We start from the raw sequence: 57,671 nt of genomic DNA on the forward strand, positions 1-57,671 counted from the left end.
CCTATTTTGCTCGATCGCTCGCTTTGGTGTTCCAAAGAGGAGATTTTTCAAGCGTTACATGTAAAGGGTCTTGGGGTGCAAGTTCACTACAAACCTGTCTATCAATTTAGCTACTACAAAAAGCTTTTTGGCGAACAACGTTTGGAGACAACGGAAGATTTTTACCGTGCAGAGCTTTCCATTCCTTGCCATCAAGGTATGAGCATGGAAGACGCCCTTATGGTTGCTGACACCCTGCTTGAGACACTCTCTTCCATCAAAGGATGTAAACGATGAGACTGGCTATTATTCCTGCACGAGGAGGAAGCAAACGCATTCCTCGTAAAAACATTAAAGAATTTTGTGGCAAACCCATGATCGCTTACAGCATTGAAGCCGCCCAAAAAAGTGGCTGTTTTGACAAAATTATTGTGAGCACCGACGATGAAGAGATTGCCGCATTGGCACACACATTAGGGGCTGAAGTTCCTTTTATGCGCCCCAAAGAGCTCAGTGACGACCACACGGGAACCATTCCTGTCATCGCCCATGCGATACGAGAAACATGCCATAAAGAGTTATCACAATTAGATGCCATCTGTTGTATTTATGCGACGGCTCCTTTTGTGCAAGCGATGTTTATTAAAGAGGCATACGAAAAACTTAAACGCACCAAAGCGTCATATGCCTTTAGCGCGACCAGTTTTCCTTTTCCCATTCAGCGTGCCATTCGCCTCACGAAAGAAGATCGTGTCGAGATGTTTTCACCGGAACACTTTAACACCAGAAGCCAAGATTTGGAAGAGGCGTACCACGATGCGGGACAATTTTACTGGGGAACACCCGAAGCCTGGTTGGAAGGCAAAATCATCTTTGCACCCCACTCTACCGCCGTTCTTTTACCTCGCCATTTGGTGCAAGACATCGACACACCCGAAGATTGGATGAGGGCTGAGTTTATGTTTAAAGCACTTGGACTGCATGAAAACACTCATACGAGCTGATAGTTCAAGCACCATCGGGCTTGGGCATATCATGCGTGATTTGGTGCTTGCCAAAAGTTTTGAAGGGGAAGTCATTTTTGCCTGCCAAAACTTAGAGGGCAACATCATCGCCTCCATTCCCTACGAAGTCAAAATCTTACGATCCAACGATGTAGATGAGCTCATAGCACTTATCAAATCTTTACATGTAAAACGCTTGGTCATCGATCATTACGGCATTGACGCGCCATTTGAGCAAAAAGTCAAAGAGGCTACAGGAGTGAAAATTCTAAGCTTTGATGATACCTACCAAGTGCATCACTGCGATATTTTACTCAACCACAACCTCTCTGCGGATGCCGCGCGTTACACACATCTCGTACCCAAAACATGCGAACTACGTTGCGGAAGTGCCTACACACTCATCCGCGAGGAGTTTAAACTCGAAAAAGAAAAATCCTGTGAAAAAATCTACGATGTATTTGTGGCGATGGGCGGAACAGACACTTCTAATATCACATTAAAAATTTTAAAAGCTCTTCCAAAAATTTTAAATATATGTGTGCTTACAACAACGGCAAATGCGCACCTTCCTGAGCTTCAAAACTATGTTACGTGTAACCCAAACATCGCTTTACATGTAAACTCCAACGAAGTTGCCAAACTACTGCACCAAAGCCGTCTTGCCATCGTAACACCCAGTGTTATGGTACATGAAGTGCTCTTTATGGAAGTACCCTTCATCGCAATTAAAGTGGCTCGTAATCAAGACGATATGTACCAATATCTAAAAAATAATGGATTCCATATTTTGGAAAAAGTTAAGAATGTAGATTTAGTAAATTTTTTGATACAGGAATTGTTCCACAACAATAAACACTCTTTAGACTATTAACATAGTTGAGATGGCTTTATAAAATTGGCATTGTGTCTACGAATCTGGAACTATCTTATATTATTTTGTGAAATAAAAAATGTAAAGGAAACTAAGATGTCATTTGATAATAATTGGGAATCAAATATATATGCAAAAAATCTCCATATAAATAAATATCCATATGGAGAATTAATCTCTATTTTTTTTAATAGTTTAAAATTTTTAAATACCAATAGCATTAATAGGCAAAATACCAAAGTTTTAGAACTTGGTTGTGGCGCAGGAAATAATTTGTGGTTTTTCGCAGAACAAGGATTTGATACGTATGGAATAGATGGAAGTAAAAGTGCTTGCATAATTGCAAGAGAGGTATGCAACTCAAAAAATCTTAAAGTAACCATACAGCAAGCTTACTTTGATAAATTACCATTTGAAAATGAAAGTATTGATATCATAGTTGATAGAGAATCAACATATTGTGGGAAATTGGAAGATATAAAAAAATGGTGGACAGAGGTAAATAGAGTTTTAAAGAAGGGAGGAATTGTCATTTCTTTCAAGTTCTCCGATGATAACCCTGATCTTCTAGAAATAAAAAATGGTGCATTAAAAGCCAAAATAATAGAAGCCAATACTTATGAAAGTATTGAAAATGGAACTTTTTGCAATACTGGTATAGCCCATTTTTCAACTTATTATGAATTATTTGATATTTTTTCATTTTGTGATATAAAGTTTATCAATAAAAATAGTAGTACTACTATTTACAGCACATGCAACAATCAATATAACTATTCTGAGTGGATTATAGTAGGAGTGAAAAAATGAGTGTTTTTATCATAGCAGAGGTTGGGGTGAACCATAACGGTAATGTAAATATTGCGAAGAAGATGATAGATGAAGCCAAAAATTCTGGTGCGAATTGTGTCAAATTTCAGACCTTTAAAGCAGAAGAATTTATAAGTGATCCCAACCAAACATACACATACAAGTCTCAAGATAAAGAAGTGACAGAATCAATGCTAAAAATGTTTAAGAGATATGAATTTACGGATGATGAATGGGTTGAAATTATAAATTATTGTAAAAGTAAAAATATCATATTTAGTTCTACGGCACAAAATAAGTCAGACTTGGAATTTTTATTGTCCATAACAGATTTACCATTTTTAAAAATTGGAAGTGATGATCTGACTAATTTAGATTCAATAAAATATTACGCTTCTAAAAAAATTCCTATAATAATTTCTGCTGGAATGGCTTATGCTTATGAGATTGAAGATGCTGTAAGAGCTATACGAGAAGTTGGAAATGAAGATATTACCGTACTTCACTGCACCTCATCTTATCCAACAGACAAACAAGATGTTAATCTAAAAAAAATACCAATTATAAAAGATGCCTTTAATGTAAAAGTTGGATTTTCGGATCACACTATTGGAAGTACCTCTGCAGTTGGAGCAGTTTGTTTTGGAGCGATAGTCATAGAAAAACATTTTACTTTAGACAATAAGATGGAGGGGCCAGATCATTGGTTTAGTATAAACCCTAAAGAATTGAAGCAATATATTGATGATATTAGATTTATTGAACAAGCTATCGGCAAGCCTGAATTGAAGCCAACCCTCCAAGAAATAGAGATGAGAAAAATGGCCAGAAGAAAAATAGTAGCAAAAACCAATATATTTATAGGAGAAAAAATAACTAAAGATAATATTGATTACAAGAGGATTGATAATTGTGATGATAGTGGATTAGACCCTAAAAACTTTTTATTTATCGAAAATAGGATAGTAACCAGAGATATAAAAAAAGATGAAACAATTACACTACGAGTATTAAAATGATCAAAGAGTTAAAAGAAAATAATTTTTTTTATAACGAGTATGAAATTATAAATTTTATTAATACAACTGAAAACGAAAAGACGCTAATTTTACAATGGCGCAATAATGAAAATGTAAGAAAATGGATGGTTAATAAAGATATTATATCTCTAGATGAACACTGTAAGTATATTGAATCATTGAGACATAATGACAAGAAGTTATGTTTTCTTATAAAAAACAATCATAATTATTTAGGTGTTGTTGAATTTGATTTAATTGACTTAAAAAACAATTCTGCCTATTTTGGATTAAGTGCAAATATGGACAACAAAAGGCCGGGAGTTGGAACAGTTTTACAAGAAATTTGTTTATATATATCTAAAGATAAATTAAAAATTAAAAATTTACTATTGTATGTTTTTTCCAATAACAAAAATGCAATTTCATTGTATGAGAAATTTGGTTTTAAAACTATAAAAGAAGATTTTATCTATAATGAAAAGATCTTCTTTATGGAAAAAATATTATGATTATTTCAGCGCACCAACCAGCATATAACCCATGGTTAGGCTTCCTTCATAAGATATTATTGTCAGATACATTTGTTGTGATGGATGATGTGCAGTTTGAAAAAAACTCATACATAAATAGAAATAAAATTTTACAAAATGATAATGAAATTATGCTCACAATTCCAGTAAAAACAAAAGATTATAAAGATAAAACATTACAAGAAATAGAAGTATTAGATGACAGATGGCAAATAAAGCATCTCAAAAGCATAGAACAATCATATAGAAAATCCAAATATTTTGATATTGTTTTTGAAAATTTAAAAACAATATATGAATTAAAAAGCAAATTTTTAGTCGATTATACAAACAGTTATTTAGAATTGCTTGTGAACTATTTACAAATTGATACAAAAATAGTACTTGCCAGCGATTTAAAAATTAGAGCAAAAAAGTTGGATTATGTAATTGAATTAACGCAAAGAGTTGGTGGTAATATATTTATATTTGGTTCTCAAGGTAAAGATTATGCTGATGTAGGTTATATCAAAGAACAAAATATAATCCCGTATTTTCAAAGCTATACGCATCCCATTTATAAACAAGAAAGCAAAAACTTTCATCCATTCATGGGTGCCCTTGATCTACTTTTTAACGAAGAAAGAGACAATATTAAAGATATTATTTTGAATAATAATATACAAAAAGATGTATTAAGGAAGCTGTATGTATAAAAAAATTCTTATAGTTGCGGCGCACCCTGATGATGAAGTATTGGGCTGTTTTGGGACAGTCGCAAAATTTATACAAGACGGTTATGAAGCGTATACTCTTATTTTAGGGGAGGGTAAAACAAGTAGAGATGAAATTAGAGTAATAGCAAATAGACAAAATGAGATAGCAATACTCAATAGTGAAATACATAAAGCCAATAGTATTATAGGAATAAAGAAAGTATTTATTGAAAGCTTTCCCGATAATAGGTTTGATAGCGTTGATTTGCTTGATATCGTAAAAGCTATATCTAAAGTTAAGGAAGAAATAAAGCCTGATATTATTTTTACACATTACAAAGATGATTTAAATATTGATCATAAAATTACCTACACTGCTGTCATTACTGCAACTAGACCTATGCAAAGCGAATCTGTAAAAGAAATATATAGTTTTGAAATATTATCTTCAACAGAATGGAATTACCCTCTTTTGTTTTCACCTGATATGTTTTTTAGTATTGATGATACAATAAATTTAAAACTTCAAGCAATGAAAGAATATAAATCTGAGCTATGTGAATATCCACATCCTAGGAGTTTAGAAGGCATCGCTCTTAGTGCACAATATTATGGAATGAGCGTTGGCAAAAAATATGTAGAACGCTTTAAAGTTGTCAGAATTATTAGCTAATTTTGTGATATTAAAATTACTTTTACAAATAAATTCTATAAAAGGATAGGAACATATGCATACACATAAAACCGAACAAGAAAACTTTTGGGCAGGCGATTTTGGGAAGGATTATATACAAAGAAATAATGATAAAAAAATCATTGCTTCAAAATATATCTCTTTTTTCAAAAATTTTGAAACATACGAATAATGTAAATTCCATCATGGAATTTGGTTCTAATATAGGGCTCAATTTATTAGCCATACAACAATTACTTCCCGATATAAATTTATCTTCTATTGAAATCAATAGTGATGCAATAGAATATCTCAAAAAAATAGAAAATCTAAATATATATCATACATCCATACTTGAGTTTACCGTTGATAGAAAAAGAGATTTTGTTTTTACAAAAGGTGTTCTTATCCACATAAATCCTGAAGAGTTGCAAAAAACATATGAAATACTTTATGAAACAAGTAATCGATATATTTGTGTATGTGAATATTATAATCCAACTCCAGTAGGTATTGATTATAGGGGGAGTTAAAGACAAATTATTTAAAAGAGATTTTGCTGGAGAATTACTAGAAAAATACAGTGATTTGAAACTACTTGATTATGGATTTGTTTATAAAAAAGATTATAATTTCCCGCAAGATGATGTTACTTGGTTTTTAATGGAGAAAGGAAACTAAATATGCTAGATATTGAGCAAAAAGTGCTTCATACGTATAAAGCCAACCTTTCATATTTTAAAAAAAATCATCCCGAAATTTATAAAAAAATTACTTTACTCGAAGTTGCAATTAACGAAAATCAATACGAAGAGCGATATGCACTTGAGTATAAAGATTCTGAGTATTTTGATCTTCAAGACCTAAAGAGTGGGGAATGGCTCTATGGAGAAAACAGCATCGACTATTCAAAAAGAATAGTCGATAATCTCAATCTAAAACGTACCGGTGGCGTCTTTAAAGCACATAAATATATTTCTGCAACGGATGAACAAGCTGACTACATTGATAAAAGTGAACTTTCATTTCATAACGCATTGTGGGCAACAATTAAAATTATTAATTACACACAAGCTTATACTCATTCAGAAACATACATGTCTAAAGTCCAGAAGGTTATTTTTTTGGATATTGGATTAGGACTTCATATTGAAGGAATTATTCAAAAATTAACCCCTCAAGTGCTATTTATCAAAGAAAGAAATCTTGAAATTTTTAGACTTTCATTATTTGTCATAGACTATGCAGAATTGACAAATAATCATTTTACCTATTTTTCTATTGCAGAAGAGGAGGAAGAAGAGAGAAAAACGTTTGTCACGTTTTTAGATAAAGGGAACAACTATAATCTCACGATAAAACATATCCCTTTCAACCTCAATTATGAACCTCAGCTCAGACAATTACAAAGCCATGTTCTCTCTCAAGATTATATTAATTATGGTTACAGTGCTATACTTTTACGTTTTATTGATTCACCTCATTATTTGGCACTTAACTACTCTTTTTTGAATGTCAACAAATTTCATAAAGACAATATTGTCTCCGAAAAACCTATTTTACTTCTCTTTTCAGGCCCTTCAACATTAAAAAATATAGAGTGGGTTAAAGCAAATCATCACCGCTTTATTGTTGTGAGTGCTCTTTCTACCTGTAGACTTCTTCATCACGAAGGAATTGCTCCTGATGTGGTGATTCATATTGACCCCGGTGTTGAAACTACGGCATCACTCTTTGAAAACCTTGATGCTAAAGAGTATTTTAAAAACACTATTGTACTTCTCGCATCCAACGTAGATGAGGCGACTGTTGAAAGATTTGAACGCTCAAATATACATTTTATAGAACAAGGAACACTCTATAAAAAAGGCTTTGGAAGACTTTCAGCACCCAGTGTTGGTGAGTATAGCTATGGTCTCTTTTTAATTCTTGGAGCACAAAAGATCTTTATGCTAGGTATTGACTTAGCCCTAGATAGCGAAACACTTCAAACCCATGGAGGATTTCACGCGTACCAGACAAAAGGTGAAATAAATGAGAAAAATGCTTCTCTTGATCCAACCACTTCCGTTGATTATGTGCGCGGAAATTTTTTAGATCAAGTACCAGTTCTGCCCCCTTACAAAATATCTCACGCTCAATTTGAAACCTTTACGGATACGTTAAAAAGTGAAAAAATATCTGTTTATAACCTGAGTAATGGAGCATACCTGAAAGGTGCGGAACCACTTCACGTTGAAAACTATACCTGGGAACAATTTGCAATACTTGATCAAAGTGAGATACATCAAAATTTGGGTCAGTTTTTTAATAGTATTGGCGAAGCAGAGTTTAATGAGGCAGACAAAGGACAAATTAAATACCAAGTTTCAGAAGCCAAGAAACTTGAAAAAATTATCAAACAATTTCAAAAAAAGAAATTTGCACATGTTGAAGCATATTTAAATACACTAAGCCAGCTTTCTTGGGATCTTAGTGATATGGATTATAAACGACACTCTGATTTGGCTCAAGTATATTACGAATATTTTCCTATTGTACTAAGCTATATCTTTGACCTTTTCAATACAAAAGACCTTGAAAAGCCTAATAAACATATGGTACAAATCAATGCAATATTGGTTAAACAACTACTGAAAATCTCAACACTGTATATTTCTAAACTTGAAGGTTATTTAAAATAATTCTAAGAGGATAGAGAAAGGAAACCGAGCCAAAAGGCTCGGTTAATACTCGTAGCTTACGCTACTTTATTTAAACTACTGAAGTAGTTTAAGTACGTTTTGTTGTACAGAGTTCGCTTGACTCATTGCATAACTTCCTGACTGTGCAAGAATGTTAAATTTAGAGAAGTTAGCTGATTCTGCAGCAAAGTCAACATCACGAATACCAGACTCAGCACTCTTAACGTTTACTTGAGTTACAGAGATGTTATTGATGGTTGAAGTGATTTGATTTTGAACAGAACCTAAATCTGAACGAATCGTATCAAGGTTTGTCATCGCTGCACTAACCGTATCAATAGCTTTCATAGCACCTTCAAGCGTCGTAACATCAATTTTTGAAAGGTTACTAAACACTGTATCACTTAAAGAAGCACTATTTTGATTTCCACCATTGGCTGCAAGTTTTGAATTTGCAGCAATACTACCAGCAGTGCCAGAGCCTTTAAGTAATGTCATATCATTCAATGTATAGATGTCAGCTGTCGTTGTAAGATCGGTTCCAAGAACTGTACCCGCTTTGATACCAACACCTGCATTACCTGCTTGAGCAGCTGTTAAGTCTTGAGTAATAAGTGTACCTGCTTTTAGCACTGTACCTGAAGCCAACAATGAACCCGCTTTAACAAGCATATCATCCTTCAGTGTGAGTGCATTTATAGTAACCTCTCCACCTAAAGAAGAACCTTCTTTAATTGTAGATGCACTTCCAAGAATCGAGCCCACTTTAAGATCAGTTGCTTGTGTCGTAGTATAACTAGCAGCTGTAACAACAACACTTTGACCAAGAACACTTCCCGCTGCTATTTGAGTGCCCGCAGCAAGCGTACTACCTGCTTTAAGAGTCATATCCGTTGCAAGTGTTGAACTAGAAGATAGTGTTATATCCGCTCCTATAACTGTTCCAGCCAATAAACTACTACCCGCACCAATTGTTGAGTTAGGAGTAGTTGCTTCCACACTGATCGTCATATCTTTAGAAAGAATGATAGAAGATGATAATGTTAAATCTTGAGTAAGTGTCATACCAGATTTGTACGTAGTTCCTGAAACTGTCATATCTTGTTGAAGCACTGTACCCGCATCAAATACTGTATTAGCGGCCAATGTTGAACCAGCTTTGACAAACATACTACTACTTAATGTAGTGTCACCACTTACAGCGATTTTTGAAGCAAGAACAGTATCTTTATTGATAATAGTACCAGCCGATAAAACAGAACCAACTGCCAAAGTCATATCAGCGGTTGATGAGTCTGTAACTAAACTCATACCTACCGTTGCAGTAAGAATTACACCTGTTTTTGTTCCTGCAGCAAGAGTACTACCTGTTGCAATAATACTGCCAATTGCCAAGACAGAATCTTGAACCATATTTGTAGTACCAGTCGTTGTGATATCCGCGCCAACCGCTTTACCAAGATCAGATCCTGTAATTTGGAAGGTTGAAGAACCTGCTTGAACAACTTCAAGATGACCAATAGTGCTCATTTTATCAGCTGTTGTTCCCATAACACCAGAAACATCGCCCGTAACACTAATCGCACGACCATCGCCTGTTGCTAATGTAATTTTACCATCAGCAGTTTTGGTAGCAGTAACACCTGTCTCAGTTGCTTTGTTATTGATTGCAGTAAGTAATGCTCCATCACTGTCATTAGCAGATACATTAATAGCACCGATATTGACACCATTAATAGCAAAGTCAGATCCGGTTGTTCCAGCGGCAATCGCAGATGCTGTTGTTGTTGAAACAACTGCTTTTGCTGTAATACCTGTCTCAGCACTGTGTTTATTAATAATGTCAGCTAAAGCACCAACGCCATTTGCTGGATCATTATTGGACAACAAATTCACTGATTCAAGTGTTATAGAGGCACCACTAATCGCGCTTTTCAATGTTAATTGATTTTCACCAGCAGCAACGGTAAGTGTTGCACGGCTCGTTTGACCAATTTGACTTGTCTCTGCAGAAGCAATAGAGGTTTTAATCGTCTCGTTTGCATTTGCTCCTACTTGGAACTCTTTGTTAGTAAATGTACCAGAAAGGAGTTTTTGACCGTTGAACGATGTTGTTTTTGCAATATTGTTCAAGTTTTCAAGTAGACGATTAATGTCTTTTTGAATTGCTAGACGAGAAGTAGAGTTTTGACCATCAGATGCTGCTTGTACAGATTTAGTCTTGATAGTATCAAGAATGTTTGAGTACTCGCTAAGCGCACCATCGGCAGTTTGAATCAAACCAATCGCATCGTTACCATTAGAGACTGCTTGACCAAGTGAGCTTGCTTGCGCACGAAGAGAGTTTGCAATAGCAAGACCTGAAGCATCATCTGCTGCTTTATTGATACGAAGACCTGAAGACAATTTGGCAAGTGAACTGTCCAAATTTCTGTTGTTGACTGCAGCACTTGTTTGTGCAGTAAGTGATGCAACGTTTGTGTTAATACGGAAACCCATGATAAATCCTTTTATCTTTTGTATTTCGCAGGCATCCTTGCCTTTGATAGAAACAAGATCGGAGTCTCAAAAAAAAACTTTAATCCAAGAGACTATTTTTAAAAAGATTCTTTTTTAGATAGAATACTCAAAAATGTTTACATGTAAAGATGGAAAATAAGTGAAAAATCTCATTATTGTCGAATCCCCGACTAAAGCAAAAACGATTAAGAATTTTTTAGGTAAAGACTATACAGTTGTCGCTTCTAAAGGACATATCCGCGATCTTCCCAAAAGCAGTTTTGGTATCAAGATCGACAACCAAACCTTTGTTCCAGAGTATCGCATTCCCAAAGATCATGCCGCTGTGGTAAAAGAGATCAAAGATCTTGCCAAAGTAGCTGATCAAGTCTATATCGCGACCGATGAGGACCGTGAAGGTGAAGCCATTGGTTTTCATATTGCCACGGCTATTGGAAAAGACCCGCAATCACTCCCACGTATTGTGTTTCATGAAATTACGAAAAATGCTATTACGCACGCTTTAGAAAATCCTAGAGTCTTGGATGCTAGTAGCATTAATGCACAACAAGCACGTCGTTTGCTTGACCGAATCGTTGGTTACAAGCTCTCGCCTCTACTCTCTTCCAAAATCCAAAAAGGCCTCAGTGCAGGGCGCGTTCAATCCTCCACACTTAAAATTGTAGTTGATCGCGAAAAAGAGATCAGAGCGTTTAAAGAAGAAGAATTTTGGAGCATTGACGCACTGTTTAATAAAACGATTGAATCCTCTTTGGTTGAATTTGAAGGCGAGAAAATCGAAAAAATGACAATTTCCAACACCGAACGTGCCCATGCAATTAAAGATAAACTTTTAAAGGAAACGTTTAAAGTAGCCCTTTTGGAGAAAAAAGAGCGTGAAAGCTCTCCAAGTCCAGCATTTATGACTTCAACACTTCAGCAAAGTGCTTCAAGTGCATTAGGATACTCTCCTAAAAAAACAATGATGATTGCACAAACCCTTTACGAAGGTGTGAAAACGCATCAAGGGGCTATGGGTGTCATTACCTATATGCGAACAGACTCTTTAAACATTTCTAAAGAGGCAATAGAAGCAGCACGTGATCAAATTAAAAAACATTATGGCGATGCTTATCTGCCTGAAAAACCACGTTTTTATGCCAACAAATCTAAAAGTGCTCAAGAAGCGCACGAAGCAATTCGCCCTACCATCTTAGAATTTACACCCCATATTGCTAAAGAGTTCCTCAAACCTGATGAACTGAAGCTCTATACATTGATTTACAACCGCTTTTTAGCGTCTCAAATGAACAATGCGCGTTTTGAATCTCAAACGCTTCTGTTTGAAAGCAACAGCGGTAAGTTTAAAGCAAGCGGTCGCAAACTCCTCTTTGATGGTTTTTATAAAGTCTATGGTGACAATGACAAAGATAAACTCTTACCAGATCTAGCACTTGGTCAAGAGGTAAAACTAACCAAAATTGACGCAAACCAACACTTTACAGAGCCACCATCACGTTATTCTGAGGCAAGTTTGATTAAAAAATTGGAAAGTTTAGGTATTGGTCGTCCATCAACGTATGCACCAACCATTTCGGTATTAACCGCGCGCGATTACATCACGATTGAGAAAAAGCAACTCATCCCAAGTGAAATAGCATTTAGTGTCACTGAACTTTTGGAAAAACACTTCCCTCAAATTGTTGACTCCTCTTTTACTTCTACCATGGAAGAAACGCTAGATTTAATTGCAGAAGACAAAGAAGATTGGCAAACAACCTTATGGAACTTTTATGAACCATTTGAACAACAAGTAGTCGCAGGCAAGACAAATATTGAAAGTCAAAAAGTCGTTGTTTTCACGGGGGAAATGTGTCCAGACTGTGGAAAAGAGCTTGTGAAACGAAAAGGTCGCTTTGGTGAATTTATTGCATGCAGTACCTATCCTACCTGTAAATACACTCAAAATATTAAAAAAGTGAGCGATGTAGCGCCAAAAGAGCAGATCACTTTAGCCGTACCATGTCCTGAATGTGGTGGTTCTATTATAGAGCGCAGCTCACGTAGAGGAAAATTCTTTGGATGTGGGAACTACCCAAAATGTAAATTTATTTCCAACCATGAACCAACCGATAAAAAGTGTCCAGAGTGTGGTTACATTATGTCAAAACGAGAACTTCGTAAAAAAGAGATTTTTGAATGCATTAAATGTAAACACAAAGAAGAAGCTTAAATACACTTTATTTATTTTAAAAACACCTCTTTGCCAAACCTAAGAGGTGACATGAGCCACAATGGCAAAAGTCTAAACCGATATGAAGGAATTTTACTGAATGAATAAATCAATTTTTTTATGTGCTATTTCAAACATCTCCAGTGGAAGCTGTGCGGAAGATTGTGGATTTTGTACGCAAAGTGCTCGTCACCATGTTGACATAGAGCGTTACAAATATAAACCAGTTGACCAAATTGTTTTTGAGGCAAACAATGCTGCAAACAATGGTGCTATTGGATTTTGCCTTGTTACATCAGGACTTGGACTTGATGATAAAAAACTCGCTTTCGTTTGTGAAGCAGCGCGTGCTGTTAAAGCAGAACTTCCTGACTTAAATTTGATTGCGTGTAATGGAATTGCGACTGTTGAGCAACTCAAAACGCTCAAAGATGCAGGTATCAACTCATACAATCACAACCTAGAAAGTTCTAAAACCTTTTATACTAAGATTTGTACCACCCATTCGTGGGAAAGTCGTTACCAAACCTGCATGAATGTTAAAGAAGTAGGTCTTTCTTTGTGCAGCGGCGGTATTTTTGGACTTGGTGAGAGCAAAGAGGAGCGTACTGCATTTATACAAAGCGTTAAGGCATTGAGTCCTGATACTATGCCTCTTAATTTTTACATTCAAAATCCTGCACTGCCATTGAAAGCTGCACCTTTAAGTGAAAAAGAAGCATTAGAAATTATTACTGAAGTAAGAGCAGCGCTCCCTCATACGAGACTTATGGTAGCCGGTGGACGTGAAACGACCTTTAAAAGCAAAGAGTGCGATATATTTGCAGCAGGTGCCGATGCTATCGTAATCGGTGACTATCTAACCACCAAGGGTGAGCTGCCTGCGAGTGATCGTGAGATGATCGAACGCTTGGGCTATGAGATTGCCACAACATGTCATGCGTAGCAGATTTACTGCTACGCTCTACCTAAAACTTTCAAACTAACTTTTATACTATTCTTCTCTCTAATATAATAATGCTTACAATTTATTAAGCAGGCAAAACAAAATTTGATATAATATTTTATTATTTAATAAAGGATGCGTATGAGTAAAGAGTCAGTTACCCTTATCGACAATCGTACGGGCATAGAGTATGAATTTCCGATCCTTAAGTCAACACTAGGACCTGATGTTGTTGATATTTCAACATTCTATGGTAGCACAGGTATGTTTACCTTAGATCGTGGTTTTACCTCCACAGCAAGTTGTAGGTCACGTATTACGTATATTGATGGTGATCTTGGTAAATTGATGTATCGTGGTTATGATATTGCCTATCTTGCAACCAAAAAATCATTCTTAGATACCGCTTTTTTACTCTTACACAAAGAGCTTCCTACTAAAGATGAATATAAAAACTTTTTAATGGAGCTCAAAAAGCGTTCCTTTATTCATGAAAGTATGCGTAAACTTTTTGATGCCTTTCCTGATAATGCACACCCAATGGCAATTTTATCAGCAGCTGTTTCTGCACTCTCAACCTTTTACTTTGATCACTTAGATATGGATTCACCGGAAGAAGCAAAAGAGATGGCACACCGTATTGTTGCTAAAATTCCAACAATTGCTGCCTTTTCATATCGTTATTCTCAAGGTCTACCTATCATCTACCCTGATTTAGATAAAGGGTTTACAGAAAACTTTCTTTATATGATTAGAGGCTATCCTCATCATCATATTGATCTCAAACCCATTGAAGTCAAAGCACTGGATACCATTTTTACCCTTCACGCAGACCACGAGCAAAATGCTTCTACCACTGCGGTTCGTGTCGTTGCATCTACGCATGCACACCCTTATGCAGCCATTTCTGCAGGCATTGGCGCCTTATGGGGACGAGCACATGGTGGAGCCAATGAGTCGGTTATTCGTCAACTTGAACTTATTGGAAGTGTTGATAATGTAGATAAATATATTGCGAAAGCAAAAGACCCTAATGATCCATTTAGATTGATGGGCTTTGGACATAGAGTTTATAAAAACTTTGATCCACGTGCAACGATTTTGAAAAATCTTCAAAAACAGTTGGTTAATGAGCTTTCGATTGACAGTGAATTGATGGAAGTTGCACATCGTATTGAAGAGATTGCACTCAATGATGAGTACTTCATTAAACGTAAACTCTACCCTAATATTGACTTCTATTCAGGTCTTATCTTGCAAGCACTGAAAATCCCTAAAGAGATGTTCGCCGTCATTTTTGTGATCGGAAGAACTCCTGGTTGGATTTCACAATGGCTAGAGCTTAAAGAGCAACCCGACATGAAAATTGCGCGCCCTCGCCAACATTACCTTGGACCACTTGAACGTACACCTAAATACGAGATATAACACTCTTTACATGTAAGGATTTTTCCTTACATGTAAAGCCTCTTTTTACTTCAACTTAATAATATAGCCACCCTTAAAAGCTTCTATATCATAACGATAATGTCCATCCAACAAAATAGCAATTCGATAAAAATCATCATGATCGCCAAGGGTTGCTGAAATAAAAGGAGCTTTTTTAAAATCCAATGTTCTCGTGGCATAAGAATTGACCTTTTTGAAATCAACAACCACTTTATAAGGATCCGCTATCAAAAAATCACGCACTTTAGTATCTTTGGTAAAAATAGTAATTTCATTCTGATTGATATAAAAAGAGAGATTATCTATCAATTTAAAGGTACTCCCCTCCACATTAGTATTCGGGGCAATAAGGCTTGTAATTTTTTCCTCTTTAGGGGCAGGTACTTTTTTTTCAGCACTTTTTTTAGAATCAGGAACATTCACAGGAAGCGCAATAGGAGAAGAGGCATTAGCATCAGCTTTTGCATTGCTTAAGATCAGGGGGAGATGCCAATCAATATTTTTTTCAATCCCAACAACTTCTTCACTAATAGATCCATCTAAATTTTGGAAAGTAACAGAAGCACTTTTTAAAATCCGCGCACTGCTTGGAAGGGTTAAACTAGCATTGACAAAATCTGTTCGCTCCTCTTTAATCTGTGTTGTTTGTCCAACGTCTTGAGGAGACATATTTGTCTCAAAAGGATTTTCTCTCGCCTCTAGTATCACTGCAAGAGATAGAAAAAGCCAAAGAATCTTCTGCATATGTTCTCCTTAATTTATCTATCGGGGTCCAACTGTCGTAACTCAAAATACTCTTTTTGTAATACAGCATTCTCTTCTTTGAGATTTTTTATTTTTACAGTTAAGGTGTCTTTGTCAGCTTGAAGATTTAAAAGCACGTCGAGTGAACTTTTACCAAAGAGAACATCACCAATATACAGACCAAATCCAACAACAATAACAGCTAAAGATAAAACCTTAAGATAAAAGAGAGCAGAGCTTCCACTCTCTTCGGCTTCTTCTTCAAATTCATCTAAAACTTCACTCATTTAATAAAGAGCTGTTTTCCTATGTACTCGCCAAATTCTAACTCTTTATCAATTTCTAATAAGCGGTTGTACTTAGCGGTTCGCTCACCCCTGGCTGTTGCACCTGTTTTGATTTCACCTGTATTAAGCGCTACTGCAAAATCAGCAATAAAAGCATCTTCGCTCTCACCACTTCGATGACTCATAACGCATTTGTAGTTATTACGTTGCGCTAAGCGTACTGTCTGCATTGTCTCTGTCACGGTACCGATTTGATTTGGTTTAATCAAAATCGCATTACCAATACCTTTTGCAATACCTTCACTTAAGATTTTTTTATTGGTTACAAATAGATCATCTCCAACCAATTGAACTTTTGAACCCAATTTTTCGGTCAAAAGTTTCCACCCATCCCAGTCATCTTCACTTAACCCATCTTCAATAGAAACAATTGGGTATTTTGCGCAAAGATTTTCATAGTAAGCAACAAGCTCTGCACTGCTAAGTGTTCTTTTTTCAGACTCAAGTCTATAACCACCGCCATCTGCTACAAGCTCGCTACTGGCAACATCTAATGCAATTGCAATATCAACCCCCGGTTTATAACCCGCTTTTTCAATCGCTTGCAGTATGACTTTGATGGGTTCTTCATTATCTTTCAAATTCGGTGCAAAACCGCCTTCATCCCCAAGCGCTGTACTTTCACCCATGCCTGCAATAACTTTTTTCAACTGATGATAGACTTCCACACAAGATCTTAATGCATCACCAAAATTTTCAAAGTTGAGAGGCATAATCATATATTCTTGAAAATCGACGCTATTATTGGCATGGCTACCGCCATTGATAATATTAAACATAGGCGTTGGAAGCGTCATAGCATTTGCCCCACCAAGATAGCGATAAAGAGGGATACCAAGACTTAATGCTGCCGCACGTGCAACGGCCATGGAAACGCCTAGCACGGCATTAGCTCCCAAGCGACCGTAATTTTCGGTACCATCCAATTTTAACATCGTTTCATCAATAAATGCTTGATTAAAAGGGCTAAGACCAATCAATTCATCCGAAATTTCCGTATTAACATTTTCACATGCTTTCAGTACGCCTTTGCCCATATAACGACTGTCCGCATCTCTGAGCTCTAACGCTTCTCGTTTTCCAGTGCTTGCGCCACTAGGAACTATGGCACTTGCGACAGTGCCATCACTTAACGTTACTTTTGCCCGAACAGTTGGATTTCCTCTACTATCTAAAACTTCGTCTGCCGCGATATCTTCAATATAGATCATTCATCTTCCTTTATATCATCAACGCCACATGCCATTACCATTGCATTGCCACTGATTGCTTGTTTTATTTTTTCCTCAATTTCTAACGATGTTTCTTTGTTCTCTTTTAAAAATGCTTTCACATTCTCGCGACCTTGCCCTAATTTTGTCTCATTATAGCTAAACCAAGCGCCGCTCTTATCGATGATATCCAGTTTTACACCATAATCAACGATCTCACCCTCTTTCGAAATACCTTCGCCGAACATAATATCAAACTCTGCTTGACGAAACGGAGGCGCCACTTTATTTTTAATCACTTTTGCTTTAACTCTGTTACCAATCTGCTCTTCACCTTGTTTCAATGTCGCAATTTTTCGGACATCAATACGCACTGAAGCATAAAATTTCAACGCATTACCACCTGTAGTCGTTTCAGGAGAGCCATACCCCATCGTACCAATTTTCATACGAATTTGGTTAATAAAAATAACCGTTGTATTCATTTTATGAACAACTGCTGTTAACTTACGAAGCGCTTGACTCATGAGTCTTGCTTGAACGCCCATGTGCGAATCGCCCATATCACCCTCAATCTCGCTCTTTGGCGTTAACGCTGCGACGGAGTCAATAACAATGACATCCACTGCGCCACTACGTGCCAATGTCTCCACAATATCAAGAGCTTGTTCACCAAAATCAGGCTGTGAAACCAAAAGGTTCTCGATATCCACCCCTAGATTTCCTGCATATTTAACATCCAGTGCATGCTCTGCATCAACAAAGGCACAGACGCCACCATTAGCTTGTGATTCTGCAATGATTTGAAGTGAGAGTGTCGTTTTTCCTGAACTCTCAGGTCCATAAATTTCAATAATACGCCCTTGAGGAATACCACCGATTCCCAGTGCAAGATCAAGTCCAATAGAGCCTGTGCTAATTGAAGCCATAGGCTCAACCACTTTATCCCCAAGTCTTACCAATGCCCCTTTACCAAACGCTTTGTCAATCTGTTTGATCGCAAGATCAAGTGCTTTTTTCTTATTTTCATCGATTTGCATTGTACTACCTCTTTTATAGTGTTAATATTTTATCATTTCGAGCTTGAAAAAGCCCTTTGAAGCAATTCTATACGATTTCTTTGAAAGCAGTTCAAAATATTTCAATATGGAATATGTTAAAATGATTTAAAATTTTCCAAGGATACTTTTGAAAACGATTACGGTAGCACATTCACCAGATGCTGATGATATTTTTATGTATTTTGCCATCAAATTTGGCTGGGTTAGTACACAAGGTTTGAGTTTCGAAAACATCGCTCTCGACATTGAGACACTCAATCTTGAAGCCTTAAAAAATAGTTATGATATCACCGCGATTAGCTTTGCTCTTTACCCTAAAATTCGCAGTGAATATGCCCTGTTACGCACGGCAGTGAGCTTTGGAGAAGGATATGGCCCAAAACTCGTAAAACGTAAAGAGACCAAACTCAAACGCAATTTTAAAGTCGCCCTCAGTGGAACCCATACAACCAATGCTCTTTTATTTAAAATTGCCTACCCTGAAGCACGTATTATCTATAAAAACTTTTTAGAGATTGAACAAGCCGTTATTGATGGAGAGGTGGACGCAGGTGTTTTAATTCATGAAAGCATTTTAAATTTTAGCGATACACTTGTGGTTGAGCGAGAATTGTGGGATATATGGAAAGAGCTTTGCAAAGAAGAGCTTCCTTTACCCCTAGGAGGTATGGCACTGCGTCGTTCTATGCCAATTTTACGAGCAATTGCCTGTGAAGATGCCCTCATTCAAGCTGTGGATGTTGCCCATACCCATCAAGGGCTTCTTTCTAAAATGCTGATTGAACGAAACCTCGTTCGCGTCGATCAAGCGACACTTAAAAAGTATCTTGGACTCTATGCCAATGAAAATTCGATCGACATGAGCGACATTCAATATCAAGCAATCGACAAACTCTTTGAACTTGGGTACAATCACGGTTTTTATGACCAACAGATTAAAGCGCGTGACTATCTTATTCCCAAAGAATACGAAGCATTGCGAAACAGCTAAAAAGGTATTTTATGGAAGCAAAACTCATCGGACTCGGTGTTGAAACGTTTAAAATAGCGCTTTATCTCTCCATGCCGATGCTCCTCTCAGGACTCATAGCCGGTCTTGCCATTAGTATTTTTCAAGCGGTCACCCAGATCAATGAATCCACACTGAGCTTTGTTCCAAAGATTCTTGTCACCATCGTTGTTGCTATTTTTACGATGCCATGGATGATGAACATGATGATTGAGTTTACAACGCGAATGATTGATATGATCCCTTCCTTTGTTTTTTAAATGACAAAATCGATTCATTTTTCGACCTATTCTAGCATCAAGATTGGTCCAACACTTGATGTTTTACTGCTTGATTCTATCACGCCACTTCCCAAAGCCTATAAGCTTATTGGTGGCGCAAACAACCTTTTGGTAAGCCCTACCCCACCTCCCCTTGCGATGCTAGATAAATGCTTTGATTTTATTCGTTTGGAAGAAACTGTTTTACATGTAGGCGGCGCAACGCCCAGTGGTAAAATTCTCTCCTTTGCAAAAAAGCACGATCTTGCAGGTTTTGAGCTGATGCAAAAACTCCCAGGAACACTGGGTGGCATGATCGCAATGAATGCGGGACTGAAAGAGTGGGAAATTTTCAATGACCTCATCGCTATTCGAACCGAGCATGGCTGGATAGAAAAATCAAAGATAGAACACGGCTACCGCTTCGCGAAAATCAAAGGCATTGTGTATGAAGCCACCTTTACATGTAAAAGCGGTTTTGATGAAAATTTGCTGGCCATGTTTAAAAAAATGCGCGACAATCAACCTAAAGAGCCTAGTGCAGGAAGCTGTTTTAAAAACCCAGAAGGACACTTTGCGGGAAAGCTTATCGAAGAGGCGGGCTTTAAAGGTAAACGTGTTGGCAATATGATGTTTAGCAACGTTCACGCCAACTTCTTAGTCAATCTGGGAGATGGTACGTATGAGGAAGCTATCACACTCATTACGGCGGTCAAAGAGGAAGTTTTCAAACGCTTTGGCGTGAAACTGGAAGAAGAGATCATTATTTTATAGCAACCAAAAAGGAATTTTCATGCAAAAAACAGCTTTAGTCACGGGTGGAAACAAAGGTATCGGTCTTGAAGTTACCAAAGCTTTTTTGGCGTTGGGCTACGATGTTATTGTCCTCGCGCGTGACTTTAAAAATTTTGAGCTATCAACACATCCAAAAATTAAAACCATCGCGTTTGATTTAGTGAAAGTCGATGCCATTCCTGCGCTGATTGCCTCACTTCCAGCAATTGATATTCTTATTAACAACGCTGGCATTATGTACGCGATTCCTTATGCAAACTACAAAAACGATCAAATTAACACCATGCTTAAAATCAACCTTGAAGCACCCGTGAAGCTCATTGAAGAGGTCGCCAAAACGATGCTTGAAAAAGGTGGTCGTATTGTCAACAATACCTCGATTGCGGGACAAATTGGGCATCCTGATATTTGGTATGGTATCACAAAAGCAGGATTGATCAATGCCACCAAAAGCTTTTCAAAAATCTTTGAAGGCAAAATCATCATCAACGCCGTTGCCCCAAGCCCCGTTACAACAGATATGCTAAACACCATTCCTCAAGCACGCCAAGAAGCCTTTTTAAAATCCGTCATTTCCAAACGATTTGCCATGCCTGAAGAGATCGCCAAAACCATTGTTTGGCTCGCTACGGAGTCGCCAGAATACATCAATGGCACGGTCATTGACATTAACAACGGATCGTTTCCACGTTAAGATTTTAAAAGAAAATATCTTTCGATGTGCTACGTACTTTTAAATCAGTTATGCTTACAAAAGAGCCTTTAGCATAGGCTTCGAGGGCACAGCGTCCAATCATCGCGGCATTATCGGAGCAAAATTCCATTTTCGCGGTATGAAGTGTCGCTTTTTTAGACATGCAAAATGCTTCGAGTTCGCCACGTAAATAGAGATTTGCACTCGCTCCACCGACAACACCAAAATGTTCAACCGGACGCTCTTTATACGCTTTTTTGATCTTTTGCATGAGGTGCGCCACAGCCACACGTTGAAACGAAGCGCAAATATCGCAGATGGTCTGTTCATCCAAATTTTCCTGCGCCTCAACGCAGAGTCTTACTTGGTTTTTAAGACCCGAATAGCTAAAAGCTAGTAATGAAGTGGAGGTACCTTGCAAAGGAATCGTAAAATCAAATCGTTTGGCATTGCCTTTTTTAGCATACGCCTCGATAAGCGCACCGGCAGGATAAGGAAGTCCCAACATTTTTCCTACCTTATCAAAACTCTCTCCAAAGCTGTCATCCATCGTCGTTGCAAGTAAGGTTATTTCCTCTAAACTCTTTACATGTAAAAGCTGAGTGTGCCCACCAGAGACCAATAAAACATCCATCGGAAAACGTATTTCATCTTCGATAAAAAGGGAGCAAATATGCCCTTTGAGATGATTAATACCAAGGAGTGGAAGATGAAGCGCAACGCTGAGTGCCTTTGCCATGCTAACACCTTCTACCAAGCTGACCGAAAGTCCTGGCTCATTCGTCACGGCAATTGCTTTGAGCTCCGCAAAATAGGGCTTCGCCTCTTCAAGTATTTTAGGAAGAGTCACCGCATGAAGGCGCGCGGCAAGTTCAGGTACAACACCACCATACTGTGCATGTTCCGCATCTTGCGAAATTTTTTTATGGAAGAGCAGTTTTTTATCACTTAAACGCGTAATCGCAATAGAGCTATCGTCACAGCTACTTTCAATGCTTAAGATCATCTAGACAATCTTCACGTGCCACGGCTCATACCGGACACCATCTCCATTGCCGATGGTATAACGTGTCGAAACATAAGAGAGTTTTTGTAAATTCCAAAACTCCTCTGTACGTGCAAAATTAGCGGTAAAGTTTTGACGTCCCCAGCCACGTTTCCCCACATCAAAATCACCTACCGAATGATAAGAAAATCCAGGGGGGACTAAGGAGCGTGTCGCAATAGTAATATTGCCATTTTCATTTTTAATTTTTTCCATATGAAGGCTGAGCTGCTTCATGACACTGCGAACACCCGATGTTAAAATCAGTGTTGGCCCAATATCTTTCATTAAACGCGTTAAAAGCTCTTGTGAAGTCTCTCGGTAGACATAATGCCCCGTACCATCAATTTTAATGACATCTTTTTCAGGAATACTATGGCTCAAATCTTCGACCGTTCGCTTCCCATAAAAACCATAGATTATAGGATCGGTATAGAAAATCTCTTCAATGTAGGCAATTTCAGCAGGTGTAAAGGCGCCTATTTTAGGATAGTTTTTAGCAATTTTAAGTGTTTCATCAAAAGAGATAAGATTAAAGTTAGCATAACCAACTGTTCGCTCAACCATATCAAGCTTTTTCATCACAGAGTCAAAAATAACTTTTTGCTCATCTTTAAGCCAAATGTCGGGATGTTTTAACTCATCAGCCTGTGCCAAACTTCCTACTAACGTTGCACCCATTAATCCTAAAAAATATCTTCGTTTCATACTCTGCCCTGTTTCATTGTTTCCTGTTATGATTATAACATGTGCATTTGATTTTTTAATAAAAGTTCTGCATCTGCGGCAGCTATAGGCTTACTAAAGAGATAACCTTGCATTAACTCACACCCACTACTATAAATAAACTCTTTTTGTCCTTGTGTCTCAACACCCTCTGCTAAGACTTTTAGCCCCAAACCGCGTCCAAGCTCAATGATTGTTCGAGCGATTGCACGATCTTCTCCACTCTCTTCTAGATTTTGAACAAAACTTTGATCGATTTTTAGCTTTGTAATCGGGAGTTGTTTAAGATACGCTAGCGAAGAGTGTCCTGTTCCAAAATCATCAATCGAAATATCGACCCCTAATTCTCGAAACCGTTTTAACAGTGCTATGGATTTGGTAGTATCTTTCATAATAAATCGCTCAACAATCTCCATTTCTATCCATTCAGGCTTACACCCACTCTCGCGTAAGCTTTGAATCATAAAAGAGACTAATCCAGCTTCTTCTAGCTGTTTTCCTGCAATATTAATCGCTGTTTTTCCAGGATCAAGCCCCATATCATACCAAACTTTAATCTGACGCATCACCTCTTTAATCACCCAATTTCCAATCTCAATGATGAGCTCACTCTCTTCTGCAATATTGATAAAATAGCCCGGTGCCGTCAAACCTCGTGTTGGGTGATTCCAACGAATAAGTGCTTCAAAGCCCACAATTTTTTCACTTTGAAGATTAATTTGGGGTTGATAAAAAATCACAAACTCATTCTTATCCAGTGCTTTACGCAAACTTTTTTCAATTTCAAGATGTTCATTGGTCTCTTGGTTCATCTCTTGATCGAAAAAGACATAACGATTGCGCCCTTTTGATTTAGCTTTATACATTGCGATATCAGCATTTTTTAGGAGTTTACTCGCCACTTCACCGTCATTGGGGTAAACGCTCACACCAATACTCATGGTAATTTTAAAACTCTCATTTCCTAAAAGAAAAGGTTCTTGAAAAGCAGAAACCAATTTTTTAATTGCAACAAAAATATCGCTGACATCTTTACACCCATCAAGCAATACAATAAACTCATCACCGCTTAACCGCGCTACCGTATCTGTCTCACGGACACTGCTTTTCATGCGTGTGGCGATTGTTGTTAAAAGAATATCACCTGCATCGTGTCCTAAAGAGTCATTGACGCTTTTAAATTTATCAATATCTACAAACATAACACCTAAAACTTTACCATCGCGACTCGCTTTTTTGATCGCTTGCGTGAGTCTGTCTTGTAAAAGATTACGGTTAGGAAGTCCTGTGAGCGTATCGTGTTCTACTTGATGGATTAAAAGTTTTTTCTGGTTTTTATTCTCGTCTTCAAGCGCTTTACGGATAGTAATATCGCGCACAGAGCAGTGTTGAATAATACCTTTGTCCATATGAATGGTTGTCATCATCACGCTAATCCAAAAAAGCTTTCCATCACACGCTCGCGCTTGCCACTCAAATTTATGGACGCTTTGTTGCGATGCCAAGGCATTCATCCACAAAGCTTTTTCATAAGAGCTCTGTTCATCTGGCTGAAATTCTGGTGAGAGATCTGCTAAAGTCACATTGATGAGTTCTTTTTTATCTTTGGCTTTGAACATCTTCATAATCGCTTCGTTACAGTCGACAAAAACACCCTCTTTCAACAACCAAATTCCATCGGCAGATTTTTGATACAGCGTTTCAAAAACCATTTTTTGCTCTCTTATTTGCTTGTTACTTAAGAGTAAGTGGTTTTCATAACGTGCTAGAACAGAACGAAGTTTTGTTGATATGAAAAACATAATTCCCATCACCAAAAGCATAATAATTAAAGAGACTGCCAACATGTTAATAATCGTTGACTGCATTTTATCTTTAAGGATCTGTTCTTGCTCTAACATCGCATTATTTTCTTCATACAAGTATGCACCCGTGCCGATCACCCACCTAAACTGTGGAATTGCGCGAATAAAAGAGACCTTGCTACGATCTTGTGCCGTAGGATGATAAGAGGCAACATAACTCATAAAGAAGCCTTCAGGATTGCGCTTACCCCCTTCGACAATATCTTTGATAATAAATTGATGATTGGTGACAACGTCCAGTCTATTTTTACCGACCAGCGAATGATCGCCATGCGAGATGGTATTGCCATCATAATCATACGCGAAGATATAGCCATACTCGCCATACTTTGTATTCAGAAGCAGTTTTTGAGTCTCTTTTTTGATTCGCTCTCTCAGCTCATCTTCATAACGCCCACTGGCAACATAGATATTTAAAGGAGCAAATTGCCTAGCATAGCCTATTTTATTACGAACTTTTGCATCTTGGGGATTTTTCCAAGGATAAATCAGCGAAAAAGCTTCCTCTCTTTTTAACCGTTCAATTCCCTCTTTAATATAATATTGGCCTGCAGCATCTTGTGCATCAATAAAATTTTTCCCTTCTAGCTCTTTATTGGCACCATGCATGATGCATGTTCCATCCAAACCAAAAATGACATAATACCCACTCAGATCGTTAAAAAAGCGCGTATCTCTTAACTTTTTTTTAATTTTTTCTAAAATTTGATCTCGCGGAAGGTTGGGGTTTTCAATGTAAATATCATTAATACTTTTATAGGCAAAATTGACAATGTTTTTAACTTCATCTTTCGCTTCATTCATCAAAAATTTTTCATTTTCATTGATATAGTCGATCAGTTTATCAATGCGTTCTTGCGCTTGGGCTTTAGAGCGTTTCACATAAGCAACACGTGTGTTTTCAAGTGATTTATAATACTCAGCACGCTCGGCAGAGATAATAATCGCCAAGGTAATTGAAAAAGTGAGTAGAATGGCAAAGGCAGGTAAAAAAACAATCCATTTGGTAATATTTTGTTTTTTTAAGCTTAACAATTCATACTCCAGTTGGGTTATTTTATAGTTATTACTTTATCAAAAAATTCTAAAATTTTGCCTACCCTTGCCTGCCATAAACGTGAAAAAAGCATTTTTTCTTCCGCATTGAGTGTTTCAGTAAGTAACTTTTGCATCAAAGGTTGCATGAGCGGGTCAACCTCAATACAACTAGGATTATATGCAATATCCACAAATTCATCCGTATCCATCCGCTGTATTCTTACATGTAAAGGTATTTGAGCATTAAAAAACATCAAATCTGTGCGTTTGTGATGAGCCCCTAAACCTTTAAATCCCCAATGATCGGTTGCTCCTGTTATCAGGGAAAAGACATTCGCAACGACACCTGTTGTTCCTTCTTTTTGCGCCTCTTTAAAGAAAAACTTTGATGCCACCTCGCTTGGGTATCGCGTTAGGATAAAGTGCTTTAAGCCCTTCTCTTACCATCAAATAAGCGCCTGCAATCGTTGGACAACTATGCCCTGCACTTTTGACAACATCTAAATAACTAAAAATAATTTCTCCCTTTTCAAAAGCACCTAACACTTCCGAGAGAGGGTCATACAGTGTGATGGTTTCTATCGTATCAAAAAAAGTAGGGTATTTCATTGTGACTCCTTCGTATGATGAAAAGATTTTAACGAAAATAAAAAAGAATGTCATTGATTTAAATTGTGTTACAATAAACTGATAATAACGATAAAAACAAGGGTGCAGATGCAAGCATTTTGGAATGAAAAATTTCAAACAAACCATTTTATCTACGGTGAAGCACCCAATAATTTTATTAAAGAGAACAGTGACCTTTTGCTTCAAGCAAAAAAAGTGCTTTGTTTGGGTGAAGGAGAAGGGCGTAATGCCATTTTCTTAGCCGATAAAGGCCTTGAAGTCGAAGCTTTGGATGCTTCAGATGTAGCACTTTTTAAACTACGCAAACGTGCAAAAGAGCATTATGTCTTTATCAAAATTCGTCATACACTTTTGGAGTATTGGCAACCTGACACGCTCTATGATGCCGTTATCTGCACCTATCTACATCTCGCCAAGCCCTACCAAAAAATGCTTTTTGAAAAATCGGTCGAAGCGCTTGCTCCTCAGGGTTATTTTATTGCCGAATTTTTTAGTGAAAGCCAAATCCATTTCGAGAGTGGAGGGCCAAAAGATCTTACTTTTCTCTACGATGTCAATGATATTCTAGATACGGTAACAAACCTCTCTTGCAAAATTTTGAAACTGGCGCAAGAAGTTGTTACCCTAAATGAAGGAGATAAACATATCGGACGGGCAAGTGTTATTCGCATTATCTTACAAAAAACAGCTTAGCGCTCAATTGTTCCATAATAGCGACTTCGCTCCAAATTTTCAACCCATTTATAATCTGGATCGTCCCCTATTTTTGCCCAGTAAAGCACGCCAGAATTGCGCCACGGGTCGATCAAAATACCCGTACGAAATGGCGCACCTTTCGCAACAACGACGACGGAATTGTGTTCATTAAATTCACCCTTGTTTGCCACACCCCAACGCAAATCAAAACTTTGGTATTTTAAACCTTTCAGATGGGTGATCATATCTTCACTCCACTGATAGCAAAGACCTCGATCTTTCAGCCCCGTATTAATCAAAAAATTATGAAACGTTGGTGGATAGACAAGCCCATAACGTTCCGCTAAAATTTGAGGGTACAGTAACGATTCATAGGCAAACATACGCGCTTCTTGGTAGTCAACATCGGGGCTTAACTGTGTCAGTTCTGTTGTGAGCGCGGAGACGTCACTTGGCATTACATGTAAAGAGTCTTGTTTGGCACTGCACCCACCTAAAAGAAGTGTAAACACGAGAAGAAAAAGAAACTGTTTCATACTTTTTTGACTTTAAGATTGATTTTGACGATTTCACTAGGCGCCATAATACGCACCGCTGGACCCCAAAAACCCGCACCATTACTGACAAAGACTTGTGTGTGCTTTGAGTGCTGATACAGACCACTTAAATAAGGCTGATCAAGGAGTACCAAAAGACCAAAAGGAAAAATCTGTCCCCCGTGTGTGTGACCACTAAGAATCAGATCAATCTTTTCATCGGTCATCTCTTTGACAATTTTAGGTTGATGGGAGAGCAAAATTGTTGGCAATTCTGGCTTTACATGTAAAAGTGCACGCTTTAGATCAGGTGGCTCAAAATCAAAACGTTTGCCAGACATATCCATCACACCCGCAAGATTAATCGTATGATTGATGACAATAGAACGGTTGGAAAGAACATGAACGCCCAAAGTGCGAACATACTCCATAATTTTATGAACCCCGTAAAAATACTCATGATTTCCCGGCACATAGTAAACACCCAAACGACTCTGAATGGCGCGCAAAGAGTCAAGTTTGTCACCAATTTGATTCACCGGCATGTCAATCAAATCACCGGTAATGACAACCATATCCGCATCTAAAGCATTTACTTGCTTCACCACAGCATCCATAAACGATTTTCCAAGGGTTTTGCCGATGTGCACATCCGTAATCTGAACAATGCTGAGCTCTGATTCCAACCCATCAATAAAAACATCGACCTCTTTAATGCGCGGTGCTTTCATACCATTAAGAAAGCCTTTAGCAATGTACGAAAATGCCAAAATAAGCATCGTAACATCAAATACCATTTTGATAAACAATCGTCTGGAATAATCATGTGGGATTTTGGCATAAGGAATATGAAAGAGATCGTAAAGTATCGCCACACAAAACAGCATAAACGAGACACCGATCATCGCCGAGAAGAGTGTGTATAAAATGGGGTCAAGATTGTCCAAACGAAGGACTAAGAAGTAGCATATTTCGCACAGGGTAATGGCGATCATCACCCATTTGATCACACCTTGAATCTTGAAAAACAGATCCAAGCGTTTGAGAAAACGCTTGTAACTGTAAAAATTAATAAGCGATAAAACTGCAATAGCCGCAAATGCGAACGAAAGACGAAACATACCCTATTTTCCTTACTTAAGACTCTCAAAATAACGCTTACTCTCAGCCGAAATGACACGAGAGAGAAGTAACAGCGCTATAAGGTTTGGAATTGCCATCATACCATTCATAAGATCTGAAAAATTCCAGACAAACTCAAGTTTCAGCATCGAACCGACCATCACGCCTACAATAAATAAAACACGGTATAAACGAATAAATCGCTCACCAAAGATGTACTCAAATGCTTTTTCACCGTAATAACTCCAACCCAAAATCGTCGAATAGGCAAATAAAACGGTTGAAATCACAACCACGATTCCACCAAATGTGCCTAAGTAAAGCTGAAAGCTCTGCATTGTCAGTGCACTTGGACTCACCCCTTGTTGCCAAAATGGCGAGATCAAGATAATGAGTGCGGTCATCGTACAAACCACTAAAGTATCAATAAATGTTTGGGTCATGCTGACTAAGGCTTGACGTACAGGGTCGTTTGTTTTAGCTGCCGCTGCCGCAATAGGCGCTGAGCCAAGACCTGATTCATTGGAAAAGACACCACGTGCGACACCGTAACGAATAGCTGCTGCCATCGTAGCGCCTACAAATCCACCACCCGCAGCAATCGGGCTAAAGGCATAATGAAAAATAAGACCAAAGGCATCACCTAATTTATCAAGGTTCATGGCTAAAATAATCAAAGAGACAGAAACATATGCCAAAATCATGAACGGAACAAGAAATGAAGTAAAGTTACCGATTGATTTAATGCCCCCTAAAATGACCACGGCTGTTAGGGTTAAAAGAACCACACCTGTCACCCATGTTGGGACGGCCATTTCACTGCTTAAAATCTGAGCGACTGCGTTGGCTTGTGTCATATTACCAATGCCAAATGCTGCAATGGCGGTAAAAATAGCAAATGCCATACCCAGTTTCGGCATATTAAGCCCATACGTAAGGTAGTACATTGGTCCACCCTTAAAGCCGTGATGATGCCCTTTTTGACGGTATTTCACCGCTAAAACGGCCTCAGAGTATTTCGTTGCCATTCCCACAAGTCCTGTCATCCACATCCAAAAAACAGCGCCAGGACCACCCAGTGTAATCGCTGTAGCGACGCCAACGATGTTACCAATACCCACCGTTGCGGCGAGAGCTGTCATAAGGGCGGCAAAGTGACTGATTTCGCCCTCACCATCACTCTCTTTGTGGAAAATAAGTTTTAACGCATGTGGCAATGCCCAAAACTGCATACCTCGTAAAATAATCGTCAAATAAAGACCTGTACCTACTAGCAATACAAGCATTGGGGCACCCCAAACAATACCTGAGAGCGTCGCTACCAATTTTTCAATCATCTCCATCTATCTTCCTTAATTTCTTTATTGTTCACTGATATGATGCCCTTTGGGCAATACTAAATTAAGTACAATACCCACAATCGCACCTAAACCAATACCGCTAAATGCAACGCCACCCATATCAACGACCATTCCACCAATGGCTAACACCAAAATCATAGAGACAATGATCATATTGCGAGGGTCATTCATATCGACTTGCTCTCTCACCATCGTTCCCAAACCAATGGAAGCGATAATCCCAAAAAGAAGTAGCAAAATTCCGCCCATAACGGGGACTGGAATTGTGGCTAAAAGTCCTCCCAATTTACCTACAAAGGCTAAAAGAATCGCAAACAGTGCCGCCCACGTCATAATGGCAGGGTTGAACGCTTTGGTAATCGTGACCGCACCAGTCACTTCAGAATAGGTTGTATTAGGGGGGCCACCGAGCATAGAAGCTGCTGTTGTAGCAATCGCGTCACCTAAAAGCGTGGTTTTCAAACCGGGTTTTTTCAAATAATCGGTTTTGGTGACATTGCTGATGGTTAAAATACCACCGACATGCTCTACCGCTGGGGCAATGGCAATCGGTAAAATGTAAAGAATCGCTTCAAGATTCCACTCAGGAGTTACAAAATTCGGTATGGCAAACCATGCCGCTTTCGCCACTGAATCAAAACTGACAATACCTAAAATCAACGAAACCACGTACCCTGCAATAATACCACACAAAATAGGCAATAATTTCAGCACACCTTTCCCTAAAAGCGCTACCAAAAGCGTCACGATCAACGCTGACATCGAAACCATCATCGCTTGATGAAGAGGAACCAACACCATCGCACCATCGCCCGTTTTTCCCATTGCCATATTGACGGCCACAGGTGAGAGAATCAACCCAATCGTCATAATAACAGGCCCTACCACGACAGCGGGAAAAATCTTATGCAAAAAGTCTGAGCCTTTAATGCGCACGAGGATACTTAAGAAAAAATAGAACAAGCCTGCCGCGGCAAGCCCACACAACGTACCTGCTAATCCCCATGTTTTAAGCCCATAAATAATCGGCGCAATAAATGAAAAGGATGACGCCAAAAAGATGGGAGGAATCTGTTCACGTGTGGTCAGTTGAAACAAAAGCGTTCCAAGACCTGCGGTGAAGAGCGCAACATTGGGGTCTAACCCTGTCAAGATTGGCACTAAAACCAATGCGCCAAAAGCAACAAATAAGAACTGCAACCCAATAATGCTGTCCTTAAACCTAAAATTGTAGTCTGTTTTGTGTAACATCAATACCTCTCTTTGATTCTATTTTTACACGCTTTTGGGGCAAAGCCCGAAAAGCTACGCTGCACTGGGCACTAAAGCTTGCCTCGTACGAGGCAGAACTTATCTCTTATCCTCTTTACATGTAAAATATTTCACTCACATTTTAACATCTCTACGTTTGGGGCAAAGCCCGAAAAGCTACGCTGCACTGGGCACTAAAGCTTGCCTCGTACGAGGCAGAACTTATCTCTTATCCTCTTTACATGTAAAAAGTCATTCACACTCATTTGTAACATCTCTATTTTTTGGGGAAAAGTCCGAGCAGAACGTATCTTCCAACCCTTTTACATGTAAACCTAAAGGGCTAAGCAGTAACGCCTCACTTCGCGGTCGATCTCAAAGACCTCATCTAAACTTTTAGGAATTGCATCTTCAAAGTGTCGATAGGCTTTAATCGTTCGTTCGGCTAGTTCTAAAATATTAATCTCTTGATTAAAAAACTTCGCAATACCCACTTCATTGGCAGCATTGATGACAACACCACGTGTTGGGTTGGCAAGAACATCGTCTTTAATCTCCCAAATAGGATAACGTACCGCCTCAATAGGGCGGAAAGAGAGAGAACCAATAGATGCTAAATCAAGGGAAGGTAAAATAGGCTCTTCCACTTCACCTACCAAAGCAAAGGCAATGGGAAGTTTCATATCCGCAACCGCTAAATGAGCTGTGGTGCTACCATCTTTAAAATTTACAAAGGCATGTATTAGGGATTTTGGTTCGATGATGGCATCGAGTCTATCAACACCAAAAAGCCATTTAGCTTCTAAAAGCTCAAAAAGCTTGTTGGTCATCGTCGCACTATCAATGGTTATCTTTGCGCCCATACTCCAATTGGGATGTTTAAGGGCGTCTTGAAAGGACATCGTTGAGAGTTTTTCAAGGGGAGTATCTCGAAAAGCACCCCCACTTGCCGTAATGGTCATACCACTTACGGGGCGTTTTCCTAAAAGATACCACAAACCAAAATGTTCACTGTCAATGGGGGTAATATGAGAGGTATCCAACAGATGCCCAGCAACCACGAGGGATTCTTTATTGGCAAGTGCCAAACGTTTTCCAAGTCGCAATGCTTCGATGCTAGGAGCCAACCCCACAAATCCAACCAAAGCATTGACAACCAAATAACTCTGTGTTTTTTGTAAAAGCTCTAAAATACCCTCTTTACCAACAAATACATTGGTGTGATTGACTAAAGTACGATCTTTCGCGTCACTAATGGCGACATATTTTGGGTGGTGCTCTTTAATTTGTTCATTGAGAAGTCCAATATTTTTACCCGCAACAAGGGCTTCCACCGTAATACCAAAACGTTTGGCAATGATCAGCGCATTGACGCCAATGGAGCCTGTTGATCCTAGGAGTACCACTTACGCGAGCCCTCGAAGCAGGATGACCATGACCACGCCACCAAAAAGGTAACCATCAAGTCTGTCTAACATGCCACCATGTCCTGGAAAGAGCGTGCCACTATCTTTTAGCCCCGCCTCTCGTTTGAGATAACTCTCAAAAAGATCGCCAAATACAGATGCCACAGAGGTCACAAATGCAATGAAAGCTGAAAGCCACAATGGAATCAAAAACGTTCCATACAACGCACCCGCCACTGTTGCGATCACCACGCCGCCGATGACACCTTCGAGTGTTTTATTGGGTGAAGTTGGAGAAAAAGGTGTTTTACCAATGCTTTTACCCACGCAATACGCCCCCGTATCGGTAAGAGCTACAACGATCACGAGCCATACCAAAACGGACATACCGAAATCGTGGTAAAGAGCGTAGAGAAACAGCATCGAAACCGAAGGGTATAAAAAAGGTGCAAGAAGTTTATAATTCACATTTTTAGTGTAAGCCATAACAGCTAAAAATCCAATCAGTGCTAAATAGATCAAATCATCAGGATTGGGATAGACAAATGCCGCTAACCATAAAAGAACCGCATACACATACAGTTTATTGTCTTTGACATCAAAAAGGTTCATTGCCTCATAAAAAGCGAGTAAATACATAGCACCAAGAATGAGCCATGTGAGGAGTGCGTTGTTTAAAAATGCGACCACTATAGCAAATGCGAGCATCACGAAGCCCGTGAAAACGCGCTGCTTATTTGATTCGTAGAGTGCTTTAAAGTTCATAGGGACTCTTTTAAGGATGTTGTCTAAAGAGGCAATCATAGCAAAGTCAAGGTGAGGCTAAGCTTTAACGTCTAAATGGCCATCGTGTACTGCAGGAACTTCCTCTTCTTCGGCTTTAGAATGCTCTTTCATCTCCTCTTGTTGCTTCATTTGCTCTTCTGTAGCGCCATTTTCTTCTTCATTTTTTTGGCGCTCATGCTCATTTTCAGGATCAATTTTATAGGTCTCTTCGGCAGGCCTAACATCTTCCACTATCTCTTCTTTTTCATTTTGCATTGCTTCAGCAATCATGCTTTGCATTTGAACACTGTTTTGGTAGTCCATCTGTTTTGCTGCTTGTACCGTTACCATTTGGTTTGCATAAATGACATTTCCAATAGCACCAACACTTGCCATAAAAGCCTCCTTATTTTTACACGCTTCTTAGGCAAAGCCTCAAAAGCTACGTTGCACTAGGCACTAAAGCTTGGCTCTACGAGCCAGAATACTCCACTACTCTTTGTAAATTTTTAAGGTTTGATACTCTTCATAAGCAACGTTACTATTTTAACACGTTTCTTAGGCAAAGCCTCAAAAGCTACGTTGCACTATGCACTAAAGCTTGGCTCTATGAGCCAGAATACTCCGCTACTCTTTGTAAATTTTTAAGGTTTGATACTCTTCATAAGCAACATTCGCTCCATCAAAGGGTTTGACGTTTTTACGTTTCGTATAATCGACCAAATAGCCACCTTTTTGAGCCATGCTAAACTCCACGCACAGTTTTGCGGCAAATATGAGAACAGATTCAGGAACGTTCTGTTTTTCGGTACAAATAATCACATGAGAGGAAGGCAAATCTTTTACATGTAACCATATATCGCTCTTTTTCGCTTCTTGTAAAAGTGCGATGTTTCCTTTTTCATTTTTACCAAGCAGTATGCGATAACCCTCTAACAAAAAAGTCTCATAAAGATTGCTCTCATCGCCTTTTTGCTTTGATTTGCGCTGTTTGGGCACTAAAATTTGTATCTCTTCAGGGTCATGCGCCGCATTAATCACACCTACCATTCGCTCCAAGAAGAGTCGTTTCTCGTCTAAGTTCTCTTTTTGGCGATGCACCGAGAGCGCTTTTTGGCGCAGTTTTTTTGACTTTTTAAAGAGCATATTCGCCGCCATTTGCGGTGTTTGTGCTTGAGGAAGGTTGATCGTCACTTCATTGCCTTCAAAATCCACCAGTGTCACCGCTTCTTGATACCCTTTGATCGTGTTGGTATGCAAATGCGCTAAAACCAAGGTTGCCTCTTTTTGCGCCTCGTCACTTTTCACCATCAACTCTTCTTCATTCTCCAGGGCATCAATCGCCTGAACAAGCTTCGTGATCTTTTTTTCCACCTGAGCAATTTTCTGTTTTTTGATCTCTTCAAGCTTTACATGTAAACGTTTTTCATACGAGGCTTTCAGATACTCTTCAATACTTCCACCCAGCTCAAATGGCTTCTCTTTAAGCTCTTTAGGCGGTAATTTTTCCAGTATTTCACCCACCTTAACACTGCGAAAAGAGACACTGGCATCAATATGACGCATTGCCTCTAAAACCACCTCGTTTTCATCTAAGATAATCGCGTTGGTATTGCGCCCCGTGAACTCTAACTGTAACGTTGTACGCATCGCTTTATAACTCGAACTCGCCATCACCCCAATGCGCCAAATACGATTCCCCTCTTCCACTTCCATGCACTCAATCTTCGCATTTGAAAATCGCTTGGCAATCAGAACATCAAAGGGTGCGGTGTAACGCTTGGCTTGTTTGAAATCCTCTTTAAAAAACATATACGAATCCCCACGCCCAAGGTCGACAAACAGCGGCTCTCCCACTTCAAAAATAATGCGTAAGACAGAGTCATCCACACGGTAAATCGAAGAAATTTTATGGTACTGCTTTAAATAGTCATTGATACAAACAAGTTCACTGTGTTTCATACATCTCTTTTTTCATTTTGATACGCTTTATAGGCAAAGCCTAAAAAGCTACATTAGCCACTAAGGCACTAAAGCTTGCCTCTGCAAGGCAGAATGATGGTGTTCGTTTTCAAATGGTCATACGATTCTATAAGTAAAGCTCTAAAAACTACGTTAACACTGAGTTTCCTTCGGCAAGATGCCCGCACACCTTTGGTGCTTTTGCCTCTGTGATTGTATTGATTTTGCCAATGGTACTGAATCTTGCTTCTTATAAGGCAGAATTTTTCAAGGCTTTGATCAGTCGAAAAATCTCTTTGGTGCTCTGTTTTATCAGCTTTTGAGCGCGCTCTTTTTCCATTGCCTCTTCCAAACTCATCGGGTAGCGCATCACGGAGAAAAGTGCATCCACGCCCTCATGCTCTTCCAGCTCATCGGCAATGCCGCCGCCCAAGGCGATGAGAGGCACACCCACTTTTTGAGCGCGTTTGGAGACGCCACTGAGTACTTTGCCCATCAACGATTGCCTATCGATGCGCCCTTCTCCCGTGATGACGAGCGTTGCATTTTTAAGGTGGTCATCAAACCCAATCTGATCTAAAATAATCTCAATGCCAGAGCGAAGGGTCGCATTCAAAAAGGCTTGCATACCGCCACCCATACCACCCGCAGCACCTGAACCTGCGTGCATTGCCACATCTTTTCCCCGTGTAGCTTTCAGCACATCCGTAAACTGTTTCATTCCTGCATCAAGGCGTTCGATCATCGCCTCATCGGCCCCTTTTTGCGCGGCATACACATGCGCTGAACCACTGGACCCATACATGACATTATCGACATCGCATGCGACAATAAATTCACATGCTTTAAGTTCAGGTAACACATAACTTTCATCCACATGATGCACACTTTCCAAAATAGCACCACCCAAACCAAGCTCGTTACCAGTGACATCCAAAAAGCGGTACCCCAGTGCTTGAAGCATGCCAAGGGCGGCATCATTGGTCGCACTGCCACCAATGCCGACAATAAACTTCCGACACCCTCTCTCAATCGCATCCTTAACCATTTCACCCACACCATACGTTGTCGTCACAAGCGGATTGCGCTTCTCTTTGGGCACAAGAGGGAGTCCTCCTGCTTGCGCCATCTCAATGACGGCAGTGATACCATCTTCCAAAATGCCATACTGCGCGCTGATAGGATTCATCAACGGATCATGCACGTTACATGTAAGGATTTTTCCTTTGACATTTTGCATGATCGCGAAAAGCATTCCCTCGCCACCGTCGGCAATATAACAGGCATGGACATCCGCTTCAGTGTAAACCTCTTTAATACCCTCTTCTATCCACGCGGAGAGTTCCTGAGAACTTGCACATCCCTTAAATGAATCAATTGCTAAAACCACTTTCATCGATATTTCTGCTCCAATGCTAATAAATACTCTTTACGCCACAATCCTCCACTATACCCACCAATACCGCCATCTTTGGCAATGACACGATGGCAGGGAATCACAATGGCAATTTTATTTTTTCCGTTGGCATTCGCAACCGCGCGCGTGGCTTTAGGATGCTTCAACAGTTCCGCTTCGTGGCTGTATGAAATGGTCTCACCATAAGGTATGCCTTGAAGGACATGCCATACGCTTTCTTGAAAAGAGGTTCCTTGAGGGTGCAATGGCACTTCAAACGTTTTGAGCTTGCCTGCAAAATAAGCCTCTAACTCGTGTTTGAGCTGTTCAATATGCTGATTAGATCCTTCTAAAATGTCCCCATTCTCGTCAAAATCAAGCGCACAAATACCGCGCTCATCCGCAGTGATTAACAACATGCCCACAGGCGAAGAAAAAGTGCAGTGTACCATGCTAGCTCCTTAGTACTTTGCGCATACAGACGCTGTTTTCCATCCCCACATAAGGTGCATAATTGGGAATGACCGCATACCCCATTTTGGTATAAAGTGCTATGGCTTCGGGTTGACCCTTACCCGTCTCCAATTGAGCATACAAAAAACCACATTCTTCTGCCCACATGTGTAGCTCCAAAAGGAGTCTTGATGATATGCCCCGCCTTCGATAGTTGGGCTGCACAAACATACGTTTAATCTCAACCGTTTGAGCATCAATTTGTTTGAAACATCCGCATGCAACAGGCAGATTATCTTCATAACCAATTAACGCTGTTTCGATTGGATCTAGCACATTGTGTTTGTCATACAGCGCTTGCTCTTTACCATAACGCATATTAAGCTCTAAATCCAACGCATGCGTAAGAGCGCAAAAATCTTCATGCATGTTGGTTGTTTTACATGTAAACATTGAAAAACCTTGGATGATTTCTTATTATTATACCCTCTTTGCATAATTTTTGAGCAACCCAGCGGTGACAAAACGTGGTATCATTTTCTATCAAGGAGTCACGTATGGCACATCTTTTCACTTATGGATCACTTATGTTTGAAGACGTCTGGAATAGACTGATCAAAGGAAATTATCTCTCACAACAAGCAAGCTTGGCAGGCTATGCAAGACGTTCCGTCAAAGGAGATGAATACCCCGTTATTTTTAAAGCCAATGAACTGGTAGAAGGAGTCGTTTATTACGATATCAATGAAGAAGATATGGCTATTTTGGATGCCTTTGAGGGTGAATATTATCAACGTACGGAAGTAGAACTTCTGGTAAAAAATGAGCCCATCCAAGCTTGTGTGTATGTTTTAAAAGAGAAGCACTTTGATATTATCGACCCTAAGCCTTGGAGTGAAGCACTTTTTGCAACCGAGGGTATCAAACGCTTTTTAGCACACTACAAAGGGTTTGCATAATTCATCCCCTTCATTACGAATTTTGAGCATTTTGAGTAAAATTTTTGTACAATAAAGCATTCTTACATGTAAAGGTAAATAATGCTGAGTTTGAACGAGTTTGAATTTGCTAAAGCCTTAAGTAGCGAAGAATTTGAATACCTTATGCACCATGCAAAACGCGTTTCAATTCCTAAAAATACCATACTTTTTTACCAAGAAGATATTTGCAAAGATATTTTGCTTTTAGGCAAAGGCGAGATAGAACTTTATATGTATGGCGAAAACGATAAAAAAATCCCTTTGTATGCACTCAAAGAGGGAGAACAATGCGTCATTAACACTTCAAGCACAATCTCTCAAACACCCGCCATTGGTACTGCACAAAGCTTGAGCGATGTTGAGGGGTGGATGGTCAGCGAAGAGGTCGTTAAGCATCTAATGCACCAATCCCCTACATACCTCAACTATGTTTTTTCACTCTTTACGATCAAACTTGATGCCCTAGCTACACTCATTCAAGACATCAAATTTAAAAAACTCGATAGCCGCATTCTAGAATGGCTCAGAACACATCATTCAAACCTTGTACAAGCAACCCATGAAGAGATTGCGGAGGCATTAGGAACATCGCGCGTTGTGGTGAGTCGTGTACTCAAAGACCTCGAAAAACAAAATATCATTCGTCTCCATCGTAAAGAAATAGAAATTTTGTCATAGATTTGTAACGTATGTTACTGACAAATAAAGCTTTTTTGTTTTATAATAACCAAAATCAAAATAAAGGATTTAAAATGAAATGCAATGTAGGAAAAACAGACAAGATGATTCGCGCGATTGCAGGTATTGCTGTCATTATTGTAGGAGTGATCTACAGCAGTTGGTTTGGATTGATTGGTGTCGTTTTATTAGGAACAGCACTTATGCGCTTTTGTCCAGCGTACCTCCCATTTTCGATCGATACCTCCAAAGGTGATGAAAGTGGCTCTTGCGGTGGTGGCGGTTGTGGTTGCGGCAAATAACCATTTTTTAATCCTGCATGTAAAACAAAAATAGCTTACAAAATTACAAGCTATTCATTTCCAAGAGTTGTCCTTTGCGGCAACTCTTTTCCCTCTTTTTTTTTCTTAAACCTTTTTTTGCTAAAATACCCCTATTTTACATGTAAACAAAAGGCATACCATGGGACAAACCATCACTGAAAAGATTTTTAGCGACCACGTGGGTCACGCTGTCAAAGCAGGCGAAATTATTAAAAGTAAGATTGATATGGTTATCGGTAACGATATTACCACACCTATCTCAATCAGAGCATTTGAAGAGAGTGGTGCGACCAAACTTGCCAATCCCGATGGTTTTAGTATCGTCATGGATCACTACATCCCCGCCAAAGATATCGCCAGTGCCAATCAAGCCAAAATCAGCCGCGAATTTGCGTACAAACATGACCTCAAACACTATTTTGATGAAAAAGATATGGGTATTGAACATGCACTTTTACCTGAAAAAGGGCTTGTTGTTCCAGGTGATGTCATCATCGGTGCAGATTCACACACCTGTACACACGGCGCACTTGGCGCTTTTGCAACGGGTATGGGCTCAACTGACCTTGCGTTTGCGATGATTACCGGTGAGAACTGGTTTAAAGTACCCGAGTCCATCAAAGTGGTTTTTAGTGGCAAACCCAAACCCTATGTCTATGGAAAAGACCTCATCCTTGAAGTGATCCGCATTTTAGGGGTGGATGGCGCATTGTACCGCACACTTGAATTTACAGGCGACACGATTGGTTATTTGAGCATGGATGATCGTTTTTCATTGTGCAATATGGCGATTGAAGCGGGTGCGAAAAGCGGTATTGTTGCCGTTGATGAGACAACCAAAGCATTTTTAAAAGATAAAAATCTTGCACGTGAACCAAAATTCTTCTACTCCGATGCGGATGCTGAATATATCCAAGTTCTTAATATCGACGTAGCGAACCTTGACCCTGTTATCGCGTATCCATTTTTACCTTCAAACGGTAAATCCATCAATGAAGCCGTCAAAGATGATCTAAGCATTGATCAAGTCTTTATCGGCAGTTGTACTAACGGTCGTTTGGAAGATTTACGCATTGCGGCAAAGATTCTTAAAGGTCACAAAGTAGCACGTAAAACACGTCTTATCATTACACCCGCAACACAGAAGATCTCCTTGCAAGCACAAAAAGAGGGTCTTGTTGATATCTTTGTTGAAGCAGGGGCGGTCTTTAGCAACCCAACCTGTGGCGCATGTTTAGGTGGATACATGGGTATTTTAGGCGAAGGAGAACGTTGTGTCTCCACGACCAACCGTAACTTCGTAGGACGTATGGGCGCTCGTACCAGTGAAATTTATCTTGCTAATTCTGCCGTAGCAGCAGCCAGTGCGATTATGGGCAAAATCACCGATCCAAGAACTCTTTAATGCTTTTTATCCCACTGCCTTTAGTCATTGTAGCTGGGGGAAAAAGTTCACGTATGGGAAGCGATAAAGCTTTGCTTCCCTTTGGCAATTTTAAAACACTGACCGAGTTCCAACTTCACAGGCTCAAACCCTATTTCGCCAGTTTACATGTCAGCGCAAAAAACAGCGCAAAATTTGAGTTTGACGCCTCGTTTATTGAAGACATTGGCAGTTATAGTGAGCACTCTCCGCTCATTGCGTTGCTGTCTATTTTGGAGCACTTTAAAACACCGGTATGCATTCTGAGTGTTGATACCCCTTTTGTGACACCCGAAGTCTTTGAAAAACTTTATGAGCAACTAGATCATCATGATGCCGTTATTGCCACTTCGCCGTGTTCATCACACCAACTCTGTGCTATTTATGCGCCTTCCATTATCGAAAAAATTCGCGAACTACTCTCGCATAATGAGCACAAAATACGCCTTGTATTGCAGCAAAGCAATACCCATTATGTCACTTTCGAAGACGATACTTTGTTCTTAAATCTTAACTATCCCGAAGAATACAACAAAGCACAGGAGCTTTTATGATTGATGCCCTCACCAAAGTCTCTTCCCATAGCGCCTTTGAAGAAAAATTGCTTACATGTAAAAGCCCCAAACTTTTTTTGGTCGATATTAAGCAGTTTAAAAATATCAATCTTGCCTTTGGCGACGAAGGTGGAAATTTTGTCTTGTGTGCCTTTTCTTTAACACTCCAAAGCTTTGCAAAAGAACATGAAATGGAGCTTTTTCGTATTCAAGATGATAAGTTTATACTGCTACTAGATACGCCCTTTGAACTCTCAAAAATGGAGTGCATTACGCTATCTCTTCGAGATACAATACAACGCCTAAGCTATGCTTACCAAAATCAAAATATTGATCTTGAGGTACATATGGGAATTAGTTTTGACCACTATGAGCCTTTGGAAAAAGCACGCAAAGCGCTTCTGGTTGCGAAGGCTGAAAATCAACCGTTTGTGACCTATTCTGAATTTGCCAATATGCTTATGAATGAAAACGAAGAAGCAATCGAATCCATGATAAAAGGTGCGATTGAGAGTGGACAAATAGTTCTTCATTTTCAAGCCATCGTTGATCAAAATGAGCAACCCTCTTATTATGAAGCGCTTCTTCGCCTAGCCTATCATCAAACTGTACAATCGCCAAAACTCTTTTTAAAAATTGCGAAAGAGCGCAACCTCTATGATGCTCTCTTTAAAAGCATTGCCAACAAAGTAGCACAGCTTTGCGATCAAACGCATTTGCGTCTTGCCCTAAACCTTTCTTCTGAAGACATTGTAAATCCTGAATATTTGAGCTTCTTAAAAACATGTTTTTCAGGTAAAAATAGTGTCTTAGAAATTCAATACGATCAAAAAACCTCTCTTGATGTTTTAAAAAATGCGATACGTGAACTCAAAGAGGTGGGGTTAAGCATTGCTTTGGACAATGTGGATAACGAAGAACTCATTAGTACATTTGAAACGGGAATGATTGATGTCGTCAAGGTATATGGAGAACTTATCCGAAATCTCTCGCTTGATGCTTCTGCTCAGTTTACATGTAAAACGATGGTCGCATGCTGTAAAAGCAAAAACATCCAAATTGTCGCGACGCAGCTTAACGCTAAAGCCGTTTTAGAGGCTGCTCGAGAGCTTGATTTTGACCTCTTTCAAGGGTATATCTTCGAGCAACCTCACACACTAACGTAAATACTTATTTCTCTTGTGCATCAATTAAAGCGTCATCGATTTTAGCAAATTCGATGACTTGTAAACCTTTATGGTCTTTCATAAAGGTTTGGGCACTCTTGAACGTTTTAAAAGGAATAAACTCTTTACCCATAGGACCCATAACATCGCTTCCTACTACATAAAATGCTTTCTGTCCATCCATGGCTTCCCCCGTATAGTAATCACTCACTAATATCTTAAGCTCAGCATCTTTATGTTTCGTATAATTTCCCCATTTTGCAGGATCTTTATAGAATTTCAACATATCTTTTACGCCATCAAACGCATGGCTGATTTGTTTACCATTTTCAACATAATTCATTCGCGCTGCCCATTTAGGGTATTTATAAGCAAACATGCCACATACGGGGCATTTTTCATCTTTTTCCACATGGATGGTTGTTGTATGATCATGCGCTTCAAGGCGTACAACTTCCCATAAATACAGTGAAACAGCCTGTAACTCTTGTTCATTCACCGCTCCACAAAGCTGTGTTTTTTTCAAGCCAACTTTGAGTTCCGCAATGGTATTAAAATCATGCAAATGGATTTGATCTTTTTGGCATTTTGCATTGTAAATCTTCTCACCCATTGGATATGCACCTTTTTGCTTTTTCTTAACAAATTCGTCCACATCATCGTTTAAAGAAGCTTTTGCTTTGGCAAACGCCGCATCAAAATTCATCACTTCGCCACCATTTTCAGTTGCAAATGCCTTTGCATCGGCCTCATGGGCAAAAGCAAGCTTACTGACCATACTCATTGTTCCAGGAACTTTGGAGCCTACAACATAAAAAGCACTTTTGACATCGATCAGCTTTTCACTTTTGACATCGGTAACAACAATTTGCTTGACTTGAGGCTCAATGGACTTCCAATCTGCAGCTAAACAGCGCATGGAACAGTATTGTTTTGCCGTACCATCTTTTAAGATAACGCTATGGGATGTTTTGTAGAACATTTTCAAGCTCATGCCACAAACGGGACAATACGCTTTTTCATCCCCTTTTTGTAATAACTCAGGCTCACCTATTGCCATCTTGTTGAACTCTTCTGCATGCAATCCCAATGCTATAATGACTGCGAAAAACAGTGCCCATATGCTCTTTTGCATACCTTTCTCCTTTTAAATAATATTGTTGAGTTTATTCCCAAAGTATTAAATTAGTGTTAAATGTCACACTCAATACCATCATCTTTTTGACATACGAATGCGCTATAATTATTCTAAAATTAAGGAGAAAAGATGGTTAAACATATTGTATTTTTCAAGCTACCCGATAATTCTGAAGCCAATAAACAAGCGGTAAAAGACCGCATCATGAGTATGCAAGGCAAGCTTGCTTTTGTCAAACATCTTGAAGTAGGTATCAATTTCTCACCCGAAGAGCGTGCGTTTGATATTGCCCTGATTAGCGATTTTGAAACGAAAGAAGACTTACAAACCTATGCAACACATCCTATTCATTTGGAAGTCATTCATTTCATCAAATCACTCAATGCTGTCTCTAAAGTGGTCGATTACGAGTACTAATTTTTTGCCACATTCCCTCAAAAAAAGAGAATGACGAGACAATGGAGCCAAGGACGATCAAAACACAGGCAATCCAAATTGCACTGTTTGGAGCTGATCGTCCAAAGAGAACAAGCATCAACGTTGAAAGTAGCGGCGTTGCGTACGAGAGAGAGCCTATCAGCTTGATATCTCCTTGTTTCATCCCATAATCCCATACGAAAAAAGCAATACCAACCGGTCCAAGTCCCAATCCAATTGCCGCTAACAACTCTTGTGTATTGGGAATATAGGTCCTCTCAAACACGAGATGCGCCACAAGTGAGAGCAGTGCACTTGCGCCACAAAAACCGCCAACGGAAAGTGTAGGAATAGCGCCAAAATAGCGGGAGAGGACAGAGTAACTGCTCCAAATAAATGCACAAAAAAGTGCATACATGTAACCTTGTGCATGTTGAGAGGAAAAAGCAATCTCTTTATCAAAACCTAAGAGCATAAAGGCTCCAAAGAAACCTAAAAATGCTCCCATAAAGTGAAACCATCTCAATTTTTCACTGGGCAAGAAACTACTAAGAAGTACAATGAGTAAAGGCCAAAGATAATTAATCAGGTTAGCTTCCAAAGCGGGAGCGCTTTTGAGGGCTAAAAAATAGAAGAAGTGATAGCCAAAGAGACCGTAAATACCTAGTAACCAAACTTTCCATGGCAATTTAAGATGAACAATAATCCCTTTCCCCTCCTTAATCCATAAAAGAAGCCCCAGTGTAAAAGCAATACTAAATGCAATACACGTCAATTCAAAAGGAGGAATAGGGTTGGTAAACACTGTAAAAAGTGCTAATGTTGCCCATAACAATATGGCAATCATCCCTGCAATGTTTCCTTTTTGTACACGATTCATTTTCATATCCATTATTATTGCGTTATAATTTCATCTTTTGAAAGGTAAAGAGTGAAAAAAATACTTCTCTGTGCTATTGTAGCACAAATTCCTTGGGCACTTTTGGCGAGCGACACCAGTGTTCTGGAGGAAAAGGCAACGCATGGTGATGCACACGCTGCTTATGAATTGGCTAAATACTATGAAGCTCAGCACGAATCTGATCGTTCATTGTTGTGGTATAAACAAGCTGCTATTTTAAGTTTGGAAACAAAAACAACACAAAATAAAGCACTTGAAAGTGGTTTAACAGAACAACTTCAAAAAATTGAGCGTAAAGAAACCGTGTATAGCTCATTTTTAACGCCATACAAAGACGATGAAGAGACCAAAAATTCAGTGCAACAAATGGTAACGCAAAGCTTCGATATTGCTCCGTATAAGATGAATTATCTTTTACCAATTACGTACGATGCTGTTAGCCATGACAATAGGGATCATCAAGAAACAAAGTTCCAAGTGAGTTTCCAAAAGGGATTATCGGATAACCTTTTAGGCCTACATGAAAGTTTTGTTGTTGCGTATACCCAAACATCATGGTGGCAAACAGCCGCAGAATCAGCTCCATTTCGTGAAACAAACTACCAACCTGAGCTCTTCATGATTATGCCTCACTTTGATCAAGACAGCTTTATTAAAGCGTATCAATTTGGTATTTTGCATGAATCCAATGGTCAAGGCGGTGAAAAATCACGCTCTTGGAACCGCTTGTATGCTAAAACATTTTTGCAAGCGGGTGGGCTTGTCATTGCTCCACGTATTTGGTATCGTATTCCAGAGAACAGTGCAACAGATGATAACCCAAATATAGAGGACTATCTAGGTTATGCTGATCTCGAACTGACGTACCCATGGAAAGCACAAACCTTTAAATTACTTATAAGAAACAATCTACGTTCAGAAAACAATAAAGGTGCTGTACAAGGGGATTGGACATTCCCACTTTGGGAAAAAGATTTATTTGGATATGTGCAACTGTATAGTGGTTACGCGGAGAGTCTTATCGACTATGATAAACGAAGTAATCGTATTGGTCTAGGTTTTGCCCTTTCTCGATAACTAAACGTAAAAGAAACTCCACCAAAACGATGTGGGGTTTCTTTACATGTAAGCGTTAGTTAAAATCTCTAGGAGATCTTCTTGGACGCTCTTCTCTAGGTCTAGCTTCATTAACTTTTAAAGTTCTTCCGCCGATCTCTTTTTCATTTGTTGCTTCGATAGCAGCTTTTGCTTCTGAATCATTTGGCATTTAAACAAAACCGAAACCTTTTGATCGTCCAGTCTCTCTATCACTGATGATTCTTGCACTTGATACTTCACCATACGCTGAAAACATCTCTTGAAGTTGTTCTCCCGTCATCTCATACTTTACATTGCCCACGTAAATATTCATTTACCGTACTCCTCATTTTTGGATCATTCACGTTACCTTGTGCCCGTAACTTTCGTTAACCTTAAGATAACACTGAACGACTTTGCAAAATCATTGTAGCATAAAATCAAGATTTCTAAGCAGAGAGGCGATTGTTTTTACGAACAATGAGAAGAAATGACACACTCTTATCACACACTCTCTTAAGAGAAATGGTGTTATAATAGATCAAACTTCTTGCGAATGCGAGAAATTTAAATGCACGTTTTCAAGAGTTTTTACAAAGCTCTATCAAAAATAAAGAGGGGCGGATGAAACTAACCCATTTAGATGAAAAAGATCGACCGAAAATGGTCGATGTTAGCGACAAAGTAGAGAGTTTTAGAGTTGCAGTTGCCAGTGGCACAATTACAATGAGTCAAATCGCATTTGATATGATTATTTCACAGCAAACAAAGAAGGGACCCGTTCTTCAAACGGCTGTTATTGCGGCCATTATGGGAACGAAAAAAACCAGTGATCTTATTCCTATGTGCCACCCATTGATGCTTACTTCTGTAAACTGTGATGTTGAAGAACTTCCAAAACTTCCAGGATTTAAACTAACAGTCACAGCAAAACTCAAAGGGCAAACAGGCGTCGAGATGGAAGCGCTTACAGGAGTCAGTATTGGTCTTCTAACTATTTATGATATGTCTAAAGCCATTGATAAATCAATGGTACTGAATGATATTCGCCTTGAATCCAAAAGTGGAGGGAAAAGTGGAAACTACACCCGAACTTCAGCTTGATTATCCTTGTCATTGGGAATATAAATTGGTTCTAAGTTCTGAACATAATGTCACAACCTTAGTACAGGAGATACTCGAAGATCGTATACATGAAATTCGAAAATCACAAAATAGTACCAAAGGCAATTACGCCAGTTATACCCTACGCATACTTGTCCATAATGCTGACGATCGTAAAATGCTTTTTCAAATGCTCAAAGCACATCAACGTATAAAATTCGTACTATAAAAGAGAGGTTACCATGGAATCCACTTACACTATTTTTTTAGCCACGCTCAAAGAGAATAAAGAGCATGCCGATCTTTATAAACTCATCAGCGAGCTTACTTTTGAACTTTCACGTAAAAAAATCCAACGCCTGAAAGACGAAGTCAATATCAACAATCGTATAGGAGAGCTATTTGAGCTCTATTGTAAAGCACTACACGATGAGGGACTCAAAACATCTCGTGCTATTAGTAGTGTCATCGATGGTCTTTTAAAAGCAACCACTCATGAGAAAGAGGCATTTTTATATAAAAGTATTTATGAAAAAGAGCAGCTAGAAAAAAGCATTTATACACAAAAACAGCAAATTCGCGCAACACTTGCAGATACTTTTAACACCATAGAAGCACATATCGTATCGATACAGCCTGAAACACAACAAAATGCCTTGACAGCAGTACATGACACGAAACTTCGTGGAATTGAAATGCTCGGAATTTTAAAAGAGACAACGGCAGAGGCACTATTAACTACTCTTGAGAAGGGCAGTGATATTGCAGATACGATTCATGAAATCACTAAAAATCTTACATTTCAGACCATTCATGAAGGTGATTTTACAAAACAGCGCATGATCAATATCTCCAGTACAATTATTGGCGCGAGTATTGAAATTGCAGATGAAGACTTAGGACATGCCAAAGATATTTTAGACGGCTCTATCAATGGTGTAAGAGAAGGTATCACGAAAGCGATTGAGAAGTTTAAAAATGATCTTAAATACGCACCAACAGATGCAATGGAAGGACTCCTTGAAACAGATCTTTCAGAACTTCGTAAAGACCTTGTGCGCATTGACGAACAGTTTATCGCTCTCTTAGAGGTTCTTGCTTCTCAGAGTGAAGGTATCTCAGCTAGTCTTGTTAAAGAGATGATCAAAGAGATGACGAGTTCAACTGTCAAAATTAAACGAGCCGCTAATGATGCCAAAGAGGTCATTGGTGAGCGTATAGAACAACTGAAGGCCGAAGCTTCAGTCTTTGAAAAAACCTTTAAAGACAAAGCTGAGAAAAAACTCGAATCACTCAAAAAAGATGTCAATGAATTAGAGAAAAAAGCTTCTGCAAAAGTGGAATCATTTAAACAATTTGAATTTGAAAACGATACAGCCAAACAAGTTGCACAAGAAGCGAAAAAATTAGGATTTCGTGCTTGGGAAGTAGCAAAAAATATGATGGATGGTGCCGTAAAAGGGGCTAAAGAAGCCATGAAAAAAGAGGACAAATAGTCCTTATTTTAGCTTTACATGTAAGGAAAAATCTTTACATGTAAAGATCTATTCTGGTACGTTAGGCGCTGTAAAAACGATATTGAGAATATCATCGTTTGTTTTACCATTAGCTTTTGCAATTTCTGAAACAGATTGCTTACTAGATGCAATAATCTGCTTATCTGCCAATACTTTCACCATCATCGCTTCATCTAAATCCACAAAGGTCGCTACTTTGGAAAGTGGTGCATTCATCATCGTCCCAATAATTTTACTTTTTGGATTAATGCCTTTTTCTTGTGGGTTCAATAACGGTGTAATGATAAATACAGCAATAATGAAGAATCCGAAAAAGATAGAGACTAGCGTAGAGCGTTTTTTAAAGTAAGTGATAAATCCATTCCAATTTTTGAGCAAATGCACACAAGAAATAGCCACAAAGGCAAAACCCAACCAAATATGTAGTGCCTCACTGGAGAGCATACGAATTTTGAAATACATCATGACACCCGTAATGGAAACAACTACAAACATAACCGTTAATAACGCACTTAATATATTTCTAGGGATAACGTTCATCTATAACTCCTTAATTTCGTTTGGAAGTATAGATGATCTATGTTAATCCTTTGTTAATTACTCAATGCCTTGCGAATGCATAAACATCACTTTATCTGCAACCATTTTCACTTTAATATACTGTTTTTCATCACCCCAAGTACAGTCACTCATACCTGCAAGCGAGTCACATTTAGTTGCTTTTCCTAAAATATCGGTTACTTGAGTGTAACTCATGCCCACTTGAATCTTGTCATAATTTTCTTTGCTCAGCTTTGAACACCCTATAAAGACAAGCAACACTAAAGTCATCATGATATATCGCATGCTCACTCCTTGATTCGATCTTGTAATAGACTAGCATATTTTTACTGTTTTTTGACTTTTTGATCTACGATAGATGACAGTGATAGAGTGAGAAAAGATATCTAGAAGTTTATGACGAATAAAAAAAGAGAGGCCATAAGACCTCTCTAGGAAGATTAGATTAATATCTGTATCTTAAAGACAATCGTAAATCTTGAGCTGTTTTAACTGCCCCTGGTGTTGAATCAACATCCATTGGAGTACCTGTCCAACCAAAGAAAGTATCACTACCAGTATAAGCATAATCGATATAAACATAGCTAAGTTGTGCTGTCAAGTTTTTACCGACAACTGGCATAATATAGTAGAGCTCATAGGCATTACCACGTGCTGCAAGTTTAGATCCTGCTAAAGTATCCTCACCATAGGTAAAGCTTCTCCAGTATTTGCTACCATGATTATACTCAAGACCAAGTCTTTGACCTTTCATAATACCTGGAACTTGAACACCTGTATAAATTGAAGAACCAAATTCTTTATCTGAAGAACCAAGCATACCAGCCATAGAAACTAATCCAGAAGAAGATATAGCACCCAATTGATTATTATTTGGATCTGTCTTGCTAAATGCATAAGAGAGGAAGAAAATACTATCATCCAAGAAATCACTAATGCCGTCACCAATACCATTAACTTGTAATGATAAAGTACCTCCAGTCATATCACCAACATCTGCAAAATTAAAATATGGTTTTTGAACATACGTCAATCCGCTACTAGTATAAACTGGTGTCATAGCTATACCCTGAACATTCATATCCATCATATTTTTTGCAACAAGGTAATTACCCATTAACTTATACTGACCATTGTCAAAGAATTGAACAATTAAACCAGCTAAATCCATATTAGGGGTTTGATCATCATTAACATACCCTGGATTAAAGCCCATGCTACTCATATTCATTGAATATGCCCCAGTCGTATTTGAGAATCCTCGACCTAAACATAATTTGGCATAAAGACCTGAGATACCAGTAACTTTATCGAAGTCAAATTTAAAGCTAGCACCATCAAATTCCATATTGATATTATGGCTAATTGGTGAAGCAGGGTTTTCATTATCATTTCTTAGATTTGCCAAGAAACCATCAACAGATGGGCGACGACCAAATGAAGCGCTATAATGTACATCACCCATATCACCAGTATATAAGAAATAAGCTTCTCTTAAACGAATATTTGAATCATTCGGTTTTTGAGAATCATACCAATCAAATGTTTGAAAATAACTAGTACTACTTATATTAGTTTGACCAAATGCTTTATATGCTGCCAAAGATCCCTTGAATACTAAATTGTCAGCTGGCTGTGCGCCCATACCAAGAATAAGTTTATTGGTCCAAACACCGTTGTCTTGTTTATCGGCACCTTGAATTTTGTAATCTACGTAATCATATGCTGTTCTAAAATCAACATTCCATTTAATATTATCACCTGCATCATGTGCTTTGATCTCAGAAACTTGAGCTCGAAGTGCATCTACATTGATTTTTGATTGAGCATCTTTTAGCTCTGCCATTTGCGCTTTAAGCGCCTCTACTTCTTGCTTGAGTGAATCATCAGCAGCAAATGCTGAAGATGATAATGCAGCTCCTATGAGCAATGGAGCAATAAATTTCTTCATTTTTTTTTTACCTTTTTAAGTAATAATTATTTTACACAACTAGCAAGACGGAACGTTGCCGCTATCGCTTGCAAACTCAACACAGAAATCTCTAATATCTGGCATAAATTTCTCAAATTTATCGCCTTTTAGAAATCCATCCAATCCTGGATACTTTTTGCCATACTCAGCAACAAATTTTTCTGCTTTACCATCAAAAAGTGCTTTCCACTCTGCTTGAGTGTGTTGTGTTGCGAATTTCGCACCATTCATTCCTGAACCATCTTTCATATACTTAAGATAGTACTTTTGTCCTTTTGCTGCATCTGCAAATGCAGATGTACTCATTAACCCCAATACCAAGAATGCTGAAACAAGTAAACCGAAGACTTTTTTCATCATTTCTCCTTTCCAAAATTTAAATATGGAGTCATCATAACAAAAGTAAAATAAATTTTAATTTAAAAAGTTAATTATTAGAAGAAATAAGTAAATATTATTTTTATTTTTCTTAAAAAATGAGGTTTAAAGCTGAATAGTAGCACTATTTAAGTAAATATTATTTAACTTTAATAATTGCTTTTCAGATAATTTTATTATTTATCTGAAAAGCGTAAAATATTTTAGAAAGAATTAACAAGACGGAACGTTGCCGCTATCGCTTGCAAACTCAATACAGAAATCTCTAATATCTGGCATAAATTTCTCAAATTTATCGCCTTTTAGAAAGCCATCTAACCCTGGATATTTTTTTGAATACTCAGCAACAAATTTTTCTGCTTTACCATCAAAAAGTGCTTTCCACTCTGCTTGAGTGTGTTGTGTTGCGAATTTCGCACCATTCATTCCTGAACCATCTTTCATATACTTAAGATAGTACTTTTGTCCTTTTGCTGCATCTGCAAATGCAGATGTACTCATTAACCCCAATACCAAGAATGCTGAAACAAGTAAACCGAAGACTTTTTTCATGTTATATCCTTATAATTTAAGTTGAACGCTCATAGTAACGCAAAGAGTCTAAAAGATAATTGAAAAAATAAAACTGTATATATTTAATAATAATTATAATAAAAATAAATGATATTTAAATAATGAGCTTACAAAATTTTATTTAACAAGGGCAGCAGAATACCAAGAGAGATAAAGAGGTGTATAAAGTGAAGAAGAGATCATATGATGATTTATGATCAAATAATGATGAAGCTTTGTATTGAGAATAATCAGAGGAAAGCGCCTTTGAATAAGACGAGATAAAAGGTATGTTGTAAAAGAAAGAATCACGAACTGGCAGCGACCTACGTTTCCATCCCAGTAAGGGAAAGTATTATCGGCGATGAAGAGCTTAGCTTCCTGGTTCGAAATGGGACAGGGCGTTTCCTCTTCTCTATAGCCACCAGAATCGTGAATTAAATCTATGTCGTATTATAACGAAATAGGCTTAATTCACCATTCTTCAGGTGATTTTAGTATTGTCTAGTCAACAAAGCGCTTTACACTTAATAAGGAAGTGAAATAGCATTATCATACGTAATAATATGTAAGCCAAACGACCTATTAGTACTGGTCAGCTAAAGGGCTCTCACCCATTACACACCCAGCCTATCAAACATGTAGTCTTCATGAGGTCTTCAGGGAAAGTTAATCTTGGAGTTGGCTTCCCGCTTAGATGCTTTCAGCGGTTATCACATCCGAACATAGCTACCGGGCGATGCTCTTGGCAGAACAACCCGTACACCAGTGGTTCGTTCAACCCGGTCCTCTCGTACTAGGGTTAACTCTCCTCAACTTTCCTACGCCCACGGCAGATAGGGACCGAACTGTCTCACGACGTTCTGAACCCAGCTCGCGTACCGCTTTAAATGGCGAACAGCCATACCCTTGGGACCTGCTCCAGCCCCAGGATGCGATGAGCCGACATCGAGGTGCCAAACCTCCCCGTCGATGTGAGCTCTTGGGGGAGATCAGCCTGTTATCCCCGGGGTACCTTTTATCCTTTGAGCGATGGCCCTTCCACACAGAACCACCGGATCACTATGACCGACTTTCGTCTCTGCTCGACGTGTATGTCTCACAGTCAAGCTGGCTTGTACCATTATACTCTGCGAACGATTTCCAACCGTTCTGAGCCAACCTTTGTAAGCCTCCGTTACTTTTTAGGAGGCGACCGCCCCAGTCAAACTACCCACCAGACATTGTCCTGAACATAGATAATATGTCCCAGTTAGCTATCAGAATAAAGAAGAGTGGTATCTCAACAATGGCTCAAGTACAACTGGCGTCATACTCTCAAAGCCTCCCACCTATCCTGCACATCTTTATCCCAACAGCAGTGTCAAGCTATAGTAAAGGTCCACGGGGTCTTTCCGTCTTGCCGCGGGTAGGAGGAATTTTCACCTCCACTACAATTTCACTGGATTCCTGGTCGAGACAGCTCCCATCTCGTTACGCCATTCATGCAGGTCGATATTTAATCGACAAGGAATTTCGCTACCTTAGGACCGTTATAGTTACGGCCGCCGTTTACTGGGGCTTCGATCAATGGCTTCGCTTGCGCTAACCACATCAATTAACCTTCCAGCACCGGGCAGGCGTCACACCCTATACATCCTCTTACGAGTTAGCAGAGTGCTGTGTTTTTGGTAAACAGTCGGGAGGGACTCTTTGTTGCAACCTTTTCCGCTTTTTGGAGCAAGTCCATATACAGAAGGAGGCACACCTTATACCGAAGATACGGTGCTATTTTGCAGAGTTCCTTAACCAGGTTTCTTCCACGCGCCTTAGAATACTCATCTCACCCACCTGTGTCGGTTTACGGTACGAGCAATTACAGATATACTTAGAAACTTTTCTTGGCTCGACGGCATCAACGATTCACCATCCACTCCGAAGAGCATCAAGTGCCTGTCAGGTCTCGAATAAAGAAATACGGATTTGCCTGTATCTCAATCTACACCCTTCGAACAACTATTCCATCAGTTGCCTCGTTTAGCCCTAAGCGTCCTTCCATCGCGCTCTATAATTGGTGTTGGAATATTAACCAACTTTCCATCGTCTACCCCTTTCGGACTCGACTTAGGTCCCGACTAACCCTACGATGACGAACATCGCGTAGGAAACCTTGGGTTTTCGGCGAACAGGATTCTCACCTGTTTTATCGCTACTCATGCCTGCATACTCACTTCTAGCCGCTCCAGCGCTCCTTACCGGTACACCTTCAATGCTGACTAGAACGCTCTCCTACCACTCTATTAAAAATAGAATCTACAGCTTCGGTGGATAACTTTAGCCCCGTTATATTTTCCGCGCAGAATCGCTAGACCAGTGAGCTGTTACGCTTTCTTTAAAGGATGGCTGCTTCTAAGCCAACCTCCTGGTTGTTTGAGCAACTCCACATCGTTTTCCACTGAGTTATCACTTTGGGACCTTAGCTGGTAGTCTGGGTTGTTCCCCTCTTGACGACGCATTTTATCACCCGCCGCCTGACTGCCATGATTACATATACGGTATTCGGAGTTTGACAGGGTTTGGTACCTTGGTATAGGCCCTAGCCCAATCAGTGCTCTACCCCCGTATACTACAACATGACGCTATACCTAAATATATTTCGGAGAGAACCAGCTATCACGAAGTTTGATTGGCCTTTCACCCCTATCCACAAGTCATCCCGAGACTTTTCAACGTCAATGAGTTCGGTCCTCCACTAGCTCTTACACCAGCTTCAACCTGCTCATGGATAGATCACTTCGCTTCGGGTCTGCAGCATCTGACTAATTCGCCCTATTAAGACTCGCTTTCGCTACGGCTCCGAGTTTTCTTAACCTCGCCAGATACCACAACTCGCAGGCTCATTATGCAAAAGGCAGTCCATCACCCTGATAAATCATAGGGCTCTGAATGATTGTAAGCAAATGGTTTCAGGTTCTATTTCACTCCCCTCACTGGGGTTCTTTTCACCTTTCCCTCACGGTACTGGTTCACTATCGGTCTGTAAGTAGTATTTAGGGTTGGGAGGTGGTCCTCCCGGCTTCAGACAGAATACCACGTGTTCCGCCCTACTCAGGATACTGCTAAGATGAATCTAGATTTCGTATATGGGACTATCACCCGCTATGGTTAACCTTTCCAGGTTACTCTACTACCTATCATCATTCTATAACGCAGTCCTACAACCCCAGATGCAAGCATCTGGTTTGCCCTCTTCCAAGTTCGCTCGCCGCTACTATCGGAATCTCTATTTGATTTCTCTTCCTCTGGCTACTGAGATGTTTCACTTCACCAGGTTCGCTCCCCGCAGGGTAACTGACATTCCTGTCAGTTGGGTTGCCCCATTCGGAAATTTGCGGATCAAAGCTTCTTGACAGCTCCCCGCAACTTATCGCAGTCTAGTACGTCCTTCATCGCCTCTTACAGCCTAGGCATCCACCATTCGCTCTTAATAGCTTACCTATTCGTATTCTAATGCACATTTCACTCCCTTATTAAATGTAAACCATCTAACAAGTTGTAAATTGTTTTTTTGCGTTTTGTTGACTTTGACAATAATAAATTAAATAACATTTAGACTAAAAAGTCTAATATAAAAACAACCACAATTGTTCTTATATTAGACGTTGTGTCCTCATTTTCACTAACAATGTCTTGATACAATCTTTCACCATTTTTGATAAAATGGTGGAGAATAGCGGGATCGAACCGCTGACCTCCTGCGTGCAAAGCAGGCGCTCTCCCAGCTGAGCTAATTCCCCATGGCTGGCCTGATGACGCAGTTATTTTCTGCAGAGACAAGGCAGTTTTTTAAATGGTGCAGGAGCGTACATTAAGTACGTGACTAAACCATTTAAAAAACTAACACAGGCTATGCGAAAAAGAACAAGTCATGGTGGGCTTAAGAGGACTCGAACCTCTGACCTTACCCTTATCAGGGGTACGCTCTAACCACCTGAGCTATAAGCCCCTCTTTCATTCAATCTCTCAAAACTAAATAAGCTTCCTTAGCAGTTCTCGCCGGAGCACCATTGTGAGATAGTGCCCCTATACTCTAGAAAGGAGGTGATCCAACCGCAGGTTCTCCTACGGTTACCTTGTTACGACTTCACCCCAGTCGCTGAACCCACCGTGGTCGGTAACTAGTTTAGTATTCCGGCTTCGGGTGAATTCAACTCCCATGGTGTGACGGGCGGTGAGTACAAGACCCGGGAACGTATTCACCGTAGCATATCTGATCTACGATTACTAGCGATTCCAGCTTCATGGAGTCGAGTTGCAGACTCCAATCCGAACTGAGACTAGGTTTTAAGATTTGCTCCACTTCGCAGTATCGCGTCTCTTTGTCCTAGCCATTGTAGCACGTGTGTAGCCCTGGCCATAAGGGCCATGATGACTTGACGTCGTCCTCACCTTCCTCCTCCTTACGAAGGCAGTCTGATTAGAGTGCTCAGCCGAACTGTTAGCAACTAATCACGAGGGTTGCGCTCGTTGCGGGACTTAACCCAACATCTCACGACACGAGCTGACGACAGCCGTGCAGCACCTGTCTCTAAGTTCTAGTAAACTAGCACTCCCGTATCTCTACAGGATTCTTAGGATATCAAGGCCAGGTAAGGTTCTTCGTGTATCTTCGAATTAAACCACATGCTCCACCGCTTGTGCGGGTCCCCGTCTATTCCTTTGAGTTTTAATCTTGCGACCGTACTCCCCAGGCGGCACACTTAATCTGTTAAGTGCATTACTGCAATGACTAGCATCGCAACAACTAGTGTGCATCGTTTAGGGCGTGGACTACCAGGGTATCTAATCCTGTTTGCTCCCCACGCTTTCATGCCTCAGCGTCAATAATGTTCCAGTAGATCGCCTTCGCAATCGGTATTCCTGGTGATATCTACGGATTTTACCCCTACACCACCAATTCCATCTACCTCTCCCATATTCTAGGTGACCAGTTTCGAGAGCAGTTCAACGGTTAAGCCGTTGGATTTCACTCTCGACTTGATTTCCAGCCTACGCATCCTTTACGCCCAGTGATTCCGAGTAACGCTTGCACCCTCCGTATTACCGCGGCTGCTGGCACGGAGTTAGCCGGTGCTTATTCATAAGGTACCGTCATTATCTTCCCTTATAAAAGGAGTTTA

59 protein-coding genes, 2 tRNA genes and 3 rRNA genes (2 of these 64 running past the window's edge) are annotated in these 57,671 nt (G+C 39.3%); 29 read left to right on the top strand and 35 right to left on the bottom strand.

Features of this window, described 5'->3' with window-relative positions:
* The 10 genes from pseC to FA584_RS13675 form a co-directional block, all read left to right on the top strand.
* Nucleotides 1-276, top strand: the 3' end of a protein-coding gene (gene pseC / locus FA584_RS13630) for a UDP-4-amino-4,6-dideoxy-N-acetyl-beta-L-altrosamine transaminase (RefSeq protein ID WP_167749824.1). Its footprint begins 846 nt before the window's first position; 276 of the gene's 1,122 nt are visible here — the last part of the coding sequence; its start codon lies beyond the left edge, outside the window; the stop codon is at nucleotides 274-276.
* Complete coding sequence (gene pseF, locus FA584_RS13635; RefSeq protein WP_167749825.1) at nucleotides 273-983, top strand: pseudaminic acid cytidylyltransferase; 711 nt, start codon at nucleotides 273-275, stop codon at nucleotides 981-983. The genes pseC and pseF overlap by 4 nt, the downstream gene beginning before the upstream one ends.
* A complete protein-coding gene (gene pseG / locus FA584_RS13640; protein WP_167749826.1) occupies nucleotides 961-1,857 on the top strand; it encodes a UDP-2,4-diacetamido-2,4,6-trideoxy-beta-L-altropyranose hydrolase in 897 nt (298 codons plus the stop codon). Before pseF ends, pseG begins: the two co-directional genes overlap by 23 nt.
* Nucleotides 1,858-1,953: 96 nt before the next feature.
* Nucleotides 1,954-2,667 (top strand): class I SAM-dependent methyltransferase, encoded by a 714-nt coding sequence (locus tag FA584_RS13645; protein WP_167749827.1) that lies wholly within the window; start codon nucleotides 1,954-1,956, stop codon nucleotides 2,665-2,667.
* Nucleotides 2,664-3,686, top strand: coding sequence for an N-acetylneuraminate synthase family protein (locus FA584_RS13650; RefSeq protein WP_167749828.1), 1,023 nt, complete (start codon nucleotides 2,664-2,666; stop codon nucleotides 3,684-3,686). The genes FA584_RS13645 and FA584_RS13650 overlap by 4 nt, the downstream gene beginning before the upstream one ends.
* Nucleotides 3,683-4,198 carry a UDP-4-amino-4,6-dideoxy-N-acetyl-beta-L-altrosamine N-acetyltransferase gene (gene pseH, locus FA584_RS13655; protein WP_167749829.1) on the top strand — a complete coding sequence of 172 codons (516 nt, stop codon included), beginning with the start codon at nucleotides 3,683-3,685 and terminating at the stop codon, nucleotides 4,196-4,198. Before FA584_RS13650 ends, pseH begins: the two co-directional genes overlap by 4 nt.
* On the top strand, nucleotides 4,195-4,914 hold the full coding sequence (locus tag FA584_RS13660; protein ID WP_167749830.1) for a WbqC family protein: 720 nt from the start codon (nucleotides 4,195-4,197) through the stop codon (nucleotides 4,912-4,914). Before pseH ends, FA584_RS13660 begins: the two co-directional genes overlap by 4 nt.
* Nucleotides 4,907-5,587 carry a PIG-L deacetylase family protein gene (locus tag FA584_RS13665; protein WP_167749831.1) on the top strand — a complete coding sequence of 227 codons (681 nt, stop codon included), beginning with the start codon at nucleotides 4,907-4,909 and terminating at the stop codon, nucleotides 5,585-5,587. Before FA584_RS13660 ends, FA584_RS13665 begins: the two co-directional genes overlap by 8 nt.
* A 128-nt stretch (nucleotides 5,588-5,715) precedes the next feature.
* A complete protein-coding gene (locus tag FA584_RS14575; protein ID WP_228448570.1) occupies nucleotides 5,716-6,120 on the top strand; it encodes a pseudaminic acid biosynthesis-associated methylase in 405 nt (134 codons plus the stop codon).
* Nucleotides 6,121-6,270: 150 nt separating this feature from the next.
* On the top strand, nucleotides 6,271-8,271 hold the full coding sequence (locus FA584_RS13675; protein ID WP_167749832.1) for a 6-hydroxymethylpterin diphosphokinase MptE-like protein: 2,001 nt from the start codon (nucleotides 6,271-6,273) through the stop codon (nucleotides 8,269-8,271).
* A 75-nt stretch (nucleotides 8,272-8,346) separates the two neighbouring features.
* Here the strand turns inward: FA584_RS13675 and FA584_RS13680 are convergent, their stop codons facing one another.
* Nucleotides 8,347-10,770 (bottom strand): flagellin N-terminal helical domain-containing protein, encoded by a 2,424-nt coding sequence (locus tag FA584_RS13680; protein ID WP_167749833.1) that lies wholly within the window; start codon nucleotides 10,768-10,770, stop codon nucleotides 8,347-8,349.
* A gap of 160 nt (nucleotides 10,771-10,930) precedes the next feature.
* Here FA584_RS13680 and topA point away from each other — a divergent pair, with 160 nt between their 5' ends.
* The 3 genes from topA (at nucleotide 10,931) to FA584_RS13695 (ending at nucleotide 15,377) form a co-directional block, all read left to right on the top strand.
* Nucleotides 10,931-13,003: a type I DNA topoisomerase gene (gene topA / locus FA584_RS13685; RefSeq protein ID WP_167749834.1), complete on the top strand. Its 2,073-nt coding sequence runs from the start codon at nucleotides 10,931-10,933 to the stop codon at nucleotides 13,001-13,003.
* 100 nt (nucleotides 13,004-13,103) lie between these two features.
* Nucleotides 13,104-13,949, top strand: coding sequence for a biotin synthase (locus FA584_RS13690; RefSeq protein WP_167749835.1), 846 nt, complete (start codon nucleotides 13,104-13,106; stop codon nucleotides 13,947-13,949).
* A 141-nt stretch (nucleotides 13,950-14,090) separates the two neighbouring features.
* Nucleotides 14,091-15,377, top strand: coding sequence for a citrate synthase (locus tag FA584_RS13695; protein ID WP_167749836.1), 1,287 nt, complete (start codon nucleotides 14,091-14,093; stop codon nucleotides 15,375-15,377).
* A gap of 45 nt (nucleotides 15,378-15,422) precedes the next feature.
* Here FA584_RS13695 and FA584_RS13700 read toward each other — a convergent pair whose 3' ends face one another.
* The 4 genes from FA584_RS13700 to recA are packed head-to-tail and all read right to left on the bottom strand — an operon-like array spanning nucleotide 15,423 to nucleotide 18,734.
* A complete protein-coding gene (locus FA584_RS13700) occupies nucleotides 15,423-16,142 on the bottom strand; it encodes an AMIN domain-containing protein (protein ID WP_167749837.1) in 720 nt (239 codons plus the stop codon).
* Nucleotides 16,143-16,156: 14 nt separating this feature from the next.
* Nucleotides 16,157-16,429: a septum formation initiator gene (locus FA584_RS13705; protein WP_096047689.1), complete on the bottom strand. Its 273-nt coding sequence runs from the start codon at nucleotides 16,427-16,429 to the stop codon at nucleotides 16,157-16,159.
* A complete protein-coding gene (gene eno / locus FA584_RS13710; RefSeq protein WP_096047690.1) occupies nucleotides 16,426-17,700 on the bottom strand; it encodes a phosphopyruvate hydratase in 1,275 nt (424 codons plus the stop codon). Before eno ends, FA584_RS13705 begins: the two co-directional genes overlap by 4 nt.
* Entirely contained in the window at nucleotides 17,697-18,734 is a 1,038-nt protein-coding gene (gene recA, locus FA584_RS13715; protein WP_191342104.1) for a recombinase RecA, read from the bottom strand. The genes eno and recA overlap by 4 nt, the downstream gene beginning before the upstream one ends.
* 154 nt (nucleotides 18,735-18,888) lie before the next feature.
* Here recA and FA584_RS13720 point away from each other — a divergent pair, with 154 nt between their 5' ends.
* Genes FA584_RS13720 through FA584_RS13735 form a run of 4 tightly spaced genes read left to right on the top strand, consistent with a single transcriptional unit; the run spans nucleotide 18,889 to nucleotide 21,519 of the window.
* Nucleotides 18,889-19,752, top strand: a complete 864-nt coding sequence (locus FA584_RS13720) for a menaquinone biosynthesis family protein (RefSeq protein ID WP_096047691.1) — start codon at nucleotides 18,889-18,891, stop codon at nucleotides 19,750-19,752.
* 11 nt (nucleotides 19,753-19,763) lie between these two features.
* Nucleotides 19,764-20,030 (top strand): flagellar biosynthesis protein FliQ, encoded by a 267-nt coding sequence (gene fliQ / locus FA584_RS13725; RefSeq protein WP_087439725.1) that lies wholly within the window; start codon nucleotides 19,764-19,766, stop codon nucleotides 20,028-20,030.
* Entirely contained in the window at nucleotides 20,031-20,804 is a 774-nt protein-coding gene (locus tag FA584_RS13730) for a UDP-N-acetylmuramate dehydrogenase (RefSeq protein ID WP_096047692.1), read from the top strand.
* A 19-nt stretch (nucleotides 20,805-20,823) separates the two neighbouring features.
* Nucleotides 20,824-21,519, top strand: a complete 696-nt coding sequence (locus FA584_RS13735; protein ID WP_096047693.1) for an SDR family NAD(P)-dependent oxidoreductase — start codon at nucleotides 20,824-20,826, stop codon at nucleotides 21,517-21,519.
* Nucleotides 21,520-21,523: 4 nt separating this feature from the next.
* Here the strand turns inward: FA584_RS13735 and tsaD are convergent, their stop codons facing one another.
* From tsaD to FA584_RS14585, 5 genes are read right to left on the bottom strand one after another with little or no spacing between them, the layout of a single operon-like run.
* On the bottom strand, nucleotides 21,524-22,525 hold the full coding sequence (tsaD, locus tag FA584_RS13740; RefSeq protein ID WP_096047694.1) for a tRNA (adenosine(37)-N6)-threonylcarbamoyltransferase complex transferase subunit TsaD: 1,002 nt from the start codon (nucleotides 22,523-22,525) through the stop codon (nucleotides 21,524-21,526).
* Entirely contained in the window at nucleotides 22,526-23,272 is a 747-nt protein-coding gene (locus FA584_RS13745) for a M15 family metallopeptidase (RefSeq protein ID WP_167749838.1), read from the bottom strand.
* A gap of 32 nt (nucleotides 23,273-23,304) precedes the next feature.
* Nucleotides 23,305-26,190: a bifunctional diguanylate cyclase/phosphodiesterase gene (locus FA584_RS13750; RefSeq protein WP_167749839.1), complete on the bottom strand. Its 2,886-nt coding sequence runs from the start codon at nucleotides 26,188-26,190 to the stop codon at nucleotides 23,305-23,307.
* 17 nt (nucleotides 26,191-26,207) lie between these two features.
* On the bottom strand, nucleotides 26,208-26,588 hold the full coding sequence (locus FA584_RS14580) for a hypothetical protein (RefSeq protein WP_228448571.1): 381 nt from the start codon (nucleotides 26,586-26,588) through the stop codon (nucleotides 26,208-26,210).
* Complete coding sequence (locus tag FA584_RS14585) at nucleotides 26,566-26,802, bottom strand: hypothetical protein (protein WP_228448572.1); 237 nt, start codon at nucleotides 26,800-26,802, stop codon at nucleotides 26,566-26,568. The genes FA584_RS14580 and FA584_RS14585 overlap by 23 nt, the downstream gene beginning before the upstream one ends.
* A 108-nt stretch (nucleotides 26,803-26,910) precedes the next feature.
* Here FA584_RS14585 and FA584_RS13760 point away from each other — a divergent pair, with 108 nt between their 5' ends.
* Nucleotides 26,911-27,516 carry a class I SAM-dependent methyltransferase gene (locus FA584_RS13760; RefSeq protein WP_167749840.1) on the top strand — a complete coding sequence of 202 codons (606 nt, stop codon included), beginning with the start codon at nucleotides 26,911-26,913 and terminating at the stop codon, nucleotides 27,514-27,516.
* On the opposite strand, the gene FA584_RS13765 is transcribed toward FA584_RS13760, so the two are convergent.
* The 11 genes from FA584_RS13765 to FA584_RS13815 all read right to left on the bottom strand — a co-directional run bounded on the left by FA584_RS13765 (nucleotide 27,513) and on the right by FA584_RS13815 (nucleotide 38,224).
* Complete coding sequence (locus FA584_RS13765) at nucleotides 27,513-28,055, bottom strand: hypothetical protein (protein ID WP_167749841.1); 543 nt, start codon at nucleotides 28,053-28,055, stop codon at nucleotides 27,513-27,515. The genes FA584_RS13760 and FA584_RS13765 overlap by 4 nt on opposite strands.
* Nucleotides 28,052-29,176, bottom strand: coding sequence for a metallophosphoesterase (locus tag FA584_RS13770; protein ID WP_167749842.1), 1,125 nt, complete (start codon nucleotides 29,174-29,176; stop codon nucleotides 28,052-28,054). Before FA584_RS13770 ends, FA584_RS13765 begins: the two co-directional genes overlap by 4 nt.
* Nucleotides 29,177-29,188: 12 nt before the next feature.
* Complete coding sequence (locus FA584_RS13775; protein ID WP_167749843.1) at nucleotides 29,189-30,520, bottom strand: alanine/glycine:cation symporter family protein; 1,332 nt, start codon at nucleotides 30,518-30,520, stop codon at nucleotides 29,189-29,191.
* An 18-nt stretch (nucleotides 30,521-30,538) separates the two neighbouring features.
* Nucleotides 30,539-31,789, bottom strand: coding sequence for a uracil-xanthine permease family protein (locus tag FA584_RS13780; protein WP_167749844.1), 1,251 nt, complete (start codon nucleotides 31,787-31,789; stop codon nucleotides 30,539-30,541).
* Nucleotides 31,790-32,124: 335 nt separating this feature from the next.
* The gene (dxr, locus tag FA584_RS13785) at nucleotides 32,125-33,195 is read right to left on the bottom strand and encodes a 1-deoxy-D-xylulose-5-phosphate reductoisomerase (RefSeq protein ID WP_167749845.1); all 1,071 of its coding nucleotides are present in this window, start codon (nucleotides 33,193-33,195) and stop codon (nucleotides 32,125-32,127) included.
* A complete protein-coding gene (locus FA584_RS13790) occupies nucleotides 33,196-33,960 on the bottom strand; it encodes a phosphatidate cytidylyltransferase (protein ID WP_096047704.1) in 765 nt (254 codons plus the stop codon).
* A 57-nt stretch (nucleotides 33,961-34,017) separates the two neighbouring features.
* Nucleotides 34,018-34,356: a hypothetical protein gene (locus FA584_RS13795; protein WP_167749846.1), complete on the bottom strand. Its 339-nt coding sequence runs from the start codon at nucleotides 34,354-34,356 to the stop codon at nucleotides 34,018-34,020.
* Nucleotides 34,357-34,587: 231 nt separating this feature from the next.
* Entirely contained in the window at nucleotides 34,588-35,922 is a 1,335-nt protein-coding gene (locus FA584_RS13800) for an NFACT RNA binding domain-containing protein (protein WP_167749847.1), read from the bottom strand.
* Nucleotides 35,923-36,172: 250 nt separating this feature from the next.
* Complete coding sequence (locus FA584_RS13805) at nucleotides 36,173-37,318, bottom strand: glycerate kinase family protein (protein WP_167749848.1); 1,146 nt, start codon at nucleotides 37,316-37,318, stop codon at nucleotides 36,173-36,175.
* Entirely contained in the window at nucleotides 37,315-37,770 is a 456-nt protein-coding gene (locus tag FA584_RS13810) for a methylated-DNA--[protein]-cysteine S-methyltransferase (RefSeq protein ID WP_167749849.1), read from the bottom strand. The genes FA584_RS13805 and FA584_RS13810 overlap by 4 nt, the downstream gene beginning before the upstream one ends.
* A 1-nt stretch (nucleotide 37,771) precedes the next feature.
* Nucleotides 37,772-38,224, bottom strand: coding sequence for a GNAT family N-acetyltransferase (locus tag FA584_RS13815; RefSeq protein ID WP_167749850.1), 453 nt, complete (start codon nucleotides 38,222-38,224; stop codon nucleotides 37,772-37,774).
* A gap of 104 nt (nucleotides 38,225-38,328) precedes the next feature.
* On the opposite strand from FA584_RS13815, the gene FA584_RS13820 reads away from it, so the two are divergent.
* The 6 genes from FA584_RS13820 to FA584_RS13845 all read left to right on the top strand — a co-directional run bounded on the left by FA584_RS13820 (nucleotide 38,329) and on the right by FA584_RS13845 (nucleotide 42,895).
* Nucleotides 38,329-38,730, top strand: a complete 402-nt coding sequence (locus FA584_RS13820; protein WP_096047710.1) for a gamma-glutamylcyclotransferase family protein — start codon at nucleotides 38,329-38,331, stop codon at nucleotides 38,728-38,730.
* A gap of 81 nt (nucleotides 38,731-38,811) precedes the next feature.
* Complete coding sequence (locus FA584_RS13825) at nucleotides 38,812-39,429, top strand: Crp/Fnr family transcriptional regulator (protein ID WP_096047711.1); 618 nt, start codon at nucleotides 38,812-38,814, stop codon at nucleotides 39,427-39,429.
* A 74-nt stretch (nucleotides 39,430-39,503) separates the two neighbouring features.
* A complete protein-coding gene (locus FA584_RS13830; protein WP_167749851.1) occupies nucleotides 39,504-39,731 on the top strand; it encodes a YgaP family membrane protein in 228 nt (75 codons plus the stop codon).
* Between the two features lie 160 nt (nucleotides 39,732-39,891).
* A complete protein-coding gene (gene leuC, locus FA584_RS13835; RefSeq protein WP_096047713.1) occupies nucleotides 39,892-41,157 on the top strand; it encodes a 3-isopropylmalate dehydratase large subunit in 1,266 nt (421 codons plus the stop codon).
* Nucleotides 41,157-41,729 carry a molybdenum cofactor guanylyltransferase gene (gene mobA / locus FA584_RS13840; protein WP_167749852.1) on the top strand — a complete coding sequence of 191 codons (573 nt, stop codon included), beginning with the start codon at nucleotides 41,157-41,159 and terminating at the stop codon, nucleotides 41,727-41,729. The genes leuC and mobA overlap by 1 nt, the downstream gene beginning before the upstream one ends.
* On the top strand, nucleotides 41,726-42,895 hold the full coding sequence (locus FA584_RS13845; protein ID WP_167749853.1) for an EAL domain-containing protein: 1,170 nt from the start codon (nucleotides 41,726-41,728) through the stop codon (nucleotides 42,893-42,895). The genes mobA and FA584_RS13845 overlap by 4 nt, the downstream gene beginning before the upstream one ends.
* Before the next feature lie 4 nt (nucleotides 42,896-42,899).
* On the opposite strand, the gene FA584_RS13850 is transcribed toward FA584_RS13845, so the two are convergent.
* A complete protein-coding gene (locus FA584_RS13850) occupies nucleotides 42,900-44,030 on the bottom strand; it encodes a nitrous oxide reductase accessory protein NosL (protein ID WP_167749854.1) in 1,131 nt (376 codons plus the stop codon).
* 132 nt (nucleotides 44,031-44,162) lie between these two features.
* Here FA584_RS13850 and FA584_RS13855 point away from each other — a divergent pair, with 132 nt between their 5' ends.
* The gene (locus FA584_RS13855; protein WP_096047717.1) at nucleotides 44,163-44,450 is read left to right on the top strand and encodes a Dabb family protein; all 288 of its coding nucleotides are present in this window, start codon (nucleotides 44,163-44,165) and stop codon (nucleotides 44,448-44,450) included.
* On the opposite strand, the gene yddG is transcribed toward FA584_RS13855, so the two are convergent.
* Entirely contained in the window at nucleotides 44,425-45,330 is a 906-nt protein-coding gene (gene yddG / locus FA584_RS13860) for an aromatic amino acid exporter YddG (protein ID WP_210394385.1), read from the bottom strand. The genes FA584_RS13855 and yddG overlap by 26 nt on opposite strands.
* Nucleotides 45,331-45,381: 51 nt before the next feature.
* On the opposite strand from yddG, the gene FA584_RS13865 reads away from it, so the two are divergent.
* Entirely contained in the window at nucleotides 45,382-46,428 is a 1,047-nt protein-coding gene (locus FA584_RS13865; RefSeq protein WP_096047719.1) for a phospholipase A, read from the top strand.
* 55 nt (nucleotides 46,429-46,483) lie between these two features.
* Here the strand turns inward: FA584_RS13865 and FA584_RS14945 are convergent, their stop codons facing one another.
* Nucleotides 46,484-46,618, bottom strand: coding sequence for a hypothetical protein (locus tag FA584_RS14945; protein WP_369806281.1), 135 nt, complete (start codon nucleotides 46,616-46,618; stop codon nucleotides 46,484-46,486).
* Nucleotides 46,619-46,762 carry an RNA recognition motif domain-containing protein gene (locus FA584_RS14950; RefSeq protein WP_369806282.1) on the bottom strand — a complete coding sequence of 48 codons (144 nt, stop codon included), beginning with the start codon at nucleotides 46,760-46,762 and terminating at the stop codon, nucleotides 46,619-46,621.
* Between the two features lie 290 nt (nucleotides 46,763-47,052).
* Here FA584_RS14950 and moaC point away from each other — a divergent pair, with 290 nt between their 5' ends.
* From moaC to FA584_RS13885, 3 genes are read left to right on the top strand one after another with little or no spacing between them, the layout of a single operon-like run.
* Complete coding sequence (gene moaC, locus FA584_RS13875) at nucleotides 47,053-47,532, top strand: cyclic pyranopterin monophosphate synthase MoaC (RefSeq protein WP_167749855.1); 480 nt, start codon at nucleotides 47,053-47,055, stop codon at nucleotides 47,530-47,532.
* Complete coding sequence (locus FA584_RS13880) at nucleotides 47,504-47,761, top strand: HP0495 family protein (protein WP_167749856.1); 258 nt, start codon at nucleotides 47,504-47,506, stop codon at nucleotides 47,759-47,761. Before moaC ends, FA584_RS13880 begins: the two co-directional genes overlap by 29 nt.
* Nucleotides 47,762-47,774: 13 nt before the next feature.
* On the top strand, nucleotides 47,775-49,028 hold the full coding sequence (locus FA584_RS13885; protein WP_167749857.1) for a DUF6781 family protein: 1,254 nt from the start codon (nucleotides 47,775-47,777) through the stop codon (nucleotides 49,026-49,028).
* Nucleotides 49,029-49,076: 48 nt separating this feature from the next.
* On the opposite strand, the gene FA584_RS13890 is transcribed toward FA584_RS13885, so the two are convergent.
* From FA584_RS13890 to FA584_RS13935, 10 genes are all read right to left on the bottom strand, one after another.
* Nucleotides 49,077-49,589 carry a DUF4405 domain-containing protein gene (locus FA584_RS13890; protein ID WP_167749858.1) on the bottom strand — a complete coding sequence of 171 codons (513 nt, stop codon included), beginning with the start codon at nucleotides 49,587-49,589 and terminating at the stop codon, nucleotides 49,077-49,079.
* A gap of 57 nt (nucleotides 49,590-49,646) precedes the next feature.
* Nucleotides 49,647-49,895 (bottom strand): DUF3862 domain-containing protein, encoded by a 249-nt coding sequence (locus FA584_RS13895; protein WP_167749859.1) that lies wholly within the window; start codon nucleotides 49,893-49,895, stop codon nucleotides 49,647-49,649.
* A gap of 160 nt (nucleotides 49,896-50,055) precedes the next feature.
* Nucleotides 50,056-51,561 (bottom strand): DUF3373 family protein, encoded by a 1,506-nt coding sequence (locus FA584_RS13900; protein WP_167749860.1) that lies wholly within the window; start codon nucleotides 51,559-51,561, stop codon nucleotides 50,056-50,058.
* Between the two features lie 39 nt (nucleotides 51,562-51,600).
* Nucleotides 51,601-51,939 (bottom strand): hypothetical protein, encoded by a 339-nt coding sequence (locus FA584_RS13905; RefSeq protein ID WP_167749861.1) that lies wholly within the window; start codon nucleotides 51,937-51,939, stop codon nucleotides 51,601-51,603.
* Between the two features lie 234 nt (nucleotides 51,940-52,173).
* A complete protein-coding gene (locus FA584_RS13910; protein WP_167749862.1) occupies nucleotides 52,174-52,512 on the bottom strand; it encodes a hypothetical protein in 339 nt (112 codons plus the stop codon).
* Nucleotides 52,513-52,825: 313 nt separating this feature from the next.
* A 5S ribosomal RNA gene (gene rrf, locus FA584_RS13915) occupies nucleotides 52,826-52,941 on the bottom strand.
* 135 nt (nucleotides 52,942-53,076) lie between these two features.
* Nucleotides 53,077-55,989: ribosomal RNA gene (locus FA584_RS13920) — 23S ribosomal RNA — on the bottom strand.
* A gap of 223 nt (nucleotides 55,990-56,212) precedes the next feature.
* Nucleotides 56,213-56,288 (bottom strand) — tRNA-Ala (locus tag FA584_RS13925).
* Between the two features lie 132 nt (nucleotides 56,289-56,420).
* Nucleotides 56,421-56,497, bottom strand: a tRNA-Ile gene (locus FA584_RS13930).
* An 88-nt stretch (nucleotides 56,498-56,585) separates the two neighbouring features.
* Nucleotides 56,586-57,671 (bottom strand): 16S ribosomal RNA (locus tag FA584_RS13935); it runs 423 nt beyond the window's last position.
* The 16S, 23S and 5S rRNA genes sit together here with 2 tRNA genes alongside, the layout of an rRNA operon.

The organism is Sulfurospirillum diekertiae (genome assembly GCF_011769985.2).
Classification (GTDB): Bacteria; Campylobacterota; Campylobacteria; order Campylobacterales; family Sulfurospirillaceae; genus Sulfurospirillum; species Sulfurospirillum diekertiae.

What these genes read in the sequence shown, in the direction of transcription:
- pseF (WP_167749825.1), top strand. Translation starts at nt 273, where the DNA reads ATGAGACTGGCTATTATTCCTGCACGAGGAGGAAGCAAACGCATTCCT.
- pseG (WP_167749826.1), top strand. Translation starts at nt 961, where the DNA reads ATGAAAACACTCATACGAGCTGATAGTTCAAGCACCATCGGGCTTGGG.
- FA584_RS13645 (WP_167749827.1), top strand. Translation starts at nt 1,954, where the DNA reads ATGTCATTTGATAATAATTGGGAATCAAATATATATGCAAAAAATCTC.
- FA584_RS13650 (WP_167749828.1), top strand. Translation starts at nt 2,664, where the DNA reads ATGAGTGTTTTTATCATAGCAGAGGTTGGGGTGAACCATAACGGTAAT.
- pseH (WP_167749829.1), top strand. Translation starts at nt 3,683, where the DNA reads ATGATCAAAGAGTTAAAAGAAAATAATTTTTTTTATAACGAGTATGAA.
- FA584_RS13660 (WP_167749830.1), top strand. Translation starts at nt 4,195, where the DNA reads ATGATTATTTCAGCGCACCAACCAGCATATAACCCATGGTTAGGCTTC.
- FA584_RS13665 (WP_167749831.1), top strand. Translation starts at nt 4,907, where the DNA reads ATGTATAAAAAAATTCTTATAGTTGCGGCGCACCCTGATGATGAAGTA.
- FA584_RS14575 (WP_228448570.1), top strand. Translation starts at nt 5,716, where the DNA reads ATGATAAAAAAATCATTGCTTCAAAATATATCTCTTTTTTCAAAAATT.
- FA584_RS13675 (WP_167749832.1), top strand. Translation starts at nt 6,271, where the DNA reads ATGCTAGATATTGAGCAAAAAGTGCTTCATACGTATAAAGCCAACCTT.
- FA584_RS13680 (WP_167749833.1), bottom strand. Translation starts at nt 10,770, where the DNA reads ATGGGTTTCCGTATTAACACAAACGTTGCATCACTTACTGCACAAACA.
- FA584_RS13690 (WP_167749835.1), top strand. Translation starts at nt 13,104, where the DNA reads ATGAATAAATCAATTTTTTTATGTGCTATTTCAAACATCTCCAGTGGA.
- FA584_RS13695 (WP_167749836.1), top strand. Translation starts at nt 14,091, where the DNA reads ATGAGTAAAGAGTCAGTTACCCTTATCGACAATCGTACGGGCATAGAG.
- FA584_RS13700 (WP_167749837.1), bottom strand. Translation starts at nt 16,142, where the DNA reads ATGCAGAAGATTCTTTGGCTTTTTCTATCTCTTGCAGTGATACTAGAG.
- FA584_RS13705 (WP_096047689.1), bottom strand. Translation starts at nt 16,429, where the DNA reads ATGAGTGAAGTTTTAGATGAATTTGAAGAAGAAGCCGAAGAGAGTGGA.
- eno (WP_096047690.1), bottom strand. Translation starts at nt 17,700, where the DNA reads ATGATCTATATTGAAGATATCGCGGCAGACGAAGTTTTAGATAGTAGA.
- fliQ (WP_087439725.1), top strand. Translation starts at nt 19,764, where the DNA reads ATGGAAGCAAAACTCATCGGACTCGGTGTTGAAACGTTTAAAATAGCG.
- FA584_RS13730 (WP_096047692.1), top strand. Translation starts at nt 20,031, where the DNA reads ATGACAAAATCGATTCATTTTTCGACCTATTCTAGCATCAAGATTGGT.
- FA584_RS13735 (WP_096047693.1), top strand. Translation starts at nt 20,824, where the DNA reads ATGCAAAAAACAGCTTTAGTCACGGGTGGAAACAAAGGTATCGGTCTT.
- tsaD (WP_096047694.1), bottom strand. Translation starts at nt 22,525, where the DNA reads ATGATCTTAAGCATTGAAAGTAGCTGTGACGATAGCTCTATTGCGATT.
- FA584_RS13745 (WP_167749838.1), bottom strand. Translation starts at nt 23,272, where the DNA reads ATGAAACGAAGATATTTTTTAGGATTAATGGGTGCAACGTTAGTAGGA.
- FA584_RS14585 (WP_228448572.1), bottom strand. Translation starts at nt 26,802, where the DNA reads ATGAAATACCCTACTTTTTTTGATACGATAGAAACCATCACACTGTAT.
- FA584_RS13760 (WP_167749840.1), top strand. Translation starts at nt 26,911, where the DNA reads ATGCAAGCATTTTGGAATGAAAAATTTCAAACAAACCATTTTATCTAC.
- FA584_RS13765 (WP_167749841.1), bottom strand. Translation starts at nt 28,055, where the DNA reads ATGAAACAGTTTCTTTTTCTTCTCGTGTTTACACTTCTTTTAGGTGGG.
- FA584_RS13770 (WP_167749842.1), bottom strand. Translation starts at nt 29,176, where the DNA reads ATGTTTCGTCTTTCGTTCGCATTTGCGGCTATTGCAGTTTTATCGCTT.
- FA584_RS13775 (WP_167749843.1), bottom strand. Translation starts at nt 30,520, where the DNA reads ATGGAGATGATTGAAAAATTGGTAGCGACGCTCTCAGGTATTGTTTGG.
- FA584_RS13780 (WP_167749844.1), bottom strand. Translation starts at nt 31,789, where the DNA reads ATGTTACACAAAACAGACTACAATTTTAGGTTTAAGGACAGCATTATT.
- FA584_RS13790 (WP_096047704.1), bottom strand. Translation starts at nt 33,960, where the DNA reads ATGAACTTTAAAGCACTCTACGAATCAAATAAGCAGCGCGTTTTCACG.
- FA584_RS13795 (WP_167749846.1), bottom strand. Translation starts at nt 34,356, where the DNA reads ATGGCAAGTGTTGGTGCTATTGGAAATGTCATTTATGCAAACCAAATG.
- FA584_RS13800 (WP_167749847.1), bottom strand. Translation starts at nt 35,922, where the DNA reads ATGAAACACAGTGAACTTGTTTGTATCAATGACTATTTAAAGCAGTAC.
- FA584_RS13805 (WP_167749848.1), bottom strand. Translation starts at nt 37,318, where the DNA reads ATGAAAGTGGTTTTAGCAATTGATTCATTTAAGGGATGTGCAAGTTCT.
- FA584_RS13810 (WP_167749849.1), bottom strand. Translation starts at nt 37,770, where the DNA reads ATGGTACACTGCACTTTTTCTTCGCCTGTGGGCATGTTGTTAATCACT.
- FA584_RS13815 (WP_167749850.1), bottom strand. Translation starts at nt 38,224, where the DNA reads ATGTTTACATGTAAAACAACCAACATGCATGAAGATTTTTGCGCTCTT.
- FA584_RS13820 (WP_096047710.1), top strand. Translation starts at nt 38,329, where the DNA reads ATGGCACATCTTTTCACTTATGGATCACTTATGTTTGAAGACGTCTGG.
- FA584_RS13825 (WP_096047711.1), top strand. Translation starts at nt 38,812, where the DNA reads ATGCTGAGTTTGAACGAGTTTGAATTTGCTAAAGCCTTAAGTAGCGAA.
- FA584_RS13830 (WP_167749851.1), top strand. Translation starts at nt 39,504, where the DNA reads ATGAAATGCAATGTAGGAAAAACAGACAAGATGATTCGCGCGATTGCA.
- leuC (WP_096047713.1), top strand. Translation starts at nt 39,892, where the DNA reads ATGGGACAAACCATCACTGAAAAGATTTTTAGCGACCACGTGGGTCAC.
- mobA (WP_167749852.1), top strand. Translation starts at nt 41,157, where the DNA reads ATGCTTTTTATCCCACTGCCTTTAGTCATTGTAGCTGGGGGAAAAAGT.
- FA584_RS13845 (WP_167749853.1), top strand. Translation starts at nt 41,726, where the DNA reads ATGATTGATGCCCTCACCAAAGTCTCTTCCCATAGCGCCTTTGAAGAA.
- FA584_RS13850 (WP_167749854.1), bottom strand. Translation starts at nt 44,030, where the DNA reads ATGCAAAAGAGCATATGGGCACTGTTTTTCGCAGTCATTATAGCATTG.
- FA584_RS13855 (WP_096047717.1), top strand. Translation starts at nt 44,163, where the DNA reads ATGGTTAAACATATTGTATTTTTCAAGCTACCCGATAATTCTGAAGCC.
- yddG (WP_210394385.1), bottom strand. Translation starts at nt 45,330, where the DNA reads ATGAATCGTGTACAAAAAGGAAACATTGCAGGGATGATTGCCATATTG.
- FA584_RS14945 (WP_369806281.1), bottom strand. Translation starts at nt 46,618, where the DNA reads ATGCCAAATGATTCAGAAGCAAAAGCTGCTATCGAAGCAACAAATGAA.
- FA584_RS14950 (WP_369806282.1), bottom strand. Translation starts at nt 46,762, where the DNA reads ATGAATATTTACGTGGGCAATGTAAAGTATGAGATGACGGGAGAACAA.
- moaC (WP_167749855.1), top strand. Translation starts at nt 47,053, where the DNA reads ATGAAACTAACCCATTTAGATGAAAAAGATCGACCGAAAATGGTCGAT.
- FA584_RS13885 (WP_167749857.1), top strand. Translation starts at nt 47,775, where the DNA reads ATGGAATCCACTTACACTATTTTTTTAGCCACGCTCAAAGAGAATAAA.
- FA584_RS13890 (WP_167749858.1), bottom strand. Translation starts at nt 49,589, where the DNA reads ATGAACGTTATCCCTAGAAATATATTAAGTGCGTTATTAACGGTTATG.
- FA584_RS13895 (WP_167749859.1), bottom strand. Translation starts at nt 49,895, where the DNA reads ATGCGATATATCATGATGACTTTAGTGTTGCTTGTCTTTATAGGGTGT.
- FA584_RS13900 (WP_167749860.1), bottom strand. Translation starts at nt 51,561, where the DNA reads ATGAAGAAATTTATTGCTCCATTGCTCATAGGAGCTGCATTATCATCT.
- FA584_RS13905 (WP_167749861.1), bottom strand. Translation starts at nt 51,939, where the DNA reads ATGAAAAAAGTCTTCGGTTTACTTGTTTCAGCATTCTTGGTATTGGGG.
- FA584_RS13910 (WP_167749862.1), bottom strand. Translation starts at nt 52,512, where the DNA reads ATGAAAAAAGTCTTCGGTTTACTTGTTTCAGCATTCTTGGTATTGGGG.